Annotated in this window: 49 protein-coding genes (1 of these 49 running past the window's edge); 27 read left to right on the plus strand and 22 right to left on the minus strand. The window is 60.7% G+C overall.

Features of this window, described 5'->3' with window-relative positions:
* Positions 1-22: 22 nt before the first annotated feature.
* Complete coding sequence (locus E2K76_RS16060) at positions 23-295, minus strand: helix-turn-helix domain-containing protein (protein WP_136685471.1); 273 nt, start codon at positions 293-295, stop codon at positions 23-25.
* A gap of 164 nt (positions 296-459) precedes the next feature.
* Here E2K76_RS16060 and E2K76_RS16065 point away from each other — a divergent pair, with 164 nt between their 5' ends.
* The 5 genes from E2K76_RS16065 (at position 460) to E2K76_RS16085 (ending at position 6425) form a co-directional block, all read left to right on the plus strand.
* Positions 460-693: a helix-turn-helix domain-containing protein gene (locus tag E2K76_RS16065; protein WP_136685472.1), complete on the plus strand. Its 234-nt coding sequence runs from the start codon at positions 460-462 to the stop codon at positions 691-693.
* Positions 694-906: 213 nt separating this feature from the next.
* A complete protein-coding gene (locus E2K76_RS16070) occupies positions 907-1590 on the plus strand; it encodes a TnsA endonuclease N-terminal domain-containing protein (RefSeq protein WP_136685473.1) in 684 nt (227 codons plus the stop codon).
* Positions 1587-3683 (plus strand): Mu transposase C-terminal domain-containing protein, encoded by a 2097-nt coding sequence (locus tag E2K76_RS16075; RefSeq protein ID WP_136685474.1) that lies wholly within the window; start codon positions 1587-1589, stop codon positions 3681-3683. Before E2K76_RS16070 ends, E2K76_RS16075 begins: the two co-directional genes overlap by 4 nt.
* A complete protein-coding gene (locus tag E2K76_RS16080) occupies positions 3673-4617 on the plus strand; it encodes a TniB family NTP-binding protein (RefSeq protein ID WP_136685475.1) in 945 nt (314 codons plus the stop codon). The genes E2K76_RS16075 and E2K76_RS16080 overlap by 11 nt, the downstream gene beginning before the upstream one ends.
* Positions 4617-6425 (plus strand): TniQ family protein, encoded by a 1809-nt coding sequence (locus E2K76_RS16085; RefSeq protein WP_136685476.1) that lies wholly within the window; start codon positions 4617-4619, stop codon positions 6423-6425. The genes E2K76_RS16080 and E2K76_RS16085 overlap by 1 nt, the downstream gene beginning before the upstream one ends.
* A 102-nt stretch (positions 6426-6527) precedes the next feature.
* Here E2K76_RS16085 and E2K76_RS16090 read toward each other — a convergent pair whose 3' ends face one another.
* The 4 genes from E2K76_RS16090 to E2K76_RS16105 all read right to left on the minus strand — a co-directional run bounded on the left by E2K76_RS16090 (position 6528) and on the right by E2K76_RS16105 (position 13516).
* On the minus strand, positions 6528-7877 hold the full coding sequence (locus E2K76_RS16090) for a restriction endonuclease subunit S (RefSeq protein WP_136685477.1): 1350 nt from the start codon (positions 7875-7877) through the stop codon (positions 6528-6530).
* Positions 7874-9376, minus strand: a complete 1503-nt coding sequence (locus tag E2K76_RS16095; protein WP_136685478.1) for a class I SAM-dependent DNA methyltransferase — start codon at positions 9374-9376, stop codon at positions 7874-7876. The genes E2K76_RS16090 and E2K76_RS16095 overlap by 4 nt, the downstream gene beginning before the upstream one ends.
* Positions 9373-12714, minus strand: a complete 3342-nt coding sequence (gene hsdR / locus E2K76_RS16100; protein WP_136685479.1) for a type I restriction-modification system endonuclease — start codon at positions 12712-12714, stop codon at positions 9373-9375. Before hsdR ends, E2K76_RS16095 begins: the two co-directional genes overlap by 4 nt.
* A 259-nt stretch (positions 12715-12973) precedes the next feature.
* Positions 12974-13516, minus strand: a complete 543-nt coding sequence (locus tag E2K76_RS16105) for a recombinase family protein (protein ID WP_136685480.1) — start codon at positions 13514-13516, stop codon at positions 12974-12976.
* 258 nt (positions 13517-13774) lie between these two features.
* On the opposite strand from E2K76_RS16105, the gene E2K76_RS16110 reads away from it, so the two are divergent.
* On the plus strand, positions 13775-15628 hold the full coding sequence (locus tag E2K76_RS16110) for an endonuclease NucS domain-containing protein (protein ID WP_136685481.1): 1854 nt from the start codon (positions 13775-13777) through the stop codon (positions 15626-15628).
* 14 nt (positions 15629-15642) lie between these two features.
* Here the strand turns inward: E2K76_RS16110 and E2K76_RS16115 are convergent, their stop codons facing one another.
* Positions 15643-16830, minus strand: coding sequence for an ATP-binding protein (locus E2K76_RS16115; RefSeq protein ID WP_136685482.1), 1188 nt, complete (start codon positions 16828-16830; stop codon positions 15643-15645).
* Positions 16831-17249: 419 nt separating this feature from the next.
* On the opposite strand from E2K76_RS16115, the gene E2K76_RS16120 reads away from it, so the two are divergent.
* From E2K76_RS16120 to E2K76_RS16130, 3 genes are all read left to right on the plus strand, one after another.
* Positions 17250-17555 (plus strand): hypothetical protein, encoded by a 306-nt coding sequence (locus E2K76_RS16120; protein WP_136685483.1) that lies wholly within the window; start codon positions 17250-17252, stop codon positions 17553-17555.
* A gap of 107 nt (positions 17556-17662) precedes the next feature.
* Positions 17663-18562, plus strand: coding sequence for a hypothetical protein (locus tag E2K76_RS16125; RefSeq protein WP_136685484.1), 900 nt, complete (start codon positions 17663-17665; stop codon positions 18560-18562).
* Positions 18563-18728: 166 nt separating this feature from the next.
* A complete protein-coding gene (locus tag E2K76_RS16130; protein ID WP_136685485.1) occupies positions 18729-18959 on the plus strand; it encodes a hypothetical protein in 231 nt (76 codons plus the stop codon).
* A 1140-nt stretch (positions 18960-20099) separates the two neighbouring features.
* Here E2K76_RS16130 and E2K76_RS16140 read toward each other — a convergent pair.
* Positions 20100-20471, minus strand: coding sequence for a hypothetical protein (locus E2K76_RS16140; RefSeq protein WP_136685486.1), 372 nt, complete (start codon positions 20469-20471; stop codon positions 20100-20102).
* An 850-nt stretch (positions 20472-21321) separates the two neighbouring features.
* Between E2K76_RS16140 and E2K76_RS16145 the strand changes: the two genes are divergently transcribed.
* From E2K76_RS16145 to E2K76_RS16155, 3 genes are all read left to right on the plus strand, one after another.
* A complete protein-coding gene (locus E2K76_RS16145) occupies positions 21322-23238 on the plus strand; it encodes an AAA family ATPase (protein WP_136685487.1) in 1917 nt (638 codons plus the stop codon).
* 683 nt (positions 23239-23921) lie between these two features.
* Positions 23922-25051 (plus strand): IS3 family transposase gene (locus E2K76_RS16150; RefSeq protein ID WP_394343938.1). Its coding sequence is split into 2 segments (ribosomal slippage): positions 23922-24168 and positions 24168-25051, totalling 1131 coding nucleotides; the frame shifts between segments, so codons are not numbered across the junction.
* 38 nt (positions 25052-25089) lie between these two features.
* Positions 25090-25986 (plus strand): hypothetical protein, encoded by an 897-nt coding sequence (locus tag E2K76_RS16155; protein ID WP_136685489.1) that lies wholly within the window; start codon positions 25090-25092, stop codon positions 25984-25986.
* A 382-nt stretch (positions 25987-26368) separates the two neighbouring features.
* Here E2K76_RS16155 and E2K76_RS16160 read toward each other — a convergent pair whose 3' ends face one another.
* Together E2K76_RS16160 and E2K76_RS16165 are read right to left on the minus strand one after the other, a co-directional pair.
* Complete coding sequence (locus E2K76_RS16160; protein ID WP_136685490.1) at positions 26369-28498, minus strand: TonB-dependent siderophore receptor; 2130 nt, start codon at positions 28496-28498, stop codon at positions 26369-26371.
* A gap of 137 nt (positions 28499-28635) precedes the next feature.
* On the minus strand, positions 28636-29598 hold the full coding sequence (locus E2K76_RS16165; protein WP_136685491.1) for an ABC transporter substrate-binding protein: 963 nt from the start codon (positions 29596-29598) through the stop codon (positions 28636-28638).
* A gap of 113 nt (positions 29599-29711) precedes the next feature.
* Here E2K76_RS16165 and E2K76_RS16170 point away from each other — a divergent pair, with 113 nt between their 5' ends.
* From E2K76_RS16170 to E2K76_RS16180, 3 genes are read left to right on the plus strand one after another with little or no spacing between them, the layout of a single operon-like run.
* On the plus strand, positions 29712-30692 hold the full coding sequence (locus tag E2K76_RS16170; protein WP_169053346.1) for a FecCD family ABC transporter permease: 981 nt from the start codon (positions 29712-29714) through the stop codon (positions 30690-30692).
* Positions 30689-31639 (plus strand): FecCD family ABC transporter permease, encoded by a 951-nt coding sequence (locus E2K76_RS16175; protein ID WP_136685493.1) that lies wholly within the window; start codon positions 30689-30691, stop codon positions 31637-31639. The genes E2K76_RS16170 and E2K76_RS16175 overlap by 4 nt, the downstream gene beginning before the upstream one ends.
* Positions 31629-32393, plus strand: a complete 765-nt coding sequence (locus E2K76_RS16180) for an ABC transporter ATP-binding protein (RefSeq protein WP_136685494.1) — start codon at positions 31629-31631, stop codon at positions 32391-32393. Before E2K76_RS16175 ends, E2K76_RS16180 begins: the two co-directional genes overlap by 11 nt.
* Here E2K76_RS16180 and E2K76_RS16185 read toward each other — a convergent pair.
* Positions 32388-33281, minus strand: a complete 894-nt coding sequence (locus tag E2K76_RS16185) for an alpha/beta hydrolase (protein ID WP_342773651.1) — start codon at positions 33279-33281, stop codon at positions 32388-32390. The genes E2K76_RS16180 and E2K76_RS16185 overlap by 6 nt on opposite strands.
* A 313-nt stretch (positions 33282-33594) precedes the next feature.
* Positions 33595-34014: an NUDIX hydrolase gene (locus E2K76_RS16190; RefSeq protein ID WP_136685495.1), complete on the minus strand. Its 420-nt coding sequence runs from the start codon at positions 34012-34014 to the stop codon at positions 33595-33597.
* 353 nt (positions 34015-34367) lie between these two features.
* Here E2K76_RS16190 and alaE point away from each other — a divergent pair, with 353 nt between their 5' ends.
* A complete protein-coding gene (gene alaE / locus E2K76_RS16195; RefSeq protein ID WP_136685496.1) occupies positions 34368-34688 on the plus strand; it encodes an L-alanine exporter AlaE in 321 nt (106 codons plus the stop codon).
* Positions 34689-34882: 194 nt separating this feature from the next.
* Here the strand turns inward: alaE and E2K76_RS16200 are convergent, their stop codons facing one another.
* Genes E2K76_RS16200 through E2K76_RS16240 form a run of 9 tightly spaced genes read right to left on the minus strand, consistent with a single transcriptional unit; the run spans position 34883 to position 45920 of the window.
* Positions 34883-36037, minus strand: a complete 1155-nt coding sequence (locus E2K76_RS16200) for an MFS transporter (protein ID WP_136685497.1) — start codon at positions 36035-36037, stop codon at positions 34883-34885.
* Positions 36027-36986 (minus strand): hydroxymethylglutaryl-CoA lyase, encoded by a 960-nt coding sequence (locus tag E2K76_RS16205; RefSeq protein WP_136685498.1) that lies wholly within the window; start codon positions 36984-36986, stop codon positions 36027-36029. Before E2K76_RS16205 ends, E2K76_RS16200 begins: the two co-directional genes overlap by 11 nt.
* Positions 36983-38725 carry an ABC transporter permease gene (locus tag E2K76_RS16210; RefSeq protein ID WP_136685499.1) on the minus strand — a complete coding sequence of 581 codons (1743 nt, stop codon included), beginning with the start codon at positions 38723-38725 and terminating at the stop codon, positions 36983-36985. Before E2K76_RS16210 ends, E2K76_RS16205 begins: the two co-directional genes overlap by 4 nt.
* Before the next feature lie 9 nt (positions 38726-38734).
* The gene (locus E2K76_RS16215) at positions 38735-39826 is read right to left on the minus strand and encodes an ABC transporter substrate-binding protein (RefSeq protein ID WP_169053347.1); all 1092 of its coding nucleotides are present in this window, start codon (positions 39824-39826) and stop codon (positions 38735-38737) included.
* A gap of 49 nt (positions 39827-39875) precedes the next feature.
* Positions 39876-41129 carry a CaiB/BaiF CoA transferase family protein gene (locus tag E2K76_RS16220; RefSeq protein WP_136685501.1) on the minus strand — a complete coding sequence of 418 codons (1254 nt, stop codon included), beginning with the start codon at positions 41127-41129 and terminating at the stop codon, positions 39876-39878.
* Positions 41123-42016: an HpcH/HpaI aldolase/citrate lyase family protein gene (locus E2K76_RS16225; RefSeq protein ID WP_136685502.1), complete on the minus strand. Its 894-nt coding sequence runs from the start codon at positions 42014-42016 to the stop codon at positions 41123-41125. Before E2K76_RS16225 ends, E2K76_RS16220 begins: the two co-directional genes overlap by 7 nt.
* A complete protein-coding gene (locus E2K76_RS16230; protein ID WP_136685503.1) occupies positions 42013-43110 on the minus strand; it encodes an ABC transporter ATP-binding protein in 1098 nt (365 codons plus the stop codon). Before E2K76_RS16230 ends, E2K76_RS16225 begins: the two co-directional genes overlap by 4 nt.
* Complete coding sequence (locus tag E2K76_RS16235) at positions 43103-44809, minus strand: ABC transporter permease (RefSeq protein WP_136685504.1); 1707 nt, start codon at positions 44807-44809, stop codon at positions 43103-43105. The genes E2K76_RS16230 and E2K76_RS16235 overlap by 8 nt, the downstream gene beginning before the upstream one ends.
* 4 nt (positions 44810-44813) lie before the next feature.
* Positions 44814-45920, minus strand: a complete 1107-nt coding sequence (locus E2K76_RS16240) for an ABC transporter substrate-binding protein (protein ID WP_169053348.1) — start codon at positions 45918-45920, stop codon at positions 44814-44816.
* A 156-nt stretch (positions 45921-46076) separates the two neighbouring features.
* Here E2K76_RS16240 and E2K76_RS16245 point away from each other — a divergent pair, with 156 nt between their 5' ends.
* On the plus strand, positions 46077-47021 hold the full coding sequence (locus E2K76_RS16245) for a LysR family transcriptional regulator (protein ID WP_136685506.1): 945 nt from the start codon (positions 46077-46079) through the stop codon (positions 47019-47021).
* Between the two features lie 112 nt (positions 47022-47133).
* The gene (locus tag E2K76_RS16250) at positions 47134-47787 is read left to right on the plus strand and encodes an RraA family protein (protein ID WP_246032994.1); all 654 of its coding nucleotides are present in this window, start codon (positions 47134-47136) and stop codon (positions 47785-47787) included.
* Positions 47788-48251: 464 nt separating this feature from the next.
* Here the strand turns inward: E2K76_RS16250 and E2K76_RS16255 are convergent, their stop codons facing one another.
* Positions 48252-48917 (minus strand): TetR/AcrR family transcriptional regulator, encoded by a 666-nt coding sequence (locus tag E2K76_RS16255; RefSeq protein ID WP_136685508.1) that lies wholly within the window; start codon positions 48915-48917, stop codon positions 48252-48254.
* A 161-nt stretch (positions 48918-49078) separates the two neighbouring features.
* Between E2K76_RS16255 and E2K76_RS16260 the strand changes: the two genes are divergently transcribed.
* The 9 genes from E2K76_RS16260 to E2K76_RS16300 are packed head-to-tail and all read left to right on the plus strand — an operon-like array spanning position 49079 to position 56735.
* Entirely contained in the window at positions 49079-50059 is a 981-nt protein-coding gene (locus E2K76_RS16260; RefSeq protein ID WP_169053349.1) for an ABC transporter substrate-binding protein, read from the plus strand.
* A gap of 35 nt (positions 50060-50094) precedes the next feature.
* Positions 50095-50808: an ABC transporter permease gene (locus tag E2K76_RS16265; RefSeq protein WP_136685510.1), complete on the plus strand. Its 714-nt coding sequence runs from the start codon at positions 50095-50097 to the stop codon at positions 50806-50808.
* Positions 50805-51584, plus strand: a complete 780-nt coding sequence (locus E2K76_RS16270) for an ABC transporter ATP-binding protein (RefSeq protein ID WP_136685511.1) — start codon at positions 50805-50807, stop codon at positions 51582-51584. The genes E2K76_RS16265 and E2K76_RS16270 overlap by 4 nt, the downstream gene beginning before the upstream one ends.
* Positions 51585-51591: 7 nt before the next feature.
* Entirely contained in the window at positions 51592-52356 is a 765-nt protein-coding gene (locus E2K76_RS16275) for an ABC transporter permease (protein WP_169053350.1), read from the plus strand.
* 11 nt (positions 52357-52367) lie between these two features.
* Positions 52368-53558 (plus strand): FAD-dependent oxidoreductase, encoded by a 1191-nt coding sequence (locus tag E2K76_RS16280; RefSeq protein WP_136685513.1) that lies wholly within the window; start codon positions 52368-52370, stop codon positions 53556-53558.
* Positions 53555-54301 carry a maleate cis-trans isomerase family protein gene (locus tag E2K76_RS16285; protein ID WP_449265780.1) on the plus strand — a complete coding sequence of 249 codons (747 nt, stop codon included), beginning with the start codon at positions 53555-53557 and terminating at the stop codon, positions 54299-54301. The genes E2K76_RS16280 and E2K76_RS16285 overlap by 4 nt, the downstream gene beginning before the upstream one ends.
* Positions 54301-55080: an alpha/beta fold hydrolase gene (locus E2K76_RS16290; RefSeq protein WP_136685514.1), complete on the plus strand. Its 780-nt coding sequence runs from the start codon at positions 54301-54303 to the stop codon at positions 55078-55080. The genes E2K76_RS16285 and E2K76_RS16290 overlap by 1 nt, the downstream gene beginning before the upstream one ends.
* A gap of 3 nt (positions 55081-55083) precedes the next feature.
* Complete coding sequence (locus E2K76_RS16295) at positions 55084-56115, plus strand: leucyl aminopeptidase (protein WP_136685515.1); 1032 nt, start codon at positions 55084-55086, stop codon at positions 56113-56115.
* Complete coding sequence (locus E2K76_RS16300) at positions 56115-56735, plus strand: isochorismatase family protein (protein ID WP_136685516.1); 621 nt, start codon at positions 56115-56117, stop codon at positions 56733-56735. Before E2K76_RS16295 ends, E2K76_RS16300 begins: the two co-directional genes overlap by 1 nt.
* Positions 56736-57015: 280 nt before the next feature.
* Here the strand turns inward: E2K76_RS16300 and E2K76_RS16305 are convergent, their stop codons facing one another.
* Positions 57016-57671: the 3' portion of a LysR family transcriptional regulator gene (locus E2K76_RS16305; protein WP_169053351.1), read on the minus strand. Its footprint extends 250 nt past the window's final position; the window shows 656 of its 906 coding nt (coding positions 251-906); the start codon falls outside the window, past its right edge — the gene reads right to left on this strand; it ends in the stop codon at positions 57016-57018.

The following is a 57671-nucleotide window of genomic DNA, read 5'->3' on the forward strand; positions in this document are numbered from 1 at the left end:
CCGTTCCTCATGCCGACCTTCTTCAGCACCCTGCTAGGGCCCGTGCACTCACTAGCACCGAGTTTGGCAACTTGTGTAGGCCGCGCTCGTACCCTTCGTAGGTCGATGGCTTGAGGCCAACGCCGATGGCAAACTGGCGCTGTGTAAGGCCAAGGCGCCAGCGGATCTGCTCCAGTTCCTTGCGACCGTCTGATTCGAACTTTGGCTTCTTCTTCGGGTTTTTCACCGTCTTCCCCCATCGCGAGTTCGGTGCATCGGAGGAGACTATCGAGAAAATTTTGGTTTTCACCAACATACTGAGTCTCGGTCGTGAATCTCATCTTTCCGACCAGAATCCGACCAAGTGCGAAGCCCAAGGAGGATCAAGGTAGCGCATTCAAAGGCTTGCCAAGCCTAGTCTTGGGGCTTTGAGTTTGGATTACGGTCACTGCCGAAGTATCAGCGAGAGCCCGAGAACCGATGTTCAGAGATCAAAAATCAGCCTTCGAGCAGCATGAACGACTGAAGGCGGAGCTACGCATACGTGGCACGTCGCTGGCGCAGATCGGACGCGAATTGGGCATATCCGGCTCGTCGATGTCGCTTGTGGGCCTTGGAAAGCACCGATCCAGACGGATCGAGCGGGCGATCGCGGATGCTCTCGGGACGACGCCGGAAGAGCTCTATCCGGAACGCTACAGGGGAGGAGAATGAATGGGTTAGATCCAGAAGTTTAAAAGGCCCCGAGGGCTGGCACCCTCAAGGCCTTTCGAGATGTAGTCGAGTGAGACCCGCTACGTCTCCAATCATGACCCAACCGGAAGCGTCGGTCAATCTCACAGTTTAGCTGTGGGCCGGTTTTCATCACCCTCATGAAAGGAGCCTCCCTGTCGTCGTCAGCGCGGCGACGACAGGGCCTAAACCATCATGCATGACGAAGTTCCCTATCAACCGCCGCGACGTAGCAGGGCGACCCGCAGCTTCGCAGCGCGATCGAAATCCAGCGCGCGCGGCTTTCTCTTTGCCCATTTGCCGGCACAGGAGCGCCCGCGCCAAATCATCTATGAAAGCAACCTTGAACGGCGGGTGCTGCTGACCTTTCTGGCTCGGCCGGATCTCGCTGACATCTGGGATCAGCCGCCAGCAATTCAGTATGTGAGTGGTACCGGCGCACTCCGGCAGCATACCCCTGATTTTCTCGCCACCTTGCGAACAGGGGTCAGGTTGGCAATTGCTGTGAAGCCTTTGCCCTCGGTGGAGCGACTGCGCTTCAAGGAGGAACTTTCATTCGTCCGCATTGGGATGTCGCCCGCTTATGCTGACGACCTTCTGCTGGTGACCGATGCCGATCTCAATGATGCGGCGGTGCGGAACGCTGAGTTGCTGCACATCGCACGGCAGACGGTGGACGCAGACGCTCGGCAGGCGATCAGCGAAATGCTGGCTGGTCTTGCCGCTGCAAAAACCGTTGCGGACATCCTAGCGGAAAGTGGTCTCGCGCACCGTGGCTGGGCCGCGCTCATCTGCGCGATCCATGAGGGTGAGGCAGGGATCGATCCGGGCCGCAGGATCGGCAGCCAGACCCTCCTTTATCCGCGAGGTGGCAAATGAACCATCCGCTTGTTGGTCCAATCGATGCGGTACGCATCAAAGGGCAGGTGTTCGCCTTCATTGCTGCCGATGAAGCCGGAGGACGTCTCGTCCCGCTTGGAGGTAGCGCGGAAGAACTTCACGTTACCACTGACGAATTGAATGCAATCCTGCAGTCAGAAACCGCTTGGATCGAGCACCGCTACTTCGGCCAAGGGCAGGCGAGGCGCCGGGCCGTTGCCGGGCATCAGGTTCTGACGACGCTTCCAGCCGCAGAACGCGATCTTATCATGTGGAAGGTCTGCTGCTGCGAGGTGTTTCTTGCCGCTGAACGAGACGGTGAGGTCAGTCGTACCGATGTGAGCTATGCAGCGTTCCTTCCAGTGTATCAGCTGCGTGTTCAGGAGCACAGTTCTCGGAGCGCGAACAGATCTGGCGGCAGGGCGGGAGATTTACTGAATCATCGCAAACCACCAAGTCTCCGCAGTCTCTTGATTTGGGTGCGCATTTGGGAGCGGCACAAGGATCCCCTCCTGCTGTTGAAGAGGTCGCGATACGCGGGGCGCAATGCCGCTCGGTTGGGGACGCATGAGGATCAGGTCATCCTGTCTTGTCTCCCGAACTATCTCCACCCGAACCGACCGTCGCAATCGCATGTGGTTCAGGATGTTCACGCCGAAGTCCGCAGGCAAAATGCCCTCAGGTCGATACAAGGGCTGCCGCCGCTGAGAATGCCGTCAGCCAGTTCGGTCCGCAGGCGAATTTTGACGTTGAGCCGGTTCGAGGTCACGGCATCCAGGGAAGGTCTTGCCGTTGCAAAAGAGCGTTATGGCCCAGTGGGCCGGGGCCTTGATGTCGAAGTCCCTCTCGAGCGAGTGGAAATGGACGAGTGGAAGGTTGATCTCATCTCTGTCCTTGAGGCCGCAGGGGTCGAGCCGACACCAGATCAGCGCAGGGAGATGGCACTCGGCCGCTACTTCCTTTGTGTCGCGATCGACTGCGCAACTCGGTGCGTTTTGGGAATCAAGCTCGCGGATAGTGCGTCGACACCGGACGCGCTTGCTACCTTATGGCTGGCACTCATCGACAAAAGCGAGATGGCGCGCGCCCTCGGCTGCCGTGCCGGCTGGCACCAGTCTGGCCATATCGCGCAGATTGTCGTTGATAATGGCAGCTCATTCGTCAGTTCCGAGTTCAAGGCAGCCGTTGCCGATCTTGGAATAGGCTACGATGTTATGCCCGCAGGCGTCCCGAAGCTTCGCGGACGGATTGAGCGCATGATGCGAACCTTTGCACAGAACATGATGCCCTTCATGACCGGGAGGACGTTCTCCAATCCGGTCGAAAGGGGGGCTTATCCCTCAGAAGCCTATGCCGTGCATACGGCGCAAGATCTTGTCGACGCCTTCGTGCGCTACATCGTGGATCATTACCATCAGCGCGAACATCAAGGGCTGGACTACAACAGTCCCGCTCAGGTTTGGGAGGCCGCTGCCAAGATCTACCCGGTGCCGCCTGCGCCAAATCGACATGTGCTTCGCGCGATACTCGGGTTGGAGGTTCAGAGGAGGTCTGGCAGGCATGGTATCCAGCTGATGAAGCTGCGCTATCATTCGGAAACGCTCGCCCGTCACTTCGAACGTATTGGCGGTGAAGATATGCTACTGCGTGTCGATCCAGAGGATCTAGGGCACATCTCCTGCTGGATGGATGGTGCCTGGCATGTGCTTGCCTGCACCAGCGCCGACATGCGCGGCGTGTCGGTGGACAGCTGGACGAGGGCGGTGCTGGAGGCTTACCAAAGCAACCGATCCGCCGCGCGGTCCGGACAGATACTCGTTGACGATGCAGTTCTTGGCCTGCGGGCAACTGATGAAGCCGCGCGCACGCGGTCTCGGCTGGGCCCAATTAACCTGAGAGCTGAAGATTTGGACCGGGCAGACCGTAACCTTCTCCTCGGGGTACGTTTCGGTGATGCACAGGACGAGGTTGCGGATCGTCGAAAGCTCCCCGGTCACGCAGTCATGTTGAAACCCTCGCGAGCGCAGGAGCCCCCTCTGCCGTCAGATGATGGCGGCGACGAGGTTGATTGGAGATTTAGCGATGATCAATGACTCCGCATCGCGGGAAATCATACAGGACCTTCAAGGCGCCTTCATCCCAAACGAGGCTTTCAGCGAACTGCAGTCGCTCTTTGAGACCCTCTTCGAGCAGCGCCGCGCCGATCTTGCGCAGGGAAGGCTGACCAACGTACGCAGCATTGCATTGGTTGGTGGCTCAGGTAGCGGAAAGTCGACGCTGATCCGACACCTTTGCAGCCTGCGCGAAGACCTGATCGTGAGCGATGATGGCATCTGCGAATTCGTGTCTCAACTGGTGCCATCACCCGCAACAATGAAGTTCGTTGGGACAGCGATCCTCCATGCTCTCGGCTACCCGTTGGCGCGGGACAAATCTGCCCCTGTGATATGGGGCATGGTTGCGGATCAACTTCATCGGCGGAGAACGCTCTTCCTCCATCTGGATGAGGCGCAGGATCTGGCGCGCTTTCAGACGGATCGTGAACGGCAATCAGTGGTGAACACGCTGAAATCGATGATGGAGAACCGGACATGGCCGGTCAGCCTGATCCTTTCCGGCACGCCTGATCTGAAAAAGATTATCAATCAGGATCCACAGCTGGCCCGCCGCATCTATCCCGTGGAAATTCCTCGCCTCTCGGTGCCGCGGCATGTGCGCGCTGTTGTCTCGCTCACGCAGCAATATGCCAAGCGCGGCACCTTATCTCAGCAACCGGAACTCGCAAACGAGGAGTTTGCGCGCCGATTGCTGCATGCGGGGGACTACGAATTCGGTCTTGTGGCAGAGATCATTGTACAAGCGATCTGCCATGCCCTCCGCGCTCGTGGCCCAGGCGACCGGCTTGAACTGGATGACTTCCGCCGTGCCTATAAGCTCCGTACAGGCGCAATCATGGGCCTGAACCCGTTCGTTGTCGAAGATTTCGAGCGGATCAACGTCCGACTCGTGCTGGAGGACATTCGATAATGCGGTTGGGATTACGCCTTCCCCTGATCGACGGGGAGATGCCTAGTTCCTTCGTGTCGCGCCTTGCTCGCCTTCACGGGACGAACCCTCGCGATTTCTGCTCGGATATGGGGCTGCAATGGCCCCATGTCTGCTCGGCCCATACTGAGCAGTTGGCACATCTGGCGAAGCTTGCTGATGTGAGTGAGGCTCAGCTCATCCGTTGGAGCGGGCCATTGCTCAGCCCGTGTCGATATCAGGTCGGGGAGGAGATCGCGAGTACGGGGGTGTTCCGACGCGCCGTAACGCGCATCTGCCCCCGCTGTGTGCACGAGGCTCAAGCAGCAGGTCTTCGTTATGGCCCGTTCCAGCGTATCGAATGGCTGGTCCTCAGCATTGGTGTTTGTCTAGACCACGGCACAGCTTTGCTGAGACTCCCGAACGCGGGACATGCGCATGACACCTATGATCTTATGGCTCAGATCAAGCGTCATCATGGGGTGATCCGCGAGGCGGCGGCGGCAGAGGGGTTCGACCCTATGACAGCTTTCGAACGTTATGTGGTTCGGCGGATCCAAGGACAGGCTCTGCCAGATTGGTTGTCTACATTGGAGCTGCAACATCTTCATCGAGGATGTCTGACATTTGGCTCCGCCCTTCTGTTCGGGTCTGCCTCGAACAGCGCAACGCTCGATGCAGCACAAAGCAGGGCGGCTTTGGATAAAGGATACAGTGCATTGCAGAGCCCGGCTCAACTGCTGGCAGCACTTTCGCAGCTCAAGGAGGCGTATCGAACGGAACGCCCGTATTTTTCGACCGACATGGGCGAATTCTACACTTGGCTGAAAGAGGAGGTCGAAGAACCCAAGCTCGAAGAGCTACGCCAGGTCCTGCGTACGTTCATCGTCGAAAACTATCCGTTGCGCCCCGGTGCAATGATCTTGGGCAGGGAAGTCCTTGCAGGTAAGCGCATGACATTCGGAGATGCTCGGCAGGTTTCTGGCATTGCTCGTGCGAGGATGGAGATTGCCTTACGACATTTACATGGAGCGGGACCGGCCAGCGCCACAGTGATTTCTGACGTAAAAGCTGATGATATTAGCGCGGTAAATGATTTCTGGGCGGGCCTCTGCAATCTCAAGGACGCGGCAAATGCGTTGGGCGTGCACCCGGCGCAGATGAAGAGCCTTATCGACGCTGGCGTGCTCGAGGCCGTCCGCCTGAAGTCCGCCCTACGATATGTAACCAAGGCCTCTATGGAGGCGGTGTTGAAACAGATCGATGCTTTGCCCGTCGATCACGCGAGCAAGGAGATCCTGCCAATCTCAGAGTTCAGCCAAAGCCGCTGCATTTCCATGGCCAAGGTGTTGAAAGCCGTGCAGGACGGCGAAATCAGGCATGTATACCGGAGTCGCGAACTCACCGGGATCAGGTCCATTCTGATCGATAATGAGGAATCGCCGATCCGGCAGCGGCGGAGGCACCAAGCGGACATGTCGATTGCAGAAGTCGCTGAGCATCTTCAGATTAGGCCGTCCAGCATCCGTGAGCTTCGTGATTCTGGTTATCTGGAGCAGGTGCATCGGAAGAATCCCGATACCAACCATCGACGAGCCTTCATCACGATCGGAAGTATCGTAAGGTTCGAAGCGGAGTATGAGACCTTGGGTCAGATGGCGGCACGTATCGGCGGTCGTCCCATGCATCTGGCGAAGCGTCTCGACGAAGATGGTGTCACGCCCCTTCCCACCAAGGGGCGCTTGGTCCGAGCTTACATTCGCGAAGCGTTCCTAAGCGAGGCGGCAAAGTTTCCAAGCCAAGCCAGTTAGGATGTGCGCGCTGCTGGGAGAAACGCATCTAACCGCCTGGAGCGGGATGACTGCACTATCTCGGAACAATTAGAACCTTAACCTATGTCCGAATCCCGGTCATCAAGTTTTTGTCCTTCGAGTGCCATTTCTATTGGGGGCGGAGGACCGGGATTGGCGTATGCGCGTGAGGAGGGCTTCCGCGGGTTCGTCTTCGGGGTCCTGAGGGACCAGTTCTCCGCGGAAGGCCTTGGCCAGCAGGCGCTCGTCGAGCCGGTCGAGAAGATGGGCGGCGCGGCTGGCCTCATCGGTCATCCGGTCGATGCGAGCGAATGCGGCTTCGATACGGCGGACTATTTCGGCCTGTTCTTCGCGCTCCGGCAGCAAGAGCGGGAGCCTTTCTACATCTCCTCGGCGGACCGAAGGAACGGTGGTCGCGACCGAAAAAGGAGCGAGGTCAACCGTGTGCATGAAGAGAAACAAAAATTCCCTAGAAATTCGGCTCTCGTCAGGCCTAAGCGCCATACAGTTGTTGTCGAGTATTGTATCTTGTTGGAGGAGCGCGCGTCGGTTCAATTTCAGCGCCTCTCCGATCTTTGCGAATGCTGTCGATCCCGCGGAAGCAGGCCGTGCGCGCATATCTTTAAGATCGGCTTCATCGACATAATTTACAGCATACGAGAGACGTCCGCGATGGGCTTTCACGGCATTGCTCAAGTCACTTACTTTAGCGAAGGGGAACCGCCCCTCTATCTTACCTTGGAACTTCTTCGGAAAGCCGTAGCCTGAGAGAATCGTAGCCACATCGCCGACAACGGTTTTGGTAAGGTGATACTTGTGCGCATCACGCCAGTTTTCTGTGAGATGCCCAGAGAATGCGGCATCTAGAATCGCTTGCTTGGCGCGGGTGGCGAGTTTGGTGGTGCGGGCGAGGTGGTCGCGCGCGGCGGCCGAGCGCGTCGAGAGCCGGTCCAGCGTCGCCACGATCCGCCGTTGCTCGGGGAGTGGGGGGATGGGGAGCTCACGCTCTTCTAAGAATAGTTTCGGCACACGGCGTTGGCCGACGGCTCCAGTCATGGCTCCTTCCGCATCAGCACGGAATGACTTTTGCCGCAGGTACCGCCAAATGTATTCGGCGCTGACCACCTCGGTGGGCCGCAGGACATGAAACTCCGTCGACCCGCAGGCAAGGCCGTTTGTCAGGTTGCGAGCGATCGCTGTCTTTCCGTTTTCCATGCAGGGAGTGATCTTTGCGAAGATCACGTCGCCTTCCGCAAAGTGGGTGAACCCCTTCCAAACATCAGAAAGCGGTTTCACTCGATGCGCGGTGATCGCACCCAGATGCTCGTCAACCGATGGCATGGGAATGAAGCTGACCTCCACCTGCCGGTTGATCTTAGGGTCGTGCTTCGGGTTGATGACGAAAACATCCTTAATTGGGGCCGTCGTCCAAATTTCCGGGAGATCACTCATTCCGCTGCCACCGCGACAGTTTCCTCTTCCTCGTCGCCGCCTTCCAGTTCCAGCACCAGCGCCTCGATCTCGCGGGTGGCTTCGCGCAGGTGGCCAAGGATTGCCGCCGTGATGTCGTCGGGGTCGGTCAGGCCGTCCTCGGCTTCTTCCTCGGCCCGCAGCCAAGAGATGTCGAGGTTGTCACCGCGTGCGGCAATGTCCTCACGGGTGAAGCGGCGAAAACGCCCTCCCTCGCCCTGATCCTCGCGCTCAGCATTACCTAAGGGATCATCACCGAAGGCCGCCTCGAACGCGGCAAAGTCCTCGACCCGCAGCGGCCGTGTCTTGCCGTAGGAGGGCGCGCCTGCGCGCATGTCGTAGACCCAGACGGCCTTCGTCCCGCCACTCTCGCTCCTGTCCCCATTGCGGGTGAAGAAGATGACGTTGGTCTTGACGCCCTGAGCGTAGAAGATGCCGGTGGGCAGGCGCAGGATCGTGTGCAGGTCGCACCAGTTCATCAGCATCTGTCGCAAGATGCGGCCCGTGCCGTGCTCGAAGAGCACGTTATCAGGGATGACCACGGCGGCACGGCCACCGGGGACTAGGCCACGGATGATGTGTTCGACAAAGGCCAACTGCTTGTTCGAGGTGTTCGCAGTGGTCGAGAAATCGCCCCGCTGCGGACGTCCACCGCCCTTCTTGGTTCCAAAGGGCGGGTTAGAGAGGATGAGGTCGGCCTTGAGCAGACTGGCGCCTTCGTCGGTCAGGGTGTCCATGGACTGCGCGTCACCCTCGATGCCGTGGAGCATGAGGTTCATCAGGCAGAGGCGGTGCGTATCAGGGACCAGCTCGGCTAGGGAGTAGCAATCGCGGACCTGCTTTTCGGCTTCGCCGTCGGCCAAGCCGAAGAACTGGTCATTAGCCTCGTAGATCGCCCGGTGCGCGGCGACGATGAACCCACCAGTGCCGGCTGCGGGATCCTGAATGCGCTCACCCAGCTGAGGTTTGGTAAGGCGGATGATGCTGTCGATAAGTGGGCGCGGGGTGAAGTACTGGCCTGCACCCGACTTCTTGTCCTCGGCGTTCTTTTGCAGCAGGCCCTCGTAGAGGTCGCCCAAGCCTTCCTCACGTGCGTCGAACCAGTTAAGGTCGTTGATCGCCGTAGTCAGGCTTTTCAGGTTGGCAGGCTTGCGGAGGCGGGTCTGGGCGTTCTCAAAGATCGCGAGGACGAGCGGATCCTTCGGCGGCTTGAGTTTGCCCTCCGCGTCCTTCTCTTCAGGGTCGCCGAGGGAAGTCAGCAGGTGCTTGTAATGGGTAAGCTGGTCCAGCCCCTCGCGGGTGGTAACGGTGGCCCAACGGTATTCTTCGGGAAGGCGTGTTTCCTGGTCGGTCTCTTCCATCATCTTGAGGAAGAGAAGATAGGTGAGTTCGGTCACGTACTCGGAATAGGTCACGCCATCGTCGCGCAGGACGTGGCAGAGGTTCCAGAGCTTGGCGACGATATCCTGCGTGGCGCTCATGCGGCGGGCTCCCAAGTTTCGGTGCGGATCTCGTCGAGGATGGTCTCAAGCTCACCCTTGAAGATCTTGTTCATGCGTTTGTAGCCGCCCTGCTGCAAGAAGGGAGGGCTGTCGAAGGCTTCGCGATCGATGACAACCTTGCTGGTCATCTCCTTGCCGATCTGCGTCAGCCATCGGCGCTGCACATCGTCCAGTTTGTGGGCATTTGCAACCCGCTGGATTGCGGCTGCCACGCGGTCGGCATAGGGCACCAGCGGGTCGCCCAAAGCAGCTTGGCGAATGAAGCCGATGATGGAGGCGGCGATGTCGTCGTTCGTCTTGTCGCGCCATGCCGTGCGCAGCGCGTTTTCCGTGAAGTTCTGCGCGTCCAAGGCAAGGCGCAGGTCGCGCAGGCTTTTGCGAGTCAGATCGCGTGGGCGGGTCACCACGAGGCGCAGGGCATCGATCTGGTTGGTATTGTCACGGACGAAGGCTTGGAAGGCGTCGATGAAGTCGTCGGGCCGATCTCCCTCGCCATAGCCACGGCTGACGTCGATGATCTGGTCGTCGCCTTTGTAGATCGGAATGATCCGAGGCGGATTCTTGTCACCCTCGAAGTCGAAGAACTTCCCAAGGCCAGGACGAGCCTTCGTCCATTGCTGGACGTCCTCTGGCCTTTCCTTACGGAACCGATCGAGTGTCTCTTCCGGAGTTTCACCTGTCTGAGCTTCATATTGCTGACGGATGTCCTCGTTCATCCGCTTCAGCTTGCGGGCCAGCTTGACGATGATCTGGTCGAGGATTTCTTCCTGATGTGCCGCATCATCACTGCCCTCAAACCCTTCGAACAGATCCTCGAAGTTCACCTTCGGGTTCACAACCACTGGCTTCATCTCGGTCATCGACTGGAGATTCGGATAAAGGTCCACCGCATCGTAAATCTGGAAGGCTTCCTTGCCGATCTCGTCGCAGCGACGGGTCGCCCTGCCGATCATCTGGTCGTAGAGGATGCGCGAATTCACGCGGCGCAGGAACACGAGGTTGGAGATGGAGGGTACGTCGATCCCGGTGGTCAGCAGGTCGACCGTCACCACGATGCGCGGATCGGCCTCGTTCTTGTATTTCAGTATCTGCTTCAGCGGTTTGTCCACAGAACCCGTGATCTTCTGGATCATCTCGTCGCGGATATCGAGCCCTTCGGCCCGGTAGGCGTCCCGGAGACAGTTTACTACCTCGTCGGCGTGGTCGTTGTTGGTCGCGAAGATAAGCGTCTTCCCAGCATTCGGCGATATGATGTCGATCCGCCGCGCCAGTTCCTCAGCGATCACCTGGTTGAACTTCGGCGCTCGCACCTTTCGATTGAAGTGCTCCACGGAAAAATTCAGATGATCCGGCAGTTTGGCCGTATCGATCTGCCCGGTGCGGGGGTCCAGCACATCAATTTCTTCACCCGCGTCGATCGTGATGCCTGCCGCGCTGAGGGCAGTTGTGATCAGGTGGGGTGGTTCGTGGTCGATCAGCCAACCGTCGATGACGGCCTCTCGATAAGAATAGCGATAGATGGGGTCGCCGAAGATCTCGGATGTATGCAGCGCAGGTGTGGCCGTGAGGCCGACCTTAACTGCATCGAAATACTCGACGACGCGGCGATACTTTGAAACGTAGTCGTTCTGGTCCCGGAAGGACATTTCGGCGTCGCTCATCTCCTTGTCGAGGAGGTAGCCGCGATGACACTCGTCGATGAGGATCAGATCGTATTGATCGACCGGAGGACGGTCGGCAGGATCACGCTCCAACACTCGTTTGACCAGGCTCTGTACGGTGCAGATGTGGATCTTGGCGTCCCGATCAATGTCTTGGTCGTCGAGCCCTCGCAGGCCGAAGATGTCGGCAAAAGTTTTCGACCCCACCATGCGCGTGGTCTCGAAAGCGCTTTCGGCTTGTTCACCCAATGCACTGCGGTCAACGACAAAGCAGACCCGAAGAAAGCGCTTGGCCTCCAGAAGACGATAGATCATCGCGATCGCGAGCTTCGTCTTGCCGGTCCCCGTGGCCATCGCAACCAGCATCTCGCGCTGGCCCTCAGCGACACCCTGTTCGACGGCCGCGATTGCTAGCTTCTGGTAGGGGCGCAGCTCGAAACCAAAATTGAACGGCTTGTCGGCGAGTTCACTTTCCGCGGCGGCTGTATCAATCTCGAGCCGCTCTTCAAGCCCCTTAGGGGTGAACCAACCTTCTAACGGCCGTGCGGCGTTACTGTCGATCCGGCTGTCGCGGAACCAGATACCGCTCTGTGTTTTGATCGCCGGATAATACCCACGCCCGTTGGTGGCGAAAATGAACGGAACCTTGTGGGCACCCCAAGGCCCGCCTGCGGATTCGAAACTCCCGTCCATCTGGATGTCCCGAGAGTAACGGGTCGCTTGCGTATCCAAGGCTGCGCTAACATTCAGTCGCTGCCGTTTGGCTTCGACGACGCCGACCAGTTTCTTCCCCAAGAAAAGCGCGTAGTCGGCAGGCCCTGAGGCTGTGGGCCATTCTGCAATGGCCATGTTCCGGTTCTTCTCAGGCCGGACGCCTTTGCCGTAACGAAGCTCGTGGCTGTCGACGTCCCAGCCCGCAACACGAAGCTGCTCATCGATGAGAATACGGGTATCCGCTTCGTCAAATTCCATGTCCTTGGCGGACGCAAACGCCGCTTGGATGAAGGTTTTGGATTTCTCAGGATCAGCAAGCGTCCCACTTCGCTGTTCAGCTTCCTCGGCAAGCTCCGCGTAGATCTGCCTCTCTTCCTCCGCCAGACGAGCACGTTCTTCCGCGTTGATAACATCGGTTCTAGCGGCCTCGATCACCTCGGCAATGCGGGCGGTCTCTGCCGATTTTTCCCGAAGCTTCTGCTTCAGCTCCTCGACTTGGGCCTTCAGATCTGCAGAGTCGTCACTTGCCAGTCTTGGCGGAACGAATGCCATCGTCAGCTTCGGGTTTCCGGTAACCGAAGCGCGCAGCCAAACGCCCAGCCGATGGCAGAGTTTGACAGCCTCGAAGGCGAGACGACGTTCCCCTTTATAGCCGTGTACCGCCGAGTTGCCGTCCAGCCTAAGGCGGTGGAGCACATCAAGAATTTCGTTCGGGACAAGGCTATCTCGGCGAATGACTCTTAGCGTATCGGAAAAAGTCGGCTCGCCTTCGGGGGCTACTCCGGCATTCTCCGCTATGAAGTTTGCCAATCGTTCCGCAAACTGCCGGGTTTTGATGAGCGCGGTATTTGCGTCATCAACGAAGTAGCGCTCAGCGTGTGTTGCGAGGATCGCCAAGGGGCGATCGATTTCTAGCAAGTGATCAAAATTCTGGTTGGGCATAAAAAAGGTGCTCGAGCGCTTCGGTTATGCCAAGAGTTGACCGATTTTCCGACCATCGCAAGCTGATAGAGGTCAGCTGTAAGCAGTAAGGGGAGGGACTCTACTGTGCGGCTACAATTTGCCCTGCGTTGACGCGAGACGGTTGTCCTGCGGCACCGCAGGGTGGGGAACTTCGGTCCGCCATTCTAGCCCGAACGGCAGCTTAGGACCTACCAGGCTTCCAACGCGTCCGCCGACTGACGCTACATCGCTGACGATTTCAACAGATTCTCCGGATTGTCTTCACGCTAACTTTGAACAGTTCAGCGACCTCGTTCAGCGGTCGCAGTTCGATATCTCGCATGCGCTTGACTTCCTCCGCTTGCGCCGGGCTTAGAGAGCGCGGTCTCCCTCCGACTTTGCCGCGCTTTCTGGCTGCCTCGAGGCCTTCGCGTGTTCTCTCCGATATGCGTTCACGTTCGAACTGCGCGATGCTTGCGAAGACGTGGAACACCAATCTGCCCGAGGGCGTCGTTGTGTCGATATCTTCTGCCAACGATCTAAACTCGGCACCTGCTCTTTGAATGACATCTACGATTTCCAATAGGTCACGCAGCGACCGTGCGAGTCGATCGTACTTCGTGACGACAACCACATCCCCCATGCGGAGCTGGTCTAGCATGCGGTCCAGTTCCGGCCGATCGCGTCGTGACCCGCTGATCCGATCTGAGAAGATGCGTTCGACACCTGCAGCATTCAGTGCGTCGAGCTGTCCGTCTAACTTTTGCTCGCTGGTCGAGACGCGGGCGTAGCCAATCAGCATGGACAGAAACCTCCCAAAACCACCTAAGTTTTGTCCGTAGGTTTTGTCTTGATCAAGTACCTGTTCTCAGTAGGGGCATGGCACAAGGACAAAAACGACCGTTTTTGGACAATTAGTTCTGGCAAGGGGTTTATTTCCGATGTGGCGGACGGAGTTGCCCTTTGTCTTGCCCGTGTCAATAGCGGCTATGAGACCGTTTGCCGAAAGGTAACTTTTAGATGATCATGCGCGAGATGTAGACGATGTGATGAGGCGGCCATGGTCAAGAAAGTCAATGAAGCCAGTATTCGTGACCACCTTGCGGCACATCTCGATTTAATTGAGCCAGGACTGATTCTGGTAGACATCGAGTTCCACCTTCCCAATGGCCACGGCGCCTCGGGCTTTCTTGATATCTTCGCGCGCGATGCGTCCGGCAAGCTAGCTATTATCGAAATCAAGCGGACCGATGCAGCGGCGCGCGAGGCGATCCAGGAACTTTACAAATATGTTCCGCTGCTGCGCGAACGCTTCTTCATCAAGGATACCGACATCCGCCTCATCCTCCTCGCGGTGGCATGGCATGAACTGGTAACGCCCTATGCCGAGTTTGCGGCCTCAGCGCCTTATGAAATCAGTGCGGGAAAGATCGTCCTCGACACGTCGGGAACGCCAACCGCAATTGAGCCAGCGGTGCTGGAAGCGTCATCTAGCGAACGAAAAATTGGTGTCCGGCACTTCCTGTGGGGCTTTCCGGATGCGGCAACCGCCAGCAAGGCGGTCACCATTATTGCTCGGCGTGTTCAGTGTTTCGGCATCAGTGATTTCGTTCTGATCCAGAGCCGCGGGGCCACGCCAAGCCTCAGGGAGCGATCGTTCCTCTATTTCGCGCAGCGAGAACTGCGCTTCGAAGATTATATGGCGATGATTGATCGGCATTTTGACGAGGACCAGCTTGACGAATTTCGCGAAAGCATTGCAAACCTCAGCGAGCTCGAGGACCGTGTCGCGGAGGCCTCGAACGCGGTGTGGCACCTCTATGGCGGCGTGCCGTATCGGGAGATTGGCGCTGATAATGCGGAGATCGCGCACCCTGAAAAAGGCGGACGCTGGTTCGAGGAGGGTGCGCAGGAAGAAATTATCGTCCACCGCTTCGGCCGCTTCGTCGATCCCTGGCTAAGTGACGCGACGATCATCGAGGAAATCCGCGGTGAAGGTGCCGAGTCTGACTTCCGCCTGCACTTCTCGGCGCGTACCGACTCGCCGCCGCAGATGAAAGCACTACGCGCTAGGGTCGAAAACATCTTCTTCTTCAATGAAGCGTGGCTGGGCACGGTAACCCAACTCATCCGCTATGCCGAACGCACGGGCGACAGCGCGCGGATTGAGTTAATCGCCTACAGCCCGGAAGATATTCTTCGCGCGATCGCGGGGTCGGCGTTCGGCTTTCCCGGCTATGTCCCGACCTTCCGGCTCGAGATCGAACATGACGGCGTCACAGAGCGGTACATCGGGCTACCCGAATGGGACGGCTCGCCTCCCGACTTCAATAGAGTCATGACCGAACATTTTCACGGCGATGATTTCGACTATTTCTTCGCCTGCCACCTCGGCGAGAATCGCACGATGAATCGGGACATCATGACCGATCTTGGGCTGCGCTATTCGGTATTCCGCGAGACCGGCAAGAAGCCCGAACGCATCCGCGTGCAGGGCTCGTCGATCGTCCCAGTGAAGGGCGAGATCCGCTCGCTCAACCTGCTGGTTCACGAGCATCACGAAGAAGTCGACAAGCTCGTCGAGATCTTCATGCGCGTCGACCAAGGCTTTGCCGAGACGATCTTAACCTTCATCAACAACGACCTCCATGTCGCCGAGCGGCAAATTGCGGATATAATCGCCGACGTCCCACGCCGCGACGAGGGCATCTATTGGTGCGGCGATATCGCAAATTGCAACCTGTGCGGGATAAGTTTCGCGCCGCTGCAGTTCATGATTGATGCAAGCCTCAGGATCGGCGGCGCCGGGAATGTCTGCGCGCTCTGCTTCCTACGGGAGGGGCGCGGCATCGGAGAAGGGCGCGGTCAGGTCTATGAGGCCCACGACGAGGGCTGGCTGCTGATCGCCGGATAGCTGGCGCACGGCTGTCAGATCGGCAGCACGGCTTCGATTATGCCCGACGTAGTGTTGGTACGAGCGGTCAATTGATAGACCTGCCACCCTAGGCCTTTGATGTCGTCCGTGATCTTGAACTGCGTGACGATGGTCTGGAACCGACATTCGCCCCTTGAGAAGTAATCGAGATAAACAGCGAATCCGGCGTCATCGATCCCGAGATTGGGGCGTTCGACGATTAGCAACGCGGGCGCGACCGAGGCGACGCTGGCCATATGGGCGATCGCGAACTCCATGATGACGCGGCCCTGTTCACCGCCGGACAAAATGCCGAAGGGCATCTCCGCTCCGCTCTGGAGAGTGCAACGCAGAACTTCGCGCACCTCGCCATCGTCATCAGCCTCCCTCTCAAACCGCGCTGCGCGCAAGTACATTGTGTCGCTATCGATCATCGCGGCCAGCGATCGAACGCTGATCTCGTCGAGATGCAAAAGGCTCATCAGATTGGCGAGATCGTCTTTAGCTTGATGATCGCGGCGCTTAGCTAGAACAGTGATCGCAATGCGATGATGGTTGAAAGCAACCCGGCGATCGTCGAGGTCGCACTGTACCACGTTATTGTCGGTTTCGACTTCAAGCTTATGCTCGCCCGGCGCGTCGAACAAGAGGGTGTAGTGGAGCCGATGCGGCGTCATCCAGCGCCCCAAGCGGCGAGGGCTGTCGAGGACGGATAGCCAATCAAGCAGCGCGGTCTTGCCGCTCTCATTCATCCCGATGAGGAACGTCGTTTTGCCGAATGCAATCGTCGTGGGGGCGAAGAGCGGCGTGGCGTTAAGCGTCATCGAGCGCACGAACCCGAAGGCAGTCGCGCGCCCGCTATGCTCATAGGCGGTGCGGTACTCGTGAAGCGCTTTCCAGCTCTTGAGTACTGCGACGGGGTAGCGCCTGCCGGTATTCTTATCGATCAAATCGGCATGATGGCCGCACATCCAGATGCCGTTGGTGATCGCCTTGAGCTGATCTGGCGTCAGCGTGCCCTGCCCGCGCGGGCCGTATTCGGATGCTGCGTAGATATGCGCAGCCTTACCGGTGTTCTCGACTTCGTCGGCCTTCTCGCCGGGGCCGATGGTAAGACGGTCGCATCCTGGGAACGCGCAGCGATAGGCTGCGCGCTGCGCGAGCTTCAAGCGGACCGGCTGCAGGAATGACTCGCGTGGCATGCTCCCCCCTGCGAGCACGCTAGGGCAGAGAGTGGCAACTTACTAGGGTGGCGGCTAAGGAGGTCAGCCGAATTGGTTTTGATGACTAGAAGGCGGCGCATCAAATTGGCATCCTTTCGCGTCACCAGAGGTTCTGGCACTTCGCAAGAAGCTGATCATGGCTATAGTGCTAGCGCTATAACAGCCCGCTTTCTGCCATTCAGCTCCTTTGATCCCCGTGAAAGAACAACAACTTTCGTAATCTAGGTGCCTGGTTCGAGTGGCCGGTATAAGGGGGCCTTCCCGCCGTTCGCCGTGCCAGAGCTCGGATTTTTCTGGCTCGGGCAGAACCCACCGCTTGCGGCCTGTCTAGCATTAGCTGGCTGCGCTGCTCTAGAATGTTAAAGATAGCCCTTATGGCTTTACGAAGGAGCTTTTCGATGACCCCGGAACAAATTGCAAGTTTGGCATTAGCTTACGCCGCTGGGCTGCGCTCTACTGCTGAGGCGATGCGTGCAACTCCCCCCCAGCCATCACTTACCGTTTTGGCGCACCTGCTAGGCGCTGCTGCAGAACTCGAAGCTCTTGCGCCTAGAGCTCGAAATAATTACTCAGAAGCTATCATGGAAGTCTTTAGAATTCTTGGCAAGCCGCGGAGTTTAACTCTCGATTTCACTAAAGCACAACAAGAAGCAAAACTGAAAAAACGAGAGCTTGGAAAGGACAACTACGATATTGAATTTTAATATTTATCTAGAAAAGCGTTAAAAAAATCTTTCGGTAAGTTACTCGTTCCACAAAGTAGGCCCGCTCTTGTTTTGGCGGCGGCTTCCAGAAAAGCTGCGATTGGGAAATGAAGCCTGAAATTTCTGAATTTTCTTATGGGTTCGCCCTAACAAATGAACTCGTTGGCTGGATTGCCCTGTCCGCAGCGCCAGTCTTCCCTAGCCTGATCGAGGAGGGGAAGGCTGGCGGCGGCTATGACGTGAAGCTCGACAGGCCGGGCGTTCCCCTGTTCTTGCAGTTTAAACGATCCCATTGCATGGTCACACGAGCGGCACGCGAATACCGATCTGTCCTTGCCACAGGCGGAACATTGAACGTCCCCTATTACCGTTTCCCAATCACCGAAGCATCGACCTCGGATCAGCATGAAATGCTGTTGTCGCTTGATGACGGCTCGAATCTTGTTTTCTACGCGGCACCTCGCTTCTATCAGATACATGAGATCAATCAGGCATGGAGCCGAAATGATATTGCGCGGCGCTCGCTCTTCGTTGCGCCATCTACCATAGGTTCTCTTGACGATGAGCAGCACCACGTCGCTTTCGACGGCGCAAATACTTGGCTATGTTCGGAGCCGCGGGCGCTCGAAGTGCTGACAAGTCGGGGGCTGGAAGACCGACTGAGCAGTTACCTCGAAGAGCACGACCAGCCGCTTGGAGAACGCTTGCCCCTGTTGGTGACAGACATGCACCAAGCAGAACGACGTGGGCGGGAGAAGGCCGAGCTACGCCGCAGCTCGAAGGTGCCACAAGATGTACCCTTTTCTGACCGACGGTTCATCACAGATTTTGAAAGTTCTGCCTTATGGTCCGCCGAAGAATATGTCGCGGTGTCCCTGCCGGAACCCGACCCTCCGGCGTCGCGCGAGCCTAAACCACTCCGCAGCGAGGCAGCCATACTGCGAGAGGCGGCCGACATCGCCGCACATGTATTCGAGGCGCAGATGATCATCGTCCAACCAAGGTAGTCTAGTGTCCAAATCCGTTTCCAGAGCGAAATCAACTGGCTTTGACTCATCGTCGATTTAAGTTCCGCGGGAGCAGCGGGACCACAGCTGACGTGTTACAATCCAGGTGGATTGCCGCTTTGTGTTGCTGTAATATTCGTGCACAGAGCCAAGGATGGCAGAGCCAATGCGTATTGACCTGTGCGAATACGCCCGCAGACTTGAGTCAGAAGATTACACCAAGGAGCAGATCGATATGATAGTCGCATTTGCCCGGGAAAGTGCTGTCAGCAGCCCCATGTCAGGGGGTGTTAACTTAGAGATGCGTGCCCTTGAGCGTCGGTTAGTGATAAAGATCGGCTGTATGCTTGTATTTGGTTTCATCTACATGGGCCTGATCTTGAGTACCCAAAACTAGGTTTGGACCTATCGTTGGCGTGACCCATCCTAGTGGGATGCTGCTGCAATGTGCCGAACCTTTTGGTAGACTGAGGACCCTGTGTATGGCGCACTTGCGTAAGCCGGAGATCAGCTAGCGCTCATACCACCCGCCCTTAGAAAAAAATTATTCCCTAGATGGCTTCCTGACTTCGAATTGCGTCCTAGCAACCATACGTGCCTGTGGGTCCCATCATGTTTTTCATGGTTTCATTTAACAGCTTGGAGAGTGCACGGGCTCGCTGATCGTGTCCTCCCTGATCATTCGACCTCGCCCAGACAATCGGGCCTAATGCGGTAAGATTGCCTGACGAACGAGGTAAAAATGTTTGGTGAAAAATGCAGTGTAAGCGTGTGTTTCCAAGCGGGCAGCGGCAAATCCGTCTGCGAATCTACAGACTGTCAAAGGATCGGAGACGGGGGGTGGTGCGGCCCGCAGCGGAGCGAGGACACGGCCCCCGACGGAGACGACGCATCGCGGCGCTTGTCTTTTGACCGGCCCGATCAGGGATGTTGGGCGGAAATACCAAACAGAACAAACCGCAGGGCAGGGCTGAGCACGGGCCCAAGCCCGTGTCGATCCCTGGCCTGGCCGCAGATAAGATCCGATCCCGAAACACTTTCGGGATCCCCACCGGACGTTCGCACCAGTGACCGTGACCCGAATGGGCGGAGATAAAGCATTAAACGCGACCATGCACGGCAGCGGTATGGCTGGCTCGGAGAGACAGACAGAACGCAGGCCGCGCAGGGAGGGGGTGATGTTTTGGCTCCGGTGGAGGCCGGTTTTACCGGTCGGAACTAGGGCGCGGTCCCGGCGCCGCCGGGAGGGGCCATTTCACCGAATTCTGAAACGGAGTTGGCATTCATGACCATCACGCGTGAAATCCAACTTTATCACGCAGCCGCGTTATTAAAGGAAATGTCGATCGGCTTAATTAACACTTCAGCTAAAGTAAGCGCGCTTGAATAGGGCCAACAAGGTGAATTTGACAGAGGTTCAGATTGCTGGACGGCTCATTGTTCATCGAAATGCTGACCGGCGACGGCGCGCGCCGCAGGCTCATCGCAGCTCACGCCCGCAATCGCCCGGTTATTCCTGGCAGTGAGGACCCGATGACTAGTCCGACACTTCGGGCGTCACCCGGCGCAGAAACGAAGCCTGATCTTCGGGACTAAATGACAGCCACAAAGCCATCATCATGCGCTTCCACTCTCCAAGGGCGACGGCCATATCGTCCATCCGCAGCAGACAAGCCCGAAGATAGGCTTCAATCTCGATCGGCGTTGCCATGTCAGCCCAGAATTGCGCATCCTCCGTGGCATCGACAACAGCCGCAATGGGTGCGCCGGCCGTCAGATCAGAGAGCGTTGCAGCCATGATCGCGCAGGCGTCGTCAGGATGGCAGTCTGCAATTGCGGCGCCCAACCGGTTTGCAGCCATCATACGGCGGGCCAGGTCGAGCTCGGTCGGAGTGGATTGAAGTGTCATACTCTTTCCTACTTCGTCAGATGTAGAATGATAATGTTAATGTTGGCAACGACTTCGCGGACACCCTCAGTAGAAGATCTAAAAAGTATCCGGCGCCGATGGGCTGCGCCTCGCCATCTGTTTTGAGGAATACGGATGTATTCGGCGGGACAGAGTGGAGAGGGCGAAGCCCGACCCACGGCCCTGAGCGGGACTGTCAATCGGGTGGAAACGGGGGGTGGAGCGGCCCGCAGCGCAGCGAGGACACGGCCCCCCGTTAGAGCCGACGCGCATAGCGCGGCGCTTGCCGATTGACCGGCCCGAACAGGGATGTTGGGCGGAATAAACTAACAGAAAAAACCGCAGGGCAGGGGTGAGCGCGGGCCATAGCCCGTGTCGATCCCCTGGCCTGACCATTGGAATGACCCAAGCCGCGCCGTCCGCGCGGCTTTCCTTATCTGCTACGGCCAGACGATCGAGCTGGTGCCGGCCGTTCTCGCGCCCGCGCAAACAGCTTTACCCGAAGAGCCGTGGGAGGCCCCCGGCCCATAGCTGCCATTCGACCTTCGCCGATGCTGCGCGGCAGCGGTGCCGAAAGCGGACGTTCGCTGATCGCGCAGAAAAAAACCTGTCTCCGCGTGTCGATTATGGGACGAATCTGCCGTTCGCTGCATCTGCAGCCTCCTCGCCATTGCCACCTCGGGGGCCGTTCCGAAAGGCGGGAAGCGGACCTTCGCTGAAAGATCCGGCGGAGCGCTGATGCGAAGGCGTTCGATTTGTCCCAGGGTCACCATCAGCCTCTAAATACTTGAAACCCGCGCATTCCATGCACACTATGTTGTATATCATGGCAAGTTAGAGGGCGCGGCGTATGTTGCTCAAATCCGTTCAAATCGATCATTTCAAACACGTCCTTGATTCCACGCTTGTTGAGATACAGCCCGACATTACCTGCCTTGTCGGCAAGAACGAGAGCGGCAAGACCGCGTTCCTTGAAGCTCTTCGCCGCCTCAAGCCCGCACAAGGCAATGTCGATTTTAGTATTGGCAAGCACTACCCGGCTTGGCTGGAAAAGATGCACAAACGTCAAGGCAAGAACCTTGAGCAGTCCAAGCCCATTCAGGTGGTGTTTGAACTGAGTGATGCAGACGTTGCGGCGGTGGAGGCCGTCTTTGGGCAAGGCGTCCTGACATCACGGACGTTTGGTCTGAGCAGAAGATATGACAACCGATACATCCACGACTTTGAGGCAAGCGAGGAGACTGCTGTCGCAAATGCCATCGCTTGTGTTGACTTGCCTAAGAAGGTGATGACTGCAACCGCCGGGGCCAAAACATTTACCGAACTATCGAAGGCCTTGGCTTTGGTGGCGGAGAAGAATGGCGAAGATCAACAAGTTCAGACCGCCTGCAAGGCGCTCACAGACGAGATCGTAAAGTTGACTCCTGAGGAAAGCAGCTTCACCTCTCGTGTCTGGAAACTTCTGTTCGCTCGTGTCCCCAAGTTCTTCTTCTACTCTGATTACAGCCGCCTGCCCGGCAAGGTGCGCATACGCGAGCTTCTTGAGGCTGACGCGGAAAAACTTGATGAGGATGACCAAACCGCGCTGTCTTTACTTAAGCTGGCGGGCAGCGATCAGGACTATTTGTTGGATCCAGACTATGAGACACGGAAGCGAGAGCTTGAAAACGTCGCCAACGCAATCTCTCAGGATGTGCTTCAGTATTGGACAACAAACACCGACTTGCGGGTGTTGATCGACATTTCGCAGACGACCGAAAAGCGGCCTGACGGACAACATGCCGTCCATGATGAAATGCACGTTCGGATGTATGACAACCGACACATGCTTTCGCTTCCCTTTGATGAACGCTCCTCTGGTTTCCAGTGGTTCTTCTCATTCCTGACCGCCTTTTCCAGGTATGAGTATGACGACACGCCCGTGATCATCTTGCTAGACGAGCCCGCACTGGGCTTGCATGCGAAGGCCCAGAAGGATTTCCTGCGCTTCATCGAAGAGCGATTGGCAAAGCGGTGCCAAGTCATCTACACAACGCATTCGCCTTTCATGATAGAGCCCGATCGTCTTGAGCGGGCGCGCCTTGTCGAAGACAAAGGTCGCGATACGGGGTCTGTGACGACATCGGACGTTCTCACGACCGATCGTGACACGTTGTTCCCGCTTCAAGCTGCGCTCGGCTATGATATTGCTCAGCATCTGTTCATCGCCAAGGACAACCTTGTTGTGGAGGGCCCGTCCGACTTCCTGTTCATGCAGACCATTTCTGCCCGCCTGATAGAAGATGGGCGTGAAGGATTAGACCCACGCTGGTCCATCATGCCATTGGGTGGCGCAGACGTGATCCCGGCCTTTGTCGCCCTCTTGGGCAATCACCTTGATGTCACCGTCGTCGTGGATTCCCGAAAGGAGGGCCACCAGAAACTGACCGGATTGGCCAAGGCTGGGTTCCTTGCAGAGAAGCGTATCATAACCATCGGGGAAGTCGCCAATGCCAAGATGGCCGACATCGAGGACCTGTTCACGAAGGATGACTATGTTGCACTCTACAACGCGGCGTTCGGCAGGAAGATCAAGACCGCTGACCTGACGGGCACGGACCCGATCGTGCAGCAGATTGCCCGGGCGGAAGGGGTGGGGCGCTATGACCACAACGCCCCGGCGGAAATTTTGTTACGCGAGCGGGCGGAAGGGGTTGCGGCCCTTTCAGCCGGGACGCTGGGCGCATTCGAGACCCTGTTCAAGCGCATCAACGGGACCTTGGCCTAGGGGTGAGCAACCTCGTGGCATCGGTTTTTGATGTGTTCGAGAACCAGCGTGAGATTGATCGGTGGCCGGAAAACTAGCCTCGGAACCCACCCCCGACTGATTGTTCGTGGCGTGATCAATTGACGCACCGGCAAGATGTGTCCTGCCACATTTCAGGACCATAATTTGAGCAGTTCGAACGACCGGTTTGGGCTGGCCGTTCGCGCTGCACCTGCATTCGCTGCTGTCAGTCCGAATGTCGCTGATGGGCTCGACGCAGCGCAGCGTCCTAACGCAGAAGTGGAGCGCGCTCTGTTGCGGGCTCGCATCCCCGCCCTGCGGCCCATTGCTGCCGGTCGGGCGGTTAAGATGCTGCATCGCCGCATTCTCGGAAGCCGACGTTCGACTGGTGCCACAATGTAATGGCAGTCATGATGGCAGCTACAATAAGGTCGCAGTCGCTCGCGCACCGCATAAATAGTCGCCACATGTGCGGCTCACTCGAAAGTTTTGGAATGCTTTACAGGGATCTCATCTCGACGTTCGGTGCATCGTTGGCTGGCAGATCCGCCGCCAAGGATGACCCTGTCTGGAGTATTGTTCGATCCGACGAGCTGCGGCGCAGTCGCGAAGGCACTTTGTGGACCTGCACCGGTTCCGTTCCGGTCTTCTGAGAGCGATGCTCTCTTCAGAGGAGACAGGATATGGCAGCGACACACAGCGACGAATTCAAGCGTGATGCGGTTCGCATCGCACTCACCAGCGGCCTGACACGACGTCAGGTTGCGTCTGACCTCGGGGTCGGACTTTCGACTCTCGGCAAATGGATCCGGGCGATTTCCGATGAGGCGAAAGCACCGGAGCGTGATGGTGATCTTCTCCGCGAGAACGAACGGTTGCGGAAAGAGAACCGTATATTGCGCGAGGAGAGGGAGGTGCTAAAAAAGGCAGCTCAGTTCTTCGCGGCTCAAAAGCCGTGAAGTTCCAGTTCATTGCCAGCTATCGCGGGAGCCTTTCCTGCAGCCATCTGTGCCGGATGATGGGTGTGAGCGACCGCGGGTTACGCGCTTGGCGGCGCAGGCCCCCGTCGCATCGTCAGCGACGCGATATGGTGATCCTGACCCATATCCGCGACCAGCATCGGCTGAGCCTGGGCAGCTATGGCAGGCCTCGCATGACCGAGGAGCTGAAAGAGCTGGGCCTACGGGTTGGCCAGCGCCGAGTGGGCAGGTCAATGCGCCAAAACGGCATTCGCATCATTCGCAGCCGGAAGTTCAAGCGCACGACCGACAGCGATCATGCCTTCAACATCGCGCCAAACCTGCTTCAGCAGGACTTCGTGGCGAGCGGACTGAACCAGAAGTGGGCGGGCGACATTACCTATGTCTGGACGCGCGAAGGATGGGTCTATCTGGCCGTCATCATCGATCTGTATTCCCGCCGGGTGATCGGCTGGGCCATCAGCAACCGCATGAAGCAGGATCTGGCGATCAGGGCGCTGAACATGGCTGTTGCCCTGCGCCAACCGCCCCCGGGCTGCATTCACCACACCGATCGCGGGTCGCAATACTGTGCCCATGGATACCAAAAGATCCTTCGTAGGCACGGGTTCAGCGTATCGATGAGCGGCAAGGGAAACTGCTACGACAATTCGGCTGTCGAGAGTTTCTTCAAGTCGCTGAAGGCCGAGTTGGTCTGGCGTCGCGACTGGCACACCCGGCGCGACGTCGAGATCGCTCTCTTCGAATACATCAATGGCTTCTACAACCCGCGGCGAAGACACTCAGCCCTGGGCTGGAAATCACCCGTGGCTTTCGAACAGAGGGCCGCCTAACATGAGCACCCGACCGGAACAAAACCGGTGCAGGTCCATTGTCCGCGCTTCAGCAAGCCAAGGTGTATTTGCTCGACCATAACGCTGCGTCCTACGCCGATACGCTGCGTGACAGCGTAAACGATAGGGCTGTCGAGGCTGGTGTGGCGGCGATGACCATTCTAGGCGAGATACGGTTTCCTGCTCCAGTAACATGGGTGGAGTTCGACTATCGCGAGCTGGTAGTTGCTCGCTTCGAGAGAGGTTCACCTGCGACTGCGCATGACGATCGCCCCATCGGATCTGGTCATCGGGGCTTCTTGCTTGATTGTCGGCCGGACGACCATGTGATGATTACGATGTTCAGCCGCGGCTCAGGTAGCAGGATCATGGATCCACTCTGCGCTCTTCGGGTCAATCGCAACGGCATCGGTAAACTGGACTACGATGATGTAGTCGAAGAACTAAGTCGTTCGATGGTGGACTTTCGTGTGCAGCTCGGAGACTCGACAGAGAAGATACAGGCTCTGCGGATGTTGCATCGCATCGATACAGGTTACGACCTCTTTATCCCCTTCGCGCTCTTTGCGATGCTAGCTTCACCGGATCTCGGTGGCATCATTCCTTCGGAGGTCGAAACCTTCAATGCGAAAGAAGCCAGGACCGCTCGGAAGTTCGGAAAATCGTGGGTTCTTGCCGCCCCGAAATCTCACCTAACGATACAGATCGGGCCGCAGGCCATCGCGCATATGCAAGAAAGACAGGCTCGCCTTGAGTTCGAGCACAACGCTAAGTCGAGCAGAAACGGGCCGGTTCGCCATTGGGTAAGCGAGCACGAGCGACGCTATCGAAGCGGAAAGGTCGTCCTCATTAAGAGCCACCGGCGAGGAAGCGAACCTCCGGCCAACTTGCCGACCCGTGTCATGGGGCCAGACCCAGCAAGACCGATATCATGATCCCCTAGCATGGGAGGCGATTGATGACAGAGGGCTCAGAGCTTCGCCCTGGCTGGCCCACCCTCCTGTGAGCGAAGCCCAACGGCGGCCCATAGCCGCCGGTCGAACCGCAGCCAGTGCCGCGATGCAGCTTTCCGATAGCGGACGTTCATCGGCCGCGCAAAGGAAGCCTGCCATTACTTTTCAGGTGAAACAAACGCGCCATCCGATGCGATACATGTCCGGCATTCGGCAAAAGGGAGGGTGTCCTGCCGCCTCGCCGCCTATCATGCACGGTTATCTCGCCGACGCAGGCGCTGGTTTTGCCTGCGCGATAAACCGTCTATTTCGCAATAGAGAAAGATTGCGGCACGCCAGATATCTAGCGTGCCGCACCGTCTTTTTAGAACGCGCGTGACAACGTCAGGGCAACCTCGCGCCCGTCCGCTTTGCCGCATCCCCATCCGGCGAAGCTGCAGTGGGCGAAATAGTCCTTGTCGAACAGGTTGTTCACATTCAGCGCGACCGTGTTGTCGCCCCAAGTGTAGCGCGCCATGGCATCGGCCAGAACGTAGGAGTCCACCGAACGGCTGTTGCTGCTTTCTGCCCATGTCTCGCCCACGTAGCGAAGGCCGCCGCCAAGCGTGAAGCCTTCCGCAGCGCCGCCGAAGGCGTAAGTGCTCCAGACCGAAGCGATATGATCGGGCACCATGGCCGGCTCGTTGCCTTGATCGCCGCTGTTGGAGCTGCGGATTTCGGCGTCGATATAGGTATAGCCTGCCGTGACCGACCAGCGATCCGTGATGTTGCCGCGCGCCTCAAGCTCCAGCCCCTGATGACGGACCTTGCCGGTCTGAACTTGGAAGGCGGCATTGATTGGGTCCGTCGTCAGCACGTTTGTCTTGTCGATGCTGAAGACCGCAGCCGACAGTTGCAGCTGCGATCCGGCGGGGGCATAGCGCAGACCTGCCTCGAACTGGCTGCCTTCCGTTGGCTCGAACTGGCTACCGCCGAAGGTCTGCCCGATGTTGGTCGTGAAGCTTTCGCCATAGCTGGCATAGGGGATGAAGCCGTTGCCCAGATCCCATGTCGCGCCCAACATGCCCGTGGTGGCAGTGTCCTTCTGCTGCGCATAGGCGACACCGGTTCCCGAAGGCTGGCGGTTGAACGTCTGATTGTCGATCCACGACCGGCGCAGACCTGCAGTAACTGTCACCCCGTTGCCGAAGCGGATGTGATCCTGAACGTAGATGCCCTTCTCCTCTACATCGGTCTTCGTGTCGGAATTGGCGAACAGCGGCGGTTCGGTGATCTCGAAATCATAGCTCGGGTCGGCAATCGCGATGGGGTAGTAATCCAGCCCTAGCGCGCCGTCCTTGCGCTGCCGCGTCATGTCTGCCCCGACGGTCAGGGTGTGGTCGGACGCGCCGATCCGGCCGCGGATTTCGGCCTGGTTATCCAGCGCCCAGTAGTTGACCTTCTGATCGCCCGCGAAGGCAGCGTAATTCATCACGCCCGGAGTCGCGGTCATGCCGCTGTAATACATGTGCTGGAAGTCGGTCGTCTGCCGCGCATAGCGGAAGTTTTGGCGCAGGGTGATGCCGGCGTTCAGGTCATGCTCCGCCTCCCAGCCGATGCTGGCCTGTTCCGTTTCGAACTTGTTCCACGGGCTTTGCTGGTCGAGGAACGAGAAGGGAAGATCCCCGAACTCCGCCCCGTAATCGACGCCCGCGACGGGGATCGAGTTGCTGGGGGTCAGATCGTCCTTCTGGTAATGACCAAGGAACGTGATCGAGGTCGCCGCCGTCGGCGCCCATGTCACGCCAAGCGCCAGCAGGTCGGCGTCATCTTCGGATGGGGATACGTCGTTCGACCCGTCGCGCTTCAGGCCCGTCAGTCGCCACGACAGCGTCTTGTCCGCGTTCACGTCGCCCCAGTCCGCCGACACCTCTGCCGTGTCATGCGAGCCGTAGGAGACACGAGCTTCGCCCAGATGCTCGAAGGTCGGGCGCTTGGTGATCATGTTCACCAGACCCGCCACGTCGTTCGAGCCGTAAGGCACCGAGGCCGGCCCCTTCAGCACGTCGATGCGCTGCAGCATGTAAGGATTGACCTTGAACGCGGTGTAGCTCTGCGACTTGTTGATCAGCCCGTCGCGGAACAGCCCGTTTACGCCCAAATCGAAGCCGCGGACCGAGAATTGATCGTAGCGGTCATCACCGCCCCAAGCCGGTGCGACGACGCCGGGAGTATAGGCCAGCGCGGACTCCACCTGCAAAGGCGCGCGGTCAATAAGCTCCTGCCGTGTAATGGTATTAACCGTCATCGGCACTTCGGTGATCGGCGCGCCGGACTTCAGGCCGGTCGCGGTGGAACCGACGGAATAGCCGACGCCGCCGGAGATGGCCCCACCCTCTCCCTCGACAATGATCGGCTGCAGCAGGGTATCCTGCGCGAATGCCGGAATGGTGGAAAGCGCGGTTGCACCCAGAATCAACGCAAGGCGGACGCTGCGGGGGGACGGGAGGGGCATGATGATGTGTCCTTGGGCCGCAGTCGGCGAAAGTCATGCGGCGTTGCAATCTGGCGGAGGGTGCCGCCGGCGGCGACCTGGGTTGCGCAGAAACGCTGCCTTGGCTGCCGCGCTTTTGTGATCTGAGGGTCCTCAAGTCAAGGAGACAGAACGAATTCCGTTGCTGGATTGCCGTCCACGGCGGCCGAGAGCGCGCGCGTCAACGGTTCCAGCGCCCATTCGATCGAGAGGGGGGATTGAAAGCTCATCGCGCCCATCATGTCCTTGCCCGCCCAGATTGCGCGCCCTTCTTGCGCGGCTCGGGTGTTCTGCCACGAGGGCAGCGCCTCCATCGCCTGCCGCGCGGGAGTTTCGATCAGCCACAGCACCACGTCCAGATCGAAGATGTCGAACCGCTCGGGGCTGACCTGAAACCGGTCGCCGCCCGCCGCCATGTCGTCGAAGGCTTGCGGCGTGGCGATCCCAAAGCGCGACAGCAGACGGTTCGCCCCGTCCATACTGCGATAGCCGGTGATCTGGCCGTTGCCGAAATAGGCGGCGGTGCCCGACAGGCCCGCGAATTCCGGATGAGCGGCGACGGCGGCCTCGATCTTGCCGTCGATGCGGGCGATCACCGTTTCCGCCTCGGCTTCGCGTCCGGTGGCCTGTGCGATCAGCTGCAGCTCGTCCTCCCACGGGCCGCCCCATGTCTGGTGGGCACCGGGCGGACCGATCACGGGGGCGATGTCCGACAGTTGGGCGTAAGTGCGTTCGTCCATCGACGAAAAGGTGGCGAGGATCAGGTCCGGCTCCAGCCCCCAGACCCATTCGACATCGATCTCGAACCCGTTCTGCACCTCGGGCGTCGCGCCTGCCGCGTGACGCGCCGCCTCTGCCCATGGCCATGTCGCATAGGGGTGGCCGCCGAACCATTCATGCACGCCTACGGGTGCCAGCCCAAGCGCATAGAGGAAATCCTGCTCGTGATACCCGACCGAGACGATGCGCGTCACCTTGTCGGGGTCCACCTGCGTTTTGCCGAAACCGTGGCGGATCGTGATCTCGTCGGCCATCGCGGGCGTGGCAAGCGACAGGGCCAGAAGGGTCAGGGTGCGGATCATCGGCGTCCTCGGATATGTCTGCCCAAGGGGCTAGACGTCGCCCATCGCAGGGTCAAGCGGCTTGACGATGGCCGCGGCGGTGGGCAATCAGGCCGAAACCGCCGGAGCCTGCCTTGTCCCTCATCCGCCATCTTGCCCTGCTGTGGCTTGCCGTTCTGGCGGGATCGGTGGCGGCGTTGTGCCTTGGCGCGCTGGACTATCCGCTGCACGCGGCTTGGGCGATGCTGACGGATTACGATCCAGCCGATCCGGCGCAGGCCATCATGGCGGGGATGCGCCTGCCGCGCGTGATCGCCGCCGTTGTCGTAGGTGCGGCGCTGGCCGTGGCGGGCGTGATCATGCAGGCGATGACGCGCAACCCCCTCGCCGATCCGGGACTGACGGGGGTGAATGCGGGGGCGGCGCTGGCGGTTGTGCTGGGGCTCTATGCGTTCGGGGCGGTGTCGCAGCCGGTAGTGGCTGGGCTGGCGCTGCTTGGCGCGGCGCTGGCGGCGGTGCTGGTGCGGTTGCTGGCGGGGGGCGGCGACAGCACCCTGCGGCTGCCGCTGGCGGGGGCGGCCTTCGGCACGCTTTGCCTGTCGCTGGTCGCGCTGATCGTGCTGCTGAACCCCGAGGCGCGGAACATCTACCGTTTCTGGATGGTCGGATCGCTGGCCGTGTCCGACATGGCGGCGGTGCTGCGGCTGGCCCCCATCGCCGGGATCGGCATCGTGATCGCGCTGCTTGCCGCCCGCCCGATCGAGGCGTTGATGCTAGGCGTGGAAATGGGCAGCGCGCTTGGGCTGAACGTGGGGCGCGTGATGGGCCTCGGCCTTGCGGCGGTCGCGATGACGGCGGGGGCTAGCGTGGCCATCGCGGGGCCGGTTGGTTTCATCGGACTGATCGCGCCGCATATCGCCCGACGGTTCGGGGGCGGTCTGGCGGCGCAGGTGCTGCTGGCCTGTCCCATCGGCGCGGGGCTGGCAGTCTTTGCCGATCTGGCGGGGCGCTGGTTCGCGCGCCCCGCCGAGTTGCAATTGGGCATCGTGCTGGCCATGGTGGGCGCGCCCGCGTTCATGATCCTCGTCCGCCGCATGCTGCGAGAGGCGGCATGAGGATCGCGTTTTTTGCCCTGACGGTCGCGCTGGCGGCCCTGTCGCTGGCGGCGGGGCGAAGCTGGCTTCTGCCGCAGGAACTGGCCGCTGCGCTGCTGGACCCCGAGGGCGCAGGCCGCATGGTCTGGAGCCTGCGCGTTCCGCGCGTAGTGGTCGGACTGGTCGCGGGGGCCTGTTTCGGGCTGTCGGGACTGGTATTCCAGACGCTGCTGCGGAACCCGCTTGCCTCGCCCGATGTGATCGGGGTGACCCAAGGGGCGGCGTTCGGGGCGGTTGCCGCGCTCGGGTTCGGTGTGCCGGTGATGCTGGGGGCGTGGGGCGGCGGGCTGGTCGCGATTGCGGCGCTTGGCTGGCTGGCGGCGCATCCAAAGCGCGGGATCGAGCCGCGGGCGGTGGTGCTGCAAGGCCTCGCGCTGGCAATCCTCGCCGGAGCGGGGACCGAGGCGCTGATCCTGCGGATGGGCGACACCGATGCGGGGGCCGCGATGACGTGGCTGGGCGGAACGCTGGGCGGCACGGCTTGGCCCGAGGTGACGCGCGCGCTGTGGCTTCTGCCACTGACCCTGCCGCTTTTGCTGGCGGGACGGGCGCTGGACCGGCTGGAGCTTGGGGACGACCTTGCCCACTCGCTCGGGCTTCGGGTCGGGGCGTTGCGGGTGGGCCTTGGGCTGTGCGCAGCGCTGGTGGCGGCGGGGGCGGTGTCTTTGTGTGGCCCGATGAGCTTCGTCGCGTTGGCCGCTGGTCCCATCGGGCGCATGGCGGCCCGGGGGCGACCCAGCCCCGTCTGCGCGATGCTGGTGGGTGCGGCCTTCGTGATGCTGGCCGACATCCTGGCCCGCAGCGTGGCGCCGGTGGCGCTGCTGCCGACCGGGCTTTACACCGCGCTGATCGGCGCGCCCGTCCTGATCCTGACCGTCCGCCGCATGAGGAACCGCAATGCCCTATGACATCAGCGCGCTTTCGATCCGGCTGGGCGGCACGCCGATCCTGAGAGGGCTGACCTTTGCGCTGCCCGAAGGCGGGATCACCGGCATTATCGGCGCGAACGGGTCAGGCAAGACGACGCTGCTGCGGGCGCTGGCGGGGCTGCTGCCGCCAGACGGCGGCACGGTCCGGCATATGGGCCAACCCATCGGCGGCAGCGCGCGAGACCGCGCCCGCAGCATCGCTATGCTGCCGCAAAGTGCCACCGCGCCGCCGGGCCTGACCGTCCGCCAGCTCGTCGCGCGGGGGCGCACGCCATGGCTACGGCCATTCCTGCCGATGACGCCCACCGACCATGCCGCCGTGACACGCGCGCTGGAAGCAGTGGGCCTGACCGATCTCGCGGAACGCGTTGTCGACAGCCTTTCCGGCGGGCAGCGGCAGAGGGCATGGATCGCGCTGGTTCTGGCGCAGGAAAGCCGGACCGTCCTGCTGGACGAGCCGCTGAACTTCCTCGACGTGCCGCATCAGGCGGAGCTGGTCGCCCTGCTGCGCCGCCTTGGCCTGACGCGCAACATCGTGATGATCCTACATGACCTGACCATCGCCGCGCGGATCTGCGACCGTGTGTTGGCCCTGCGCGGCGGGGAGTTGGTCGCCTCTGGCGCTCCGTCCGAGGTTCTGACGCCGGAGCCTCTGCGCGAGACCTTCGGCATCGCCTTCGACTGCCTGACGCTGCCGGATGGCAAACAGACAATCCTGCCTTCCGGATTATGACCGCACGGCAAAGACGCAATGCAGCGCCCTGTTCACCGCAACCGGCAGCGCGGACATATGCGTCTCGTTTGCAAAGACCTCGAAACTGGCGCTGATGCCGGGCAAGGCGTCCAGATGTGACGCCATTTCTCGTGCTGCCTCCAGTGTCCGTTCCTGCGCCTTGGCTGCAAGACGCTTCTGCGCATCCTCGGCGTCGCGCTGGAAGGGCGCAAGCTGATCGCCCTCCCATTCGCCTGCCGACAGATGCACTGTGATCGCGCGCCCCGCAGGATCGAACGCATCGCGGTGGGCCAGCAGCCCACCTTCCCACATGATCGAGGGGCTGGCAGCGATGAAATGCGTAAAGCTTTCCGGCTTTGTGAACAGGTGCCAAAGTGCGAACAGGCCGCCGAATGAATGTCCGAAAAGCCCCTGTCGGGAAGGGTCGAGCCGGACTTCGGTCAACAGGAAAGGCCTGAGATCCTCTGCTATGAATCGTGCAAGTTCCGCGCCACCACCTGTGCGCACGTCCGGTGTGTCGGGCCAGAACGGGGGATATGTCGCGCCGGGCGGAGGCACCAAGTCCCAGCATCGGCGCGCTAGATCGAATGCATCATCGGTCGGATAGCCGATTCCGACCAACACGCCCTGACCCAGATTGGTGCCCGATGGGTAAGGCGCCTGCGCGCGCATTGCGTCGATTGCCGTGGCGATCACCGCATTGCCATCCGTCATGAAAAGCGCGGGCCAGCCATTGGCCGGCCTCTCTGCCGAGGGGACCCAAAGAAATATCCGCCGAACGGCACCGCTTAAAGCATCCGCGATGTCGAACCACCGAAGGCCGCCATGGCCTCTCCCCGAATGGACCGGCATAACCAAACTGACACTATCTTTGTGGATCATCGACATGACTTAGACCTCTACATTGGTCTTGGCGCTACGTCATCCCTCCCGGTGGAAGGGATCGGGCACATCCTTGAAGGCTGCTGAAACCTCAGACCAATCCAGAGACAGCGTAAGCGCACATTAGCGGACTATCGAGTCGTCCATGGGCTTCTGAAGTGCGGACGGAGGCCCCGGCCCATAGCGGACGGTCGCCTAGCGCCAATGCTGCGAAGCAGCGGTCCCGAAAGCGGACGGTCGCTGACCGCGCAGAAAAAAGCCTCTCGGGCTGGGCGTTGCGGACCTTTGGTTTATCGCTGTGCCGGAGGATGCTGCTGAATCAGGCGAAGTTTGCGATCAACGCGGCCAGATCGGGTTCAGCGACAAGGCCGGCGGCTTTCTCAAGTGACAGCCACGTTCTTCTGCGCTGTTTGCATTCGGGAAACTTCGCTGCGGCTTTTGTTGATTTGAGCGCGAATACTACGACTTCGAGTTCCATTGCCAGCTCGGGTTTGGAATAGTGGTAGCTGCCAACCGGCACCGGATGTATCACTCCCTTGACGCCTGCTTCCTCCCAAGCCTCCTGCTCCGCAGCTTCAGCGAAAGTCTTACCGGGCATCGGCCAGCCTTTCGGAATGACCCATCGGCCGGTATCTCTGCTGGTCACAAGCAGGATCTCTAAATCAGGCCCGTTTTCACGCCAACACAACGCCCCACATTGGATGGAGCCGCGGCTGTTGTGATCGTCTTTCCTGACCATGAACTCCGTTCCCGAGGTCTGGGACGTTCCACACCAGGCGGATCGACCATCAGCGGGCGATAACCCGCAAGTGAATCTGGCACAACCTCTACGACAGAGTGAATGCATCTACTTCATATGCGTGAGGATCTTCTTTGGGCTCCGAGCGTCATTCCGGCCGAATTTTATCGTGCAAATCGGGTCTTAAAAAGCCGCGGCCCATTGCCGCCGCTCACCCCACTGAGGCCGCTGCATTTGAAGCTTCCCCGAGGCGATCGGGGTGCCACGAGAAACACGTTCAACGTCTTGGCGTGGGACAGACCGGAACGCCGACCTAAGTCCCGTGATATGGATGATCACGGGGATGCAAGCGGTTGGCAGATACCACAAGGCGGTCTGGAGCCATATGGGGATATGTCGCAGATACGCTGGCGTTGATCCTGTTTTTTACCACGACTGGCATCATCAATGAGCGCTTCATCGCAGGGATGACGTGGGAGCAGGTTTTTCATGCACGTCTGATTGGCGGTGTCTTGATGATCCCGGTCGGGCGGCCCTATGGGATGTGGCGAGATTGGAAGATGGCCCACGCTAGCGAGGAGATGCGTTTAGCCTACTGCGACGCCAGCCTACAGATCCGCTGTCTCCTCCGAAGGCGGCACCGAGAACGACAAGGCGAGGGCGGTTGCAAATAAGTGCCTCGTAGGAAATGCCATCATATAGCGGCCATCATGATGAGAAGGGCGGGAAGCCTGACTTTCTCTGCGCTCTAATCATCGTTCACGTAAATGAGCAGATGATAGGCTGTAAATCTTCGGTCAGGTGCCGCCAAGTATTTGCAGAATAAGGCTATAGACAGCCCGAGAGCTTCAATCCTGTTGCAGGAAGTCTAGCGTCGACGGTCAAGGCTGCGAGGGCGTAGGGATGTGACACCCCAAAGTGCAATTCCCGAGACGGCTAGCACCCCTGCCGACCCCAATGGACCCACGATGAGGCTAGCTACAAATGGAAGGCAAAATTGCGCCACGCGATTGGCAGTCAGCCGCAATGACAATGAAGTGCCACGAGCAGATGTCGGCGCAACCATGAGTGTCAGCGCTATGGTGCTGGTAAGCGCGACTCCAATGCCAAACCCGACGGCAATCATGCTCACTGCCATCGCCCAAGCAGGCACTGGAAGCCCAAGCGAAATTAAGCCCGCTCCACCCGAAACCAAAGACCATGTCATGACCGAGCTTCGTCCGAACCGTCTGACGGCGCGGCTGAAGAACAGGCGTGAAACCATCGCCGCTGCGGCCCGCAAGCTTAGCAACGCGCCTATCATGGCCGGCGAAATACCTCTTTCCTCTCCCAAGAGCGGAAAGAAGGCCAGCACAAGATCCTGCGAAGCGACACAAATGCTTCCGATCACGATAAGCCATCGAAGCCCGCGCGTGGAGGCAATCGTGGATAGCGGAACCTTAGCAGCCTTCGCCCTGCCTCGAGGCCTTGGTGCAACGCGCCACAGGATCGCAAGCGCCGCCACCAGAAGCACCGCACCAACAAAGGGCACGGCAAGTCGGTTACCCTCCCATGCTAGGAAAAGCGGGCCGATTGCTTGGCCCATTGATATGGCGACCATGTAGTCGCCAAGCATCTTGTCACGATGCACCCTGCTGGAACTGCGTGAAATCATCAGCTGCATTGCCGCCAGAACGAGCGTCTGCCCGATTCCGAGGATCGATGTCGCAACAATCAGAACCGAAAACGTCGGGACCGCCAGCATCAGGATCGCTGTCGCCACGAGGATGCACATACCCCCTGCCATTGCGGAGGTCCGGGCACCCCCGCGGTCATTAAATCGGCCTAGGCCAATCGTCAGGAACACGGGCAAGATGGCGAATGTAGCCGAGAGTAAACCGACTGTCTGCGGCCCGAGTCCGATGTCGAGCGCGGAATATGTGGTCAGAACCCTCGTGAGCGGTACGGTCGCCTGCACCAGAAGCCCAGCCACCATCACCGGCAGGGCCACTGATGTCAGGATCTGCCGTTTGCTATTGTCCAAGGCCCGCCCGAATTGTGTGCAGACTTCCCCCCTTGCGCACAGAACCGGGAAGTGGGTGTCCGACAATCCGTTCGGCAAGCACGGACGCCTCGATCAGCGCGTTGAAGTCTATGCCTGTTTCGATGCCCGCCTCTTCGCATAGGAAGACGAAATCCTCGGTGCAGAGGTTTCCGGCTGCCCCTTTATGCGCGGCAAAGGGGCAGCCCCCCAGCCCTCCTACCGAAGTGTCGAAATCGGAGACGCCCATTTCCAGCCCCGCCTGTGCATTTGCGATCGCCATGCCGCGGGTATCGTGCAGGTGCAACGACAGCGACTGATTGGGATACCGCTCCCGGATTGTGCCGACCGTGCGTGTGACCTGTCCCGGCGTTGCCCACCCCATTGTGTCGGAAAGGCCGATTGTTTCCAGTGTCACGTCAGCCTCAGCTGCAAGGGCGAACACGTCCTCCAGCGTTGCAAGAAGCTGGTCCAGCGGGATATCGCCCTGGAAATTGCACCCGAATGCCGCATTCACGCTGCCTTTGGTGATAGGCACGTTGTTGGCCTTGAACAGCGCAATCATCTCGCGCCGCGTCTCTCGTTGTCGTTCGGGCGTCATGTCCATGTTGCGCGACAGGAACGCAGACGAAGCCGACAGGCTGATCCCCCCCTCAATCGAAAGCCGTCCGGTCGCTATCGCGCGGTCGAGGCCGCGCGCGTTCAGGTATAGGCTGGTATAACGCACGCCGGGGCGCAGGGTCAGGCCGGCGACCACATCCTCGGCGTCGTTCCATTGCGGCACCTTCTTAGGGCTGACGAAGGACACCGTCTGGATCTCGGCCAGGCCGGTCTGCGACAGCGCGTCGATCAACGCGATCTTGTCGGCGGTCGGGACCCGCGTCTTCTCGATCTGGATGCCCTCGCGCGGGCCATCCTCGTTTATGGTGACACGTTTGGGAAGATCGCTCATTTTACCAGCCTCACTCCGAAGACGCCCTGCGCCAGCGCGATAAAGAAAACGGTCAGTCCGATCTGGACCGCCGACAGCGCGGCCATCGGCCCGATATCGCCATTGACCCAATAGCGGAGCATTGATGTGCCAAGCACCTCGGTCCCCGGCCCGAACAGGAAGACGGCGGTGGAGTATTCCTTAAGGAAGGCGACGAAGATCAGCGCATAGGCCCCCAGCATCGCCGGCCGCAGCAGGTGCAGGATAATCCCCGTCGTTGCCTGCCACCACGTCGCGCCCATCACCCGCGCGGCACGGTCCAGATCCGGCCCGATCTGCGCCAGCGCCGGCGACAGCACGCCGAACCCCGTCGGCAAATAGCGCGACAGATAGGCCAGCCCGATGATCCAGATCGTACCATTCAGCGCCGACAGGCCCGGCACCGTCAGCATGGCATAGAACACGCCCAGCCCCGCGATGACCCCCGGCACGGCGCGCGGCATCAGCGCGATATATTTCAGCGGCCCGCGCCAGCGGAAGGTCGACCTATGCACCACCAGCGCCACCAGCGAATAGGCCACCGTCGCAAGGAACCCGCCGCCGATCGCCAGAACCAGCGTGTTCGTCAGCGACCGGATGTTGGACGGATTGGCCAGCGCCTCGGCAAAGTTTGCCAGCGTCAGCAGGTTCACCAGCGGCACCAGCGGCGACAGGAAGCTGACGAAGGCGCGCAGCAGCACCATGCCAAGCGGTATCGCAATCCCCAGCAGAACATAGGCCATGACCAGCGCAAAGGCGGGCCAGCGCCAGACGCCCAGATCGAAGATGCGCGCGGCGGTTGCCTTGCCGCTGACAGTCTGGAACCGACGCGGGTTGCCGACGATCTTTTCCTGCAGCAAAATTAGCACCGCGATGATCGCCAGCAGCAGCACAGTCGCCGCACCGACGACGCCGTAGTTGGGCTGCGGACGCTCGATCCCTTCGGCGTAGATGAAGGTCATGAACATCTCGATCCCCACCGGCTTGCCGATGATCAGCGGGATCGACAGCGATTCCAGCGCCCCGAGGAAGTTCAGGATGCCGCTATAGGCGATGGCGGGCAGCAGCATCGGCAGCGTGATGCGCGTGACCACGCGCCACGGCCCCGCGCCGCAGGTCCGCGCCGCATCTTCAAGCGAGCTGTCCGACAGTGCCATCGCCCCAAGGCAGAACACCACCGTGACGGGGATCGACGAGATGCCCGAGATCACCGACATCCCCGAGATGGAATAGAGGTTCCATGGCACCACTCCGAAGGTTGTCCGCATCCACAGCGTCACGAACCCCGACGGCCCGTAGGCCACGAACCACCCGAACGCAAACACCAGCCCCGAGATGAACAGCGGCCAAAGCGTCACGCTACCGAACATGCGCGCCAGCGGCAGGTTCGTGCGCCCGATCAGCAGCGCCAGCACCGCCCCGAGCCCTTGCGAGATCACCGTGGACCAGAAGGAAAACGTCAGCGAATTCCACACCACCCCGCCGAAGGCCGGAGCCGACAGGATGGCGCGGTAGTTAGCGGTCGTCAGCTCTTGCCCCGTGGCATAGATCGGGCGGTCGATGACGCTCTGATACAGGATCGGCAGGATCGGCCCCAGCACGACCAGCACCGTCACCAGCGCAAGGCCGTATTGGATCGCCCTTGCCTGACGGTCGCTTCCCTGCCCGCCGGGGCGGTGGCCGGTCGCGACCCTCGGTGCCTCTGTGGTCTGTGCGGACACGATATGCTCCTAACGGCCTGTAGCCTGACGATAGCGGGCGACGAAAGCATCGAACGTCTCGTTCGAGGCCAATTCCGCATCGAAGGTGATCGGGATCATGTTCTCCTCTCCGATCTGGGCGACGACTTCGGCATAGGTCAGCCCGCCATCGACATCGGCCGAGGTCACATCGGGGCGCAGCGGCGTGCGCGCGCGTTTGCCAAGGCTGATCTGCCCGTCGCGCGACAAAAGCACGTCCAGCATAACCTTGGCGCTTTCGGGCGAATTCGCGGTCTTGGGGGCGGCGGCGCCGCGCAGCACGATGGGGTTGCCGTCCTTGATCGGTGCAAGGCCCACGATTTCCGCCCGCGCGGGGTCTTTCAGCGCCAGCCGTGCCACGCCTGCGCCCATGAAATAGGCCAGCGCGTATTCGCCGGTGGTCACCTTTTCCAGCATGGGGCCGGTGCCGTCGGGGCGGGTCATCGGGGCCAGCACGTCCAGCCATTCCCACGCCTTGTCGCCGTGGAACTTCACAAAGGCGCTGTGCGCGTTGTAGCCGTAGGGCGTCGTCGCGTCATAGGTGGTGATCGTGCCGTTGAAGACCTGCGGGTTTTCCGCTGCCAGTTCCGCAAGTTGGCCCATGCTGTCCGGCACCATATCCTCGGGCAGCAGCGCCTTGTTCCACATCAGCATCATCGGGTCGGCGGCGATGGTGTAAAGGCCGGGATGCGGCATGCTCCATGCGGGATAGACCGATGCCTCGGGCGAGGCATAGGGCGTGATCTGGTCGGTCTCCATCATCTTGACCCATGTCGCGATATCGGTCGTGACAATCAGATCTGCCGACGGCTGCCCCGAGGCGACCTCAGCCTGATACCGCGCACCGATCTCGCCACTGTTCAATTCAAGGAATTGCACCTCCACTTCGGGCAGCAGGGCGTTGAACAGCTCGACCGCGCCCTCCCACTGGACGGGCTCCATGTTGGTGTAGACCAGCAGCGGCCCTTCGCCGCGTGCCGTTTCCAGCATCGCAGTATAGGTTTCGGGATAGCCGTCCGGGACCTGAGCGTGGGCGTGACCGGCCAGCGCTATCGCGGCAAGGGTCATCAAAGTATGTTTCATCGTTTCCTCCTCCGTTGCTGCCGGCCTCCCCGCCGGCATGGGGGTATTTTCAGATCTTGCCGCGATGAACCGCGCCGCTCTCCTCCAAGGCTGCGCGTTCCACTTTGTCCATTCCGATCAGCGAAAGCACTTCGTCATTGTCCTGCCCGATGGAGGGGGCGGGGCGGTAATAGTGTGCCGGTGTCTTGCTGAGCTGGTTGGCGAAACCGAACATCGTGATCTCGCCCATTTCGGGGTCGGGCAGATCGACTACGACCTCGGTGTCCTGAAAATGCGGATCGTCCATGATATGCGATATGTCGTAGATCGGGGCGACCGTCACGTCGCGGGCTTCAAAGAAGGCGACGGCTTCGGGCTGAGTCATGGTGGCCATGAAATCGGCAACCCAACCGAGGATTTCGTCTTTCCGTTCGGTCCGCGCAGCGGCGGTGTTGTAGTTGGGGTCGCTGTTCAGATGACCCTTCCCGATCGCCTCGAACACGCGTTGCGGCATCGGCTCCATCGACGCCGACAGCGTCACGTAATTGCCGTCGCCGGTGCGGAACAGCCCGCGCGGCACGGTATACTGGGCTGAGTTGCTGTCGCGCGGGCGCACCTGACCCGACAGCTGGTAGTTGGCGGCTTGGGGGCCCTGGCTGATGAACAGCGGGGTGAACAACGACTGGTCGATCACCTGACCGCCGCCGTCGGGCATCTGCGCATGACGCAGCGCCGCCAGCGCGGATACGGCGGCGCAGTAGCCTGCCATCGTGTCGGCCAGCGGGCCAGGGGGCAAAACCGGCTCGCGGTCCGGAAAGCCGTTGGCGGCGGCGAAACCGGTCATGCCCTCTGCTAGCGTGCCGAAGCCAGGGCGATTGCGGTAGGGGCCGGTCTGGCCCCAGCCCGAAATCCGCACGATAACGAGGCGAGGGTTCAGCGCCAGCAGGTTTTCCGGCGACAGCCCGATCTTCTCCAGCGTGCCGGGGCGAAAATTTTCCACCAGCATATCGGCCTCGGGGACCAGTCGTTTCAGCACATCCACCGCACCGGCGCGGCGCAGGTCCAGCCCGAGGCTTTTCTTGCTGCGCGACAGGTTCTTCCAGTGCGTAGAATAGCCCGACCGCAGCCAGTGACGCAGCGTGTCGCCTGCAGCCGGTTCGATCTTGATGACCTCGGCCCCCAGATCAGCCAGCAGGAAGGTCGCGGTGTTGCCAGAGACGAGACGGCTAAGGTCCAACACGCGGACCCCTGACAGCGGCCCAACTGCGTCGGGGGTGAAATCGCGCTTGTGGATCGTCGTTTGGGGAGGGGTTTTCGTCAGCATTTGTTTTCCCGATCATGGGCCGCGGCGATCGCTTTGGCTGTGGCGAGTGTGGCAAGGGCGCGGGCAAGCACGGGGCGGTCGATCATCTTGCCCTCGTAGGAAAAGGCGCCGCGCCCTTGCGCGACGGCATCCTCATTGGCGGCGACGATGCCTTGGGCGCGGTCGATTTCGGCAGGTGTCGGGGAAAACTCTTCGTTCAGCACCGGGATTTGGTCGGGATGGATCGCGCTGCCGCCGGAAAAGCCCATGCGGCGGCCTCGGCGCACAGCCTCGCGCAGCCCGTCCAGATCGGTGTAATCGGCGACGGTGCCGACATAACCGAAGGGTTCGATCCCCGCCGCGCGGGCGGCAAAGACGATCATCTGCTTCGGCAGCGCCAGCGCATCGGCGGCAGGCTCCATCCGGCAGTCGGCGGCAATATCTTCGGCCCCCAGCCCGATGCCGAACAGGCGCGGATCTGCGGCAGCGATCTCGCGCGCGTTATATAGCGCCGCGGCGCTTTCGACGGCGGCGGTCAGACCGATCCCGCCGGGAGGAAGGCCGCGCTCCTCCTCCAGTTCAAGGATCGTTTCGGACAGGAGACGCACGTGATCCGCGCTTTCCGCCTTGGCGATGGAAATATAGGCGATGCCCGGGATCACTGCGGCTTCCAGATCGGCGATGGCCATCCGCAGGGGGCGGTTGATACGGATGCCGACCCCCGCGCCCCGCTGGCCAGCGGAGGCGGCAGCATCGCGCAGCGCAGCGCGGGCGGCGGGCTTGGCCGACAGGGTGACGCCGTCCTCAAGGTCCAGCGTGATCGTGTCGGCCCCGCGCAGATGCGCTTTGGCAATGAAGCGATCCGAACTGAGCGGGACCGTGAGGCTGGACCTTCGCAGCATCCTCATGCGGCACCCGCCGTCACGGGGGCCAGCGTATCGGCGGAGGCACGGAAGACCGCGCCCGCACCGTCCGGCACGCGGATGGTCAGGTTGTCGGCCTCCAGCCTGTCCTCGACCTCTAGTCGGACCGCATTGCCGCCGATGTCGATGCTGACCTGCCAGCGACCGCCGATATAGGCCTGCCCCATGACACGGGCGCGCAGGACGGTGCCCGGCCCATCGCCCGTCAGAAGCTGGTTCGGGCGGAGGGCAAGCGTCGCGGGCTGGCCCGCCACCGCGCGGGCGCTTGCAGGCAGGCCGAGCGTCTGGCCATCGGGGAATCGCAGATGCATCCGCCCCGCGCTGCCCGCCGCCACGCCCGTCAGGAAGTTCGTCGTGCCGATGAAATCCGCGACGAAGGCATCCGTGGGATTCTCGTAGATTTCCTGCGGGGTGCCGATCTGGGCAATCTCGCCCTTATTCATCACGACGATGCGGTCGGACAGCGACAGCGCCTCCACCTGATCGTGGGTGACGTAGATCGTGGTCATCCGCAGCTTGTCGCGCAGTTCCGCCAGCCAGATGCGGGCACGGTCGCGCAGTTTCGCGTCGAGGTTCGACAGCGGCTCGTCCAGCAGTAGGATCTCGGGGTTGTAGACCAGCGTGCGGGCCAATGCGACGCGCTGCTGCTGGCCGCCCGAAAGTTCGTGCGGGAAGCGGTCGGCATAGGGGCCCATTTCGACCAGATCCAGCGCTTGGGCGATACGGCGAGTCTGTTCGGCCTTCGGCACGCGGCGCAGTTTCAACGGAAAGGACAGGTTCTTGGCCACCGTCATATGCGGCCAGAGCGCATAGCTTTGGAACACCAACCCGCAGCCCCGCGCCTCGGGCGGCAGAAAGATACCCTTCGCTCCGTCATAGAACGTGCGCTCTCCGATGCGGATGCTCCCTTCGGTCGGACGGTCCAACCCGGCGATGGCGGCCAGCGTCGTCGATTTGCCGCAGCCCGACGGCCCGAGGAAGCTGACGAATTCCCCGTCGCGGACGTGCAGCGAGAAGTCCTTGAGCGCGGTGAACGCCCCGAACCGTTTGACCAGATGATCGATGACAAGCTCAGCCATAGATTTTCACTCCGAAGACGGACCGCGCGAGGGCGATGCAGATGGCGATGATGGCGACCTGAACGGTGGAAAGAGCGGCGACATAGCCGAGATGGCCCTGCGTCCAGAATTGCAGAAGGGTGGTGCCGATGACCTCGCTTCCGGGGGCATAAAGGAAGACGGCGGTCGAGTATTCCTTGAAGAAGTTGATGAACAGCAGCGCGAAACAGGCCACGATCGCGGGCTTCAGCAGCGGCAGCACCACGCGCGTGATCGACCGCCACCAGCTTGCCCCCTGAACGCGGGCGGCCTGATCCAGCTCCGGCCCGATCTTCAGCAACATCGGCGCGATGGCTCCGTAGCCGAGCGGGATTGCGGCCATGGTAAAGGCGATCATCAGGATCCAGACCGTGCTGCGCAAGGGCGCAAGGCCGGGGATCATCGCGACCGCGTAGAAGAACCCGATCCCCGCGATCAGCCCCGGAATGGCGCGCGGCATAAGCGCGACATACAGCAGCGGGCGGCGGAACCGGAACTCGGACCGGTGGACCACGATGGCGACCAGCGTGATGAACACCGTGGCTATGATGCCGCCGACGCCTGCGATGAAGAGCGAATTCCAGATCGAGCGGACGTAGGATGGAAATTCTGCTAGAACGCGGAAGTTGTCCAGCGTCAGCACATCGGCCAGCGGGGCCATCGGATGCAGGAACGTCACGAACCCGCGCAGCACCAGAATGCCCAACGGCAGGCAGACCGCCAGCAGCACATAGGCCGCGACGACCGCAAAGACCGGCCAGCGGAACGCCCCCAGCGGGAACGGGCGCGGACGCACCGACTTGCCGCCGATGGTCACGTATTTGCGCGTCGCCCCCAGCACGCGGCTTTGCAGCGCGATCAGCCCGACAATGATGACCACCAGAACCAGCGCGGCGGTGGCGGCCACGCCGTAATCCGGGATCGCGGCATTGCCGATGCGTTCATACAGGAAGGTCGAGAAGACCTTGACCCCCGACGGCGTGCCGAAGACCAGCGGGATCGACAGCATTTCCAGCGACGAGGTGAAGATGAGGATGGAGCTGAAGAACAGCGACGGCTTCATCAGCGGCAACGTGACGTTCACCAGCGTGGAGATGCGGCCTGCGCCGGCGATGCGCGCCGCTTCCTCGAAGGTCGGGTCGGTCGATGCCGCCGCCGCCTGGCCATAGATGAACGACACCGGCGCAAGCGATACGCCCGCCACAAGGCTCATTCCCCAAAGGGTATAAAGATCCCACGGCATCCCGCCCGTCGCCAGCATCGCAAGCTGCGTGATGTATCCCGAAGGCCCGTAGATCGTCGCCCATGCAAAGGCGAGGATCAGCGACGAGACGTACAGCGGCCAGAGGAACACCTCGCCCAGCAGACGGCGCAGGGGCAGGTCGGTACGCCCGATCAGGATCGCCGCCGCCGTTCCGATGATCTGCGCAATGAATGTCGCGATCAGCCCGAACAGCAGCGTGTTCAGCGCCATCTGCCAAAAGCCCGGAAATCCCGTCAGCCGCGAGAAATTGGCGAAGGTGAACGCGCCGTCGTCATAAAGCGGCTTGTCGCTGAAAGCCTGCAGAATGATGGGGGCCATGGGTGCGGCCACCAGCAGCACGGTCAGCCCCGCAAGCCCGTATTGGATCGGGATTTCGCCGAACGAGGATCGCCTTGGCGTATCAAGGGCAAGTGTCATCCGGTCATTGCCCCAGCGACTGGCGCAGGCGGGTCTGGAACGCCTCATAGCCTTCCATCATCTCGGGGTCGTAGCCGAGCATGATGATGTTCTCTTCGCCCACTTCCTCGACCACCGAGGTATAGGTGGCACGCACGCCGTCACCGGGCTGCACGCCGGGGCGGGCAGGGGTCAGGCCGCCCTTGCCGAACGCGATCTGGCCTTCTTCGGACAGGATGTAGTCCAGCATCAGTTTCGCGGCCTCGGGGTGGGCCGAGGCTTTGGGAATGCCGATCCCGCGGATCATCATCGGCTGGCCATCCTCGATGTAGTTCCAGTCGAGGAACTGGCCGCGCCCTGCCTCGTCGATGCGGGGCCAGACGGTGATGCCGGACATGAAGTAGGACACGACGTATTCGCCGCTGGTCACCTTTTCCATCTGCGGCCCGCCGGTCGTTTCCATCCGGAGCGGCAGCGCGCCAAGCGCGTCGAGCCAGGCCCAGGCCTTTTCCTCGCCGTGATGCTTGACGAAATAGTAATGCGCGACATAGCCGAAGGGCGACGAGATTGGCGAATATGTCGTCACGCGGTTCGCCCACGCGCCCTTGTTCTCCTGCGCCAATTCCACGAAATTGGCAAAGCTGTGGGCGCGTTGGTCCTCGGGGACGTTCAGCGCGCTCCATGCAAAGACAAGCGGATCGGCGGACACGGTGTAAAGACCGGGGAAGGGCTTGGACCAGTCGGGCCAGTTCCCCGCCTCGGGCGAGGCGTAGTCCATGATCTGCCCGCGCGCCTGCATGTCCAGCCAGCCGGGCTGCGAGGCCGTGGCGATCAGGTCCGCCGTCGCCACGCCGGTGGAGCTTTCCGCCAGATACCGCTCGATCGACTCGCGCGAGCCGACGTCGAGGATGTCGACCGTGATGCCGGGATATTTGGCGCGGAAGCCTTCGATCACCAGTTGCCAGTTCTTCTGGCCCATATTGGTGTAGATCAGCAGGCTGCCCTCGGTCGTCGCGGCCTTGATGGTGTCGGCATAACCCGCCGGATACCCTGCCGGCACGTCTTGTGCGGCGGCAAGCGATGCCATCAGGGCCGACGCCGCAAGCGCCAGCGCAGTCGTGGTGAAACGCATTTCTCTCTCCCCGTTGAGGTCCATCCCTCCGATCGTGACCGGGCTCCCTGGATCGACGCCTCCGACTATCGGGCGGTACGACACGCTGCACAAATTGAAAGGGCACGTTGATTTATTCGGGAAATCTATGGATGCTTTTCGGTGGGGGATTTGCTTATGAATACCAATGCGGCCCAGACCATCACACTGCGCCAGATCCGGGCGTTCATCGCCGTCGCGCGCGAGAATTCGTTTACCCGCGCCGCCGAGTCTGTGCATCTGACGCAGCCGGCGCTCACCTCCTGCATCCGGCAGCTGGAGGATCGCGTCGGTGCCAGCCTGTTCGACCGGACGACGCGGCAGGTGACGCTCAGCCGGTTCGGAGAGGCGCTTTTGCCGACCGCGGAACGCATGGTCCGCGATCTGGATGCCGCGCTGGCCGAAGTGCGCGCCTTGCAGGCCGGCACGCAAAGCGACATTGCCATCGCGACCGTACCGTCCATCGCCAGTTCCATCATGCCGCAATCGCTTGCGGCATTTTCCATGCTGCACCCCAAGGTCGGCATCAGCCTGACCGAGGACCATTCCGAAGGCGTGCGCCGCAAGGTTCTGGAAGGCGAGGCGGATTTCGGCTTCGGCGGCATCACCGAGCCCTTCGCGGATATCGAGGCGACGCCGATGTTCTACGATCTGGTCGGCCTTTTCTGCCATTCGGACGATCCACTGGCCGAGCTGGACCGCCCGCTGCACTGGGCCGATCTTGCCGGACGTGAGATTTTCAACATGGGTTATCAAACCCAGATCCGCGAAATCATCGACGTGGTGCCGGAACTTGCAATCTCGTTTTCCCAGACCGCCTATCGCGTGCGCAACACGCTGACGACGTTGCAGATGATCCGCAGTCGCGACGCGGTCGCCGCCCTGCCACGACTGTCAATCCCGCCCGAGGCGCTGACTGATGTGGTATTCAAACCCCTCATCGGGCCGGAGCTGCGACGCGACATCTTCCTGTGCCGCCGCGAGAGGTCGGTGCTGACGGAAACCTCGGTCAAGTTCATCCATGAAATCCGCCGCATTGCGGCCGATACCGGCGCCACCCTGTATGATTGGGACGGGATTTAGCAATTCCGGTTATAAATCGATCACTACATTCGATTTGTCCTTTATGTCCCGCGCGGCGTTAGCTTTCCGGAAATGGCGGATCGCGAGGGAGAGAGTTTTGATCGGATCAAGAGTGCTGCAACGCACAAGATGCGTGGACGCGGATATCATCGACGGCTTCAGGACGGTCCCCGTCGCCAATGTCAGCGATGTGATGGAGCGGGTCTGGTCCGCACCTGCAAGCATCCGTCCTATCCATGACGGCACGCCCATGTGCGGCCCTGCGGTGACTGTGCGCGCCGCCCCCGGCGACAACCTTTTGGTTCATAAGGCGCTGGATGTGGCCGAACCAGGCGATGTGATCGTCGTAGATGCGGGGGGCGATCTGACCAATTCTATCCTTGGCGAAATGATGATTACCCACGCCATCGCGCGTCGTCTTGGTGGCATCGTCATCTTCGGCGCGATACGAGATTTCGATACTTTGAAGACTTGGTCCTTTCCCGTCTTCGCTGCGGGCGTGACTCATCGCGGTCCTTACAAAAACGGCCCAGGAGAGCTAAACGTGCCGATCGCTCTAGGCAGCATGGTGATAGAGCCCGGCGATGTCGTCCTCGGGGATGGCGATGGTGTGATCACGGTGCCGTTTGTCGATGCAAATTCGATACTTGAGGCGGCCCAGAAAAAGCACGCAAAAGAGCTGGCGCATATGACTGATTTACAGAACGGAGTTGCTGATCGCGACTGGATCGATGCAAAACTTAGATCACTAGGAGCTAAGTTCTGAGACCATCCGTAGCGCTCACCCCTTAGATTTGTAGGTCGTTAGGGCGAGCAGTTTTGATCGTCGGAACGGTGATCAGACGAAGCCATTTCGCATTTACGGATACCCCGCATTCATGGGCGGCGTGCTGCTATGCAGCATGCTGACGTACTGATTGCTATGAGGCAAGACGCGTACTGCAACTGCATCCGGGTCTCTAGCTGCAAGTGACGGCTAAAAGGCTCGGCACGACGACCCGGTCGCCCTCTAACATCCTTCAGGACCTAACTTGGGCCGGCCCTTTGCGGACATTCGCGCGCTTGGAATGCCGCGGCGCGGCGCTCCCGAAAGCAGTCGCTCGACACTTGCCGCAGAAACTCACCAGCTATCGAGCCGGCAATGGGACGACGCAACGCCGCATCCTGACAAGACCGGGCGGGACGTCCCTCGATCCGCTTGATTTCCCGCCAGCGGGCCGCGTGATTAGCCTATTTCCGCTCCCGCAAGCCCCCGCCCGCCAACATGCCTGCAGTGCCGAAGGCAATCGTGGTTTGCAGCATTTCCCTCATAGGGTCGTCATCATTTCCCATCAATTCGGTAAGTCGACTGGTGCCAGAAAACGCATACAGATATGCCCCGATAAGGAGGGACATCCGCTGATAGATCTCACGGTCAGGAAGGGCGAGCAGCCTGCCAAACGCTCCGGCATAGGCATGCGTCGACTCGTTGTGTACCGCTCGCCGTAGTTCAAAAGATAAGTCCTCCGGTTCCATGTGCAGCCGAGCATGCAGTTTGAGGAACGCTCTCCCTTGGACGTTTCCGTAGAGAGCCGCAGCAGGTTCAATGAACGCTTTCACGAGATCCTCCACATCATACGAACGCCCAGACAGTGCTGCGAGCCGCTCCATGCGAGCTGCCGAGATGGCATGCCCGCGGCGAGTAAAAACGCTCCGGAACAGGTTGTCTTTGTTCTGGAAGTAATAAGCGATCATCGCAGGGTTTACGCCGAGCTTGTCCGCGACTTGACGCAGTGTGGTACCGGCAAACCCTTGTTCCGCGAACATCACCTCGGCGGCATCTAAAATCTCCTCGGATAGATTGTTCTGGCCCTCGGGCCGCCCCGGTTTTCGAGGCTTTAGATCGGCGCGTGTCATCGTGTCCTTCCCGTGCCGTCTTTTCAGGCATCTTGCCGTGTCATTCTAACCTTCGGCCGGTAAAAGCACAAAAGTATTAATTAGGTGCTTGATTAATTATTTTTGTCACATAGGCTCATTGTACAGAACAAGAATCCGACAGGGAAAATCCTATGAGAAACATGATTCATGGCCTTCTGGCCGTGTGCTTCTGCACGCCCGCCGCGTGGGCCGAAGTTCCCACCGTAACCATGCAGGCTGTCGCCGGCAGCATCGGCGGTGTTCCAATGATGATCATCGAGGGCGAGGGGCTGGACGAGAGATACGGCTTCAAGGGTAAATTCGAATACCTGCCCAGCGACGGGCTGTTCCAGAACTTTCTGATCGGAAATTCCGACATCGCGATGGACAACGATCTACTGGGTGTCGCCATCGCGCGGGCCGAGGGGTTTGACGTCTCTGCCTTCTATCCAGTTGGAAATCTCTACCTCGGCATCGTAGTGCCCGGCAGTTCCGAAGCGCGGACGCCTGAGGATCTGAAAGGCCGCAAAGTCGGCCATTTCGGTGCCGACAGCGGCACCACCGCCTTCATTCGTCTGATCGTACAAGAAATCTATGGCTTTGATGTACTCGAGGATTACGAGATGTCGCAGGTCGGGCCAGGCGCGCTGGTCCAGCTCCTGGCTCAGAGTGAGGTTGAGGCGATCTTCAACTTCGAGGGCTTTGTTTCGGAGGCAATGGTTGCAACCGGGGGGCGCTACCTGCTTCAGGCCCATGCTGACTACGCGAAACATAACAATGGCTTTGCCCCATGGATCACCAACATGGTCGCACACGAAGAATGGATGCAGGCGAACCCCGCGCTCGCCTATGCGGTCCGCGATGCCTATGACGAGGCAATCCGGCTGCTGGAAGACAGCAACTACGAAATCCTGCGCAAGCCCTATATTGCAGAGGCGCTTGGCATGACCGACCCGGCCGTGCTGGACCAGATGATCGAGAACGGCAACACCTACGGCTACTTCACCAACGACTGGTCCGAAGAAAAACGCACCGCTGCGCTCGAATTCCTAGGCAAGCTGGCCGAAGACGGCTCGGTTATCGAGGAGGTGCCGGACGGCACGCTGATCTCGCTTGAAGACACGATCGGACCGCGTCCGTGAGTGGGGCCGAACGTCTACTATGGTCTGCCGCGTCGATGCTGCTGCTGATCCCGCTGTGGTATCTGGCGGCGGCGCAAGCGACCTTCATCGAACCGCCGCACGCCGTTCTGGCCGCGCTGCCGCATTTCCTGTCCGACCCCGCAACATGGTCGAACATCGGCCTGACGATGGCGCGCGTGGTCGCGGGCCTGTCGCTAGGCATCGTTGCGGGGTTTGTCGCGGCATTTGTGATGTCACGCTCCCGGTTCATGGGCGAGGTTCTGGGCTGGTATGTCATCGCCGCCCTTCGCACCCCAAGCGCCATCGCAGCCATCCTTGCGCTGGCGATCTTCAAAGGATCCGAGGCAGGCTATGTCCTCGTCGTCGCCTTTATCACCTTTCCCTATATGGCGATGGGAATGCGCGACGGGCTGAACAGCGCCGATCGCGAACTGGACGAGATGTCGCGCATCTATCACCTTGGGCTTCTGGCACAGGTGCGACACGTCTGGGCGCCATTCGTCGCGCCCTACATCTTCTCGGCTCTGCGAAATGCCCATGCGCTGGCATGGAAGGTCATCGTCGTGGCCGAGATTTTCGGCGCGGCGCGGGCCGGCTTCGGGGCCAAGTTCGAACATGCGTGGGAATATATGGTGATGATCGAGGTGCATCTGTGGCTCCTCGTGTTCATGGCCATCGTGTTGATTGCCGAATACGGCCTGATCCGCACGCTTGAAAAATACACCTTCCGTTGGAGGAAAGAAGCATGACCGACAGCGTTCTTCGGGTCGAAGACCTTGGCGTGTCCTATGGCGCATCCGAGGCGGTGCGGAAGCTGGATTTTGACATTAAGCGCGGCGAATTCGTCGCGATCTTGGGGCCGTCCGGGTGCGGTAAGTCGTCGATGCTGAACGTGATCTCCGGCCTCAACGCGCCCAGTCGGGGCCGGGTGTGGGTCGAAGGTGCCAAGCTGTTCACCGCCGCGTCGAAGGCGCCGCGACTTGGCTACGTTTTCCAATCGCACCGGCTGCTGCCTTGGCGGACCGTGCGGCAAAACCTCGAGATCGCTTTAGCGGCGTCCAGCGTGCCGAAGGCTGAATGGGAGGCGAAGATTGACGAGATCCTCGGCATCCTGCACATCCGCCAGTTCAAGGACGCTTGGCCAATGCGCTTGTCCGGCGGACAGAGGCAGCGCGTGTCGATCGCGCGGGCGCTGGTCGTCGATCCGTCCTACATCCTGATGGACGAGCCGCTTTCGACGTTGGACGAGGTAACTGCCCGCTCCCTTCGGCAGGAACTGACCGGCATCGTGCAGCGCACGGGCGTCACGGTGATTTTCGTCACCCATTCCATCCGCGAGGCTGTGTTTCTTGCCGACCGGATCCTGATACTGTCGCGCGGCCCCGCCCGCCTGCACGAGGATTTCACCGTCCCGCTGTCCCGCCCGCGAAACTACGACGATCCCCGCATCTCTGAAATCGAAGGGCAGATCATCGCCGGCGTACAGGCACCCTGGGGCCTTGGGGGGCAACGCGATGTCGCGTGATATTGCCATGACCCCACCATTACACTTGCGCGTCCCACCGCGCCTTGTTGCCGCGCTTGTCGCCTTTATCTCGATGCTGGCGATCTGGCACGTCATGTCGCTGAACTTTCGCCCTTGGGTCCCCGGCATATCATCCACCCTGCTGGCGATTGAGGCGCAGCTTGGATCGGCCGCGTTCTGGAGCAATTTTTTACTGACACTGGGGCGCGTTCTGTCCGCCTTTGTCGCGGCCACGCTAGCGGGATCGGCCATCGGGTTGTTCATCGGCCTGAACAAGCGGGTCGAGGTGTTTTTCCAACCGCTGTTGGCCCTGGCGCTGGCGGTGCCGGACCCGGTTTATATCATTTTCGCGATCCTTGCCCTTGGCACGGGCGAGGCTGCGGGGTTCGTTGCCCTTACGATCGCGGTTGCGCCCTTCGTGGCCAACATCGTGCGGTCGAACGTGCAGGCGCGCGACCACGATCTGGACCAGATGGCGCAAATCTATCACCTGCCGCGTCATGTCCGCCTGTGGGCCGTGCTTGCGCCGCAGCTGGTGCCCGCGCTGCTGACCGCAATGCGCTTTTCCTTCGCGCTGTCGTGGAAACTGGTTGTCGTGGTCGAGGCGATTGGCCAGCCCGACGGGATCGGCGCGCAAATCTTCAACAGCTTCCGCCTGCTTCGCATGCGCGACGTGGCGGCGGTGGCCATCATCTTCATCATCGCCATGCAGCTTATGGAGCGCGGCGTGCTTGGGCGGCTGGAAAAACGCCTGCTGCACTGGCGTAACTGAAAGGACGACACATGAAAATCGCAATCATCGGCGGCGGGATCGGCGGCGCCGCAACCGCCCATGCCCTGCTGCGCAAAGGGTTCGACGTTACGATCTTCGAACAAGCCCCCGCCTTTGGTGAGGTGGGCGCGGGCGTCCAGATCACCCCCAACGCGGTCAAGGCCATCGTGGGGCTGGGGCTGGCGGATAAACTGTTCGCCAACGCCTTCTACCCCAAGGCGGTCACGGGGCGTCACTGGCAAAGCGGGCGGCAGAATTTCCGCATCGACCTTGGTCCAGAATTCCGTGCCCATTACGATGCCCCTTTCATCCACGTCCACCGCGCGGACCTGCTGGATATCCTGATTTCAGACCTGCCGTCCGAAAACTGCCGCTTTAACATGCGCTGCACGGGGATCGAACAGACCGCCGGGGGTGCACGGGCCAGCTTTGCCGACGGCAGCCAAATCGATGCGGATCTGATCATCGGCGCGGATGGCGTGCGGTCGGTCGTCCGCAGCCAGCTCTTCGGTGAAGGTGGCCTGCGCTGGACGGGCCACCAATGTTACCGCGCGCTGGTGCCGACAGGCGGGGTGGTGGATTACGTCGCCCCCGAAAGCGCCTTCTGGATGGGCCCGAAGGCGCATGTTGTCACCTATTACGTAAAAGGCGGTCGGGCGGTGAACATCGTCGCCGTGACCGAGGCACAGGAATGGGTTACCGAAAGCTGGAGCACCCGCGCCTCGGCAGACGAGATGTTGCGCGATTTCGAAGGCTGGCATCCCGACCTGCAAAAGCTGTTTGAGGGGGTGACCGAAACCTTCAACTGGGGCCTGTTCGACCGCGACCCGATGGACACATGGTCAAAGGGCAACGTCACCCTGCTGGGCGATGCGTGCCACCCGATGCTGCCCTTCCTGTCCCAAGGTGCGGCCATGGCGATCGAGGACGCCTATGTTCTTGCCGAGGCGCTGGCCATGCACCGTGACCTCGGCGACGCCCTTGCCGCCTATGAGGCGGAGCGCCAGCCCCGCACCGCCCGTGTCCAGCTTGAGGCGCGGGAGCGGGGACGGACCTATCACCTGCCCACCGAGGAAGAGATGGCCCGACGCGACGAGGAATATGCGCGCCTTGCCAAAGAGGACCCGCGCACCACGGGCATCAACACCGACTGGGTCTACGACTATGACCCGCGCAATTTCAGCAGAAAGCTTGCAGCATGAGCATTCGCATCGGACAGATCGTCCCGAGCTCCAACATCACCATGGAAACCGAGATCCCTGCGCTGCTGAAGGCGCGGGAGCTGATCGCGCCCGAACGGTTCACCTTCCATTCGGCCCGCATGCGGATGAAGCATGTGACCAAGGAAGAGCTGTCGTCGATGGACGCAAATTCCGACCGTTGCGCGTTGGAGCTTTCGGATGCCAAGGTGGACGTGATGGGCTATGCCTGTCTGGTCGCGATCATGTCGATGGGCCTTGGCTATCACCGCCAGTCGCAGGAACGCCTGACGGGCGTCGTGCGCGGGAACGGGTCGGACGGCGCTGTCGTAAACTCGGCCGGTGCGCTGATCGAGGCGCTAACCGCGATGAAGGCCAAGAAGATCGCCGTCGTCGCCCCTTATATGAAGCCGCTGGCGCAGATGGTGTTCGATTACATCGCCGCCGAGGGGTTCGAGGTCGTGGACAGCCGCGCGCTGGAAATTCAGGACAACCTTGCGGTGGCCGCGCATGACACCGCGAACCTGCCGGGCATCATCGCCAGCATGGATGTGGCGGATGCCGATGTGATCGTGCTGTCGGCTTGCGTCCAGATGCCGTCGCTGCAAGCCGTGCAGACGGTCGAGGCGCTGACGGGCAAGCCTGTCGTGACTGCCGCGATTGCAACGACGTGGCAGATGCTGAACGCGCTGAACCTTTCGACCCGCGTGCCGGGTGGCGGTGCGCTGTTGTCGGGGGCCTATTGATGCGCGGGTATAACATACACGCCAACGGCATCCGCCAGCACCTGCTGCACTACGCGGGGAACGGGCCGGAACTGTTGCTGATCCCGGGCATCACCTCGCCCGCGATTACTTGGGGGTTCGTGGCGGAACGGCTGGCTGAAACCCATGATGTGCATGTGTTGGACGTGCGCGGTCGGGGGTTGAGCGAGGCTGGCGATCTGGATTACTCGCTGGACGCAATGGCGGACGATGCGATCGCCATCGCGCAGACCATGAACAGCCCGATCGTGCTGGGCCATTCCATGGGCGCACGGATTGCGATCCGTGCGGCGCGCAAGAACCCCGCCCCGTTTGCGGGGCTGCTGCTGGTCGATCCGCCGGTTTCGGGTCCGGGGCGTCGGGCCTATCCGTCGCAATGGCCGTGGTATGGCGATTCCATCCGCATGGCGCAAAAGGGGTGTTCCCCCGACGATATGCGCAAGTTCTGCCCGACATGGACGGATGAACAGGTCGCCCTGCGCGCCGAATGGCTGCACACCTGCCATTGGGGCGCGATCAAGACGGCTTTCGACGGATTCCATGTCGATGACATCCATGCCGACCTGCCGCAGATCAGCCTGCCGATGCGGCTGGTCGTGGCCGGGGGCGCCCCGGTGATCGGTGACGAGGACGTGGCCGAGATCCAGACCCTCGCCCCGCATATCGAAGTAAAGACCGTCGAAAAGGCGGGCCATATGATCCCGTGGGATGACCTTGAAGGTTTCCTTGCGGCAGTCACCGATTTCAAAACAGGGAAGTAGACCATGGATCACACCAGCTTTACCGAAATCTGCCTTCACCAGTTGAAAATGTCGGGCGTGCGCAATGGCGAACGTCTGGTCGTGCTGACCCAAGGCAATGACCGTCTGGCCTATGCCGATGCGTTCATGGCGGCGGGTCAACGTCTGGGCGCGCAGATGTATCACATGCGCCTTCCCGCGCCGCTGCCCTCGGCCGAATGGTCGGTGGGTGTCACGGGTCTGGCCGCGATGCCTGACGCGGTCGAGGCGCTGAAGAACTGCGACATGCTGATCGACTGCATCTTCCTGCTGTTCTCCCCCGAACAGTTCGCGATTCAGGCCGCCGGCACCCGCATCCTGACGGCGGTGGAACCGCCCGAGCTGCTGGCCCGCATGCTGCCTTACCCCGAGCTACGCGAGAAGGTCACCATTGCTGCCGACATGCTGGAACGTGCCAAGGTGATGCGTATCACCTCGCCGCACGGGACGAACGTGACCTACAAGCTGAACACCTATGAAACGGTGGCGGAATATGCCTGCACCGACACGCCCGGCCGCTGGGACCACTGGCCGTCGGGCTTCGTCTTCACCGGCGGGGATGACGACGGCGTGGACGGGCAGATCGTCGTGGCCCCCGGCGACATCCTGCTGCCGCAGAACCTGATGGTGCGCGAGCCGATCACCTATACGATCGAGAAGGGCTGGATCACCGACATCCGCGGCGGGCTGGAGGCGCAGATCGTCAAGGAATACATGGCGTCCTTCAACGACAAGCGCGGCTTCGGGATGAGCCATGTGGGCTGGGGCATGAACCCCAACGCGAAATGGCACAACTTCGTCCCCGGCACCTTCGAGGGCGGCATGGGCATGGAGCCGCGCAGCTTCTACGGCAACGTCATGTTCTCCACCGGGCCGAACAACGAGCTGGGCGGGCCGAACGACACCGCCTGCCATCTGGACATCCCGATGCGCGGCTGTTCGCTGTTCCTCGACGATGCGGCGGTCGTGATCGACGGCGACATCGTGGTCAAGGAAATCCAGATGGACCGCAACTGATGACGCAGGAAACCGTCTATGACGGCGCGGGCTTTGGCCGCGCCGTTCCGCGGGGAACGCGTCCGGGTGTGGTCGTGGTCGATTTCAGCTACGGCTTCACCGACCTGCGATATCCCACCGCATCCGATGCGGCGGCGCAGATGGCCCGCACCAAGGAGATTTGCGACCTTGCGCGGGACAAGGGTTTCCCGGTGATCTTCACCACCATCGCCTATCACCCCGGCGAGGTGGACAAGCTGCCTTGGCTGAAGAAGGCCACGGGGATGGCGGCGCTGATCGAGGGGACGCGCCTTGTCCAGATCGACGCGGCCACCGGCATCCAACCGGGCGACGCGATCGTGACGAAGAAGGGCGCATCGTCGTTTTTCGGATCCACGTTGGCAGCACTTCTGGCGGGGGCGGGGGTTGATACGCTGGTGGTGACTGGTGCCACAACCTCGGGCTGCGTCCGGGCGACGGTGGTCGATGCGGTGCAGTCTGGGTTCAATGTGCTGGTGCCGCGCGACTGCTGCGCCGACCGCGCGCAGGCGCCGCATGACGCGAACCTTTACGACATGCAGCAGAAGTACGCGGATGTGACAGATGCGGCCGATGTAGTAGCGTGGCTAAGCTCGGTCTAACAAAGCAGAAAGCGAGGCGTGACAACATCAAAATATCCGGGCGAAAGGGCGATTCAAAGCGGGGGCGGCCCTTTGCGGACGCTCGTGCCTCGCCGATGCTGCATTGCAGCTTTCCTCAAAGCGGACATTTGTCGGCAGTGCAGCGCAACGCGCTGCAATGGTCTGGCAGGAAAACACATTCCGGTAGAATGGCTTGGCTTTGCGTCAGCGCCGCCATCAAGCTACGATACGGTGAACCGAAACAGCCCCACAATAATGCCAGGTCAGTCAAGGCAAACGTCTAGCGGATGATTCGACCGACAATATCGCGAAGCAATACGGAAATCGCACCAAGCTCATCCGGCGGCAGGCGGTCGCCATGCTCCAACGCGACATGCCGGAACAGCGGCGGGTTGATGACATCGCGGACGCGGATGGAACCCGCGGCCACCTCGTCCCTGACCGCGATCCATGGCAGGAACGTCCGACCCAGCCCTGCCATCATCGCCTGTTTTCGCGGGTTCGGCCCATCGATCTCGTGAACCACCTGCACGTGCGCTCCGATCTGTGCAGCCAGCTTGTCAACAAGAACCCGAACAGGCTTGCCGACCCTTGGCAGCATTAAGGGCTCGCTCAGAGCCTCGAGGAGCGTCACGGGTTCGATGGCGGTGTCGGGGTGATCGGCGGACATGCAGAAAAGCATGTTCTCGGCCCCCAGCCATTTCGAGGGCGGCGTGTCGTCATCCGCGATGACGATGGCCAGATCGATCTCGCCCGAACGCAACATCTCGCGGCTTTCCTTGGTGTTGGTCTCGATCACATAAAGCCCCGAAAGGAAACGCAGCTCGCTTGACCGTTGCAGCAGTTCCGGCGTCAGGGCCGTGGCCAGCGATGGAATTGCGGAAATCCGCAACACCTTCGCGTCGAACGTGCCGCGGGCGCGTATGCGGCGCAGTT

Origin of the sequence: Falsirhodobacter xinxiangensis, from assembly GCF_004959935.1 — a bacterium.
Lineage (GTDB): Bacteria > Pseudomonadota > Alphaproteobacteria > Rhodobacterales > Rhodobacteraceae > Falsirhodobacter > Falsirhodobacter xinxiangensis.

What these genes read in the sequence shown, in the direction of transcription:
- E2K76_RS16060 (WP_136685471.1), bottom strand. Translation starts at nt 295, where the DNA reads ATGTTGGTGAAAACCAAAATTTTCTCGATAGTCTCCTCCGATGCACCG.
- E2K76_RS16065 (WP_136685472.1), top strand. Translation starts at nt 460, where the DNA reads ATGTTCAGAGATCAAAAATCAGCCTTCGAGCAGCATGAACGACTGAAG.
- E2K76_RS16070 (WP_136685473.1), top strand. Translation starts at nt 907, where the DNA reads ATGCATGACGAAGTTCCCTATCAACCGCCGCGACGTAGCAGGGCGACC.
- E2K76_RS16075 (WP_136685474.1), top strand. Translation starts at nt 1,587, where the DNA reads ATGAACCATCCGCTTGTTGGTCCAATCGATGCGGTACGCATCAAAGGG.
- E2K76_RS16080 (WP_136685475.1), top strand. Translation starts at nt 3,673, where the DNA reads ATGATCAATGACTCCGCATCGCGGGAAATCATACAGGACCTTCAAGGC.
- E2K76_RS16085 (WP_136685476.1), top strand. Translation starts at nt 4,617, where the DNA reads ATGCGGTTGGGATTACGCCTTCCCCTGATCGACGGGGAGATGCCTAGT.
- E2K76_RS16090 (WP_136685477.1), bottom strand. Translation starts at nt 7,877, where the DNA reads ATGAGTGATCTCCCGGAAATTTGGACGACGGCCCCAATTAAGGATGTT.
- E2K76_RS16095 (WP_136685478.1), bottom strand. Translation starts at nt 9,376, where the DNA reads ATGAGCGCCACGCAGGATATCGTCGCCAAGCTCTGGAACCTCTGCCAC.
- hsdR (WP_136685479.1), bottom strand. Translation starts at nt 12,714, where the DNA reads ATGCCCAACCAGAATTTTGATCACTTGCTAGAAATCGATCGCCCCTTG.
- E2K76_RS16105 (WP_136685480.1), bottom strand. Translation starts at nt 13,516, where the DNA reads ATGCTGATTGGCTACGCCCGCGTCTCGACCAGCGAGCAAAAGTTAGAC.
- E2K76_RS16110 (WP_136685481.1), top strand. Translation starts at nt 13,775, where the DNA reads ATGGTCAAGAAAGTCAATGAAGCCAGTATTCGTGACCACCTTGCGGCA.
- E2K76_RS16115 (WP_136685482.1), bottom strand. Translation starts at nt 16,830, where the DNA reads ATGCCACGCGAGTCATTCCTGCAGCCGGTCCGCTTGAAGCTCGCGCAG.
- E2K76_RS16120 (WP_136685483.1), top strand. Translation starts at nt 17,250, where the DNA reads ATGACCCCGGAACAAATTGCAAGTTTGGCATTAGCTTACGCCGCTGGG.
- E2K76_RS16125 (WP_136685484.1), top strand. Translation starts at nt 17,663, where the DNA reads ATGAAGCCTGAAATTTCTGAATTTTCTTATGGGTTCGCCCTAACAAAT.
- E2K76_RS16130 (WP_136685485.1), top strand. Translation starts at nt 18,729, where the DNA reads ATGCGTATTGACCTGTGCGAATACGCCCGCAGACTTGAGTCAGAAGAT.
- E2K76_RS16140 (WP_136685486.1), bottom strand. Translation starts at nt 20,471, where the DNA reads ATGACACTTCAATCCACTCCGACCGAGCTCGACCTGGCCCGCCGTATG.
- E2K76_RS16145 (WP_136685487.1), top strand. Translation starts at nt 21,322, where the DNA reads ATGTTGCTCAAATCCGTTCAAATCGATCATTTCAAACACGTCCTTGAT.
- E2K76_RS16160 (WP_136685490.1), bottom strand. Translation starts at nt 28,498, where the DNA reads ATGCCCCTCCCGTCCCCCCGCAGCGTCCGCCTTGCGTTGATTCTGGGT.
- E2K76_RS16165 (WP_136685491.1), bottom strand. Translation starts at nt 29,598, where the DNA reads ATGATCCGCACCCTGACCCTTCTGGCCCTGTCGCTTGCCACGCCCGCG.
- E2K76_RS16175 (WP_136685493.1), top strand. Translation starts at nt 30,689, where the DNA reads ATGAGGATCGCGTTTTTTGCCCTGACGGTCGCGCTGGCGGCCCTGTCG.
- E2K76_RS16180 (WP_136685494.1), top strand. Translation starts at nt 31,629, where the DNA reads ATGCCCTATGACATCAGCGCGCTTTCGATCCGGCTGGGCGGCACGCCG.
- E2K76_RS16185 (WP_342773651.1), bottom strand. Translation starts at nt 33,281, where the DNA reads ATGTCGATGATCCACAAAGATAGTGTCAGTTTGGTTATGCCGGTCCAT.
- E2K76_RS16190 (WP_136685495.1), bottom strand. Translation starts at nt 34,014, where the DNA reads ATGGTCAGGAAAGACGATCACAACAGCCGCGGCTCCATCCAATGTGGG.
- E2K76_RS16205 (WP_136685498.1), bottom strand. Translation starts at nt 36,986, where the DNA reads ATGAGCGATCTTCCCAAACGTGTCACCATAAACGAGGATGGCCCGCGC.
- E2K76_RS16215 (WP_169053347.1), bottom strand. Translation starts at nt 39,826, where the DNA reads ATGAAACATACTTTGATGACCCTTGCCGCGATAGCGCTGGCCGGTCAC.
- E2K76_RS16220 (WP_136685501.1), bottom strand. Translation starts at nt 41,129, where the DNA reads ATGCTGACGAAAACCCCTCCCCAAACGACGATCCACAAGCGCGATTTC.
- E2K76_RS16225 (WP_136685502.1), bottom strand. Translation starts at nt 42,016, where the DNA reads ATGAGGATGCTGCGAAGGTCCAGCCTCACGGTCCCGCTCAGTTCGGAT.
- E2K76_RS16230 (WP_136685503.1), bottom strand. Translation starts at nt 43,110, where the DNA reads ATGGCTGAGCTTGTCATCGATCATCTGGTCAAACGGTTCGGGGCGTTC.
- E2K76_RS16235 (WP_136685504.1), bottom strand. Translation starts at nt 44,809, where the DNA reads ATGACACTTGCCCTTGATACGCCAAGGCGATCCTCGTTCGGCGAAATC.
- E2K76_RS16240 (WP_169053348.1), bottom strand. Translation starts at nt 45,920, where the DNA reads ATGCGTTTCACCACGACTGCGCTGGCGCTTGCGGCGTCGGCCCTGATG.
- E2K76_RS16245 (WP_136685506.1), top strand. Translation starts at nt 46,077, where the DNA reads ATGAATACCAATGCGGCCCAGACCATCACACTGCGCCAGATCCGGGCG.
- E2K76_RS16255 (WP_136685508.1), bottom strand. Translation starts at nt 48,917, where the DNA reads ATGACACGCGCCGATCTAAAGCCTCGAAAACCGGGGCGGCCCGAGGGC.
- E2K76_RS16260 (WP_169053349.1), top strand. Translation starts at nt 49,079, where the DNA reads ATGATTCATGGCCTTCTGGCCGTGTGCTTCTGCACGCCCGCCGCGTGG.
- E2K76_RS16265 (WP_136685510.1), top strand. Translation starts at nt 50,095, where the DNA reads ATGCTGCTGCTGATCCCGCTGTGGTATCTGGCGGCGGCGCAAGCGACC.
- E2K76_RS16270 (WP_136685511.1), top strand. Translation starts at nt 50,805, where the DNA reads ATGACCGACAGCGTTCTTCGGGTCGAAGACCTTGGCGTGTCCTATGGC.
- E2K76_RS16275 (WP_169053350.1), top strand. Translation starts at nt 51,592, where the DNA reads ATGACCCCACCATTACACTTGCGCGTCCCACCGCGCCTTGTTGCCGCG.
- E2K76_RS16280 (WP_136685513.1), top strand. Translation starts at nt 52,368, where the DNA reads ATGAAAATCGCAATCATCGGCGGCGGGATCGGCGGCGCCGCAACCGCC.
- E2K76_RS16285 (WP_449265780.1), top strand. Translation starts at nt 53,555, where the DNA reads ATGAGCATTCGCATCGGACAGATCGTCCCGAGCTCCAACATCACCATG.
- E2K76_RS16290 (WP_136685514.1), top strand. Translation starts at nt 54,301, where the DNA reads ATGCGCGGGTATAACATACACGCCAACGGCATCCGCCAGCACCTGCTG.
- E2K76_RS16295 (WP_136685515.1), top strand. Translation starts at nt 55,084, where the DNA reads ATGGATCACACCAGCTTTACCGAAATCTGCCTTCACCAGTTGAAAATG.
- E2K76_RS16300 (WP_136685516.1), top strand. Translation starts at nt 56,115, where the DNA reads ATGACGCAGGAAACCGTCTATGACGGCGCGGGCTTTGGCCGCGCCGTT.